Origin of the sequence: Bradyrhizobium sp. 1200_D9_N1_1 (genome assembly GCF_052075915.1) — a bacterium.
Lineage (GTDB): Bacteria > Pseudomonadota > Alphaproteobacteria > Rhizobiales > Xanthobacteraceae > Bradyrhizobium > Bradyrhizobium diazoefficiens.
This window is the reverse complement of sequence record NZ_CP197226.1, coordinates 8,581,298-8,638,138: the sequence shown is the minus strand read 5'-3', so window position 1 is coordinate 8,638,138 and position 56,841 is coordinate 8,581,298. Positions and strand designations below refer to the sequence as shown.

Genomic DNA, 56,841 nt, shown 5'->3' with positions numbered 1-56,841 from the left:
GTGCTACTTCCGAATCTCGCGTTTGCCGAAATCGTTGGGGACGGTAGAAACGTTATCGATGGAGATACTTTTGAGATCGCGCTGCCATCTCACTCCGTCAAGATCAGGATTTGCGGCATAGACGCTCCAGAGTCAGGTGAGCCCGGCTCAAGGGAGGCGTGGGCGCAGCTCTCCAAACTTGTCTACCAGAAGACTGTGCGCTGTATTCAAGTGAACCATCCGCCCGGAACGGTCTGTGATGGAAGGTCCAAGTCGAAAAATCGCGATAGGATTGTCGCGCAATGTTTTGCCGATGGGCTGGACATTGGCGCCGAGATGGTCCGTTCTGGTCACGCCTGCGATTGGCGCAAGTTCGATGGTGGTTACTATCAACGGATCACTGGTGGGAAAGTGTGTCAGCGAAACTAGAGCGTGTACTTATAAGACCGATGTTGGCTCTGATGGCTGAGCGGAAATGGTCTGCTCGGTTAGAGCATTTCCGCCAGTGACCCACAAGGGACATCGCCGCGCTTAGAAACGTTCTTTATTGAACAACGTCGGTGTCAGGCCGTCTGTCCGGTAAGCCCGATCAAAGTTTTCTTGGGCTCTGGCACCGCAGGGGATTCTCGAATCATATAACCTAAGTAAATCGTGGTCTGCCCGCAATCGGACCCCGAATAGCATAATATCATTTAGCGCGAATAGACAAATGCCGCCAAAGGCTATCAGTGAGTTGGAATTTGTAAGAGCTGCTCGTCTGATTTTTGGAGCGCGATTCGATTACAGTGATTTAAGGCCCATCAGCGGGATGGGCGATTACGCCCGGATCGTCTGCCGGAGCCATGGGCAATTTGAGCAGCTTGTTAGTCAGCATCTTAGGGGCGCGATCGGATGTTCAGCCTGTAAAGCGTCCGCGCGACGTCTCACTACGAACGAGTTCGTTGCTCGCGCAAAAAAGATTCATAAGGCCAAGTTCGATTACCGTGGAACAAATTACATAGACACTCGAACCGCGATAGATGTCGTTTGTAAGAAGCACGGGCCTTTCAAGGTCACTCCTGCCCTTCACTTGAGGGGTGCCGGAGGCTGTATTGGCTGCAAGACTGGAAGGCTTACAACCGAGCAATTCATCTCGCGTTCTAAGCGTTTGTTCCCTGGCAAGTATGACTACGCCGAAACCTCGTTTACCGCGACGAGCGATTCAATTCGGATGATTTGTCGAACGCATGGGAGTTTCGAGCAGCTAGCAGGCAATCACCTTGCTGGCAGAGAAGGTTGCGCCAAATGTGCGTATCAGAACCGATTCGGATTTGAACGGCAGCCGCACGCAAAACTATCAAGAAGGTCAGAGCGATCAGGCTTCGAGTTGACGAAAAGGCGCCTATCACAAGAAGAGTTCATGAAACGTGCGATTGCGGCGCACAGTCAGCGCTACGATTTATCTCATGCAGTCTATCGAACTCAATCTGACGCTGTTTCAGTAGGATGCAGGCAGCACGGCCTCTTCACTATTGCAGCCCAAAATTTATGGAAAGGTGGAGGCTGTCCAATCTGTTCGCGTGCGGAGCAGGGCATGGGTCGCCGCTTAACGACGGACGAGTTCGTGCTTCGCGCGAAGTCTGTCCATGGCAAAAAATTCAAATATGGAAATACGATATATACGACAGCAAAAACCAAGGTGTCCGTAACTTGCGCGATGCACGGGGATTTCAGTACTCTTCCATCCAATCATCTTGCAGGGCGTGGTTGCCCCAGTTGTAGTCAAGAACGTGCAGTAGCCCTGCTAGGAAAAGGAGCCAGGCACTCGCAAGACGAGGTGATCGCTAGATTTAAGAATGTCCACGGCTCTAAATACGATTACTCTCGTGTTCGCTATGTTCGTGGCATAGATCCGGTGCGGATTGGTTGTCCCGAGCATGGATTGTTTGATCAGGCGCCTGTCCATCACTTCGACGGTAAGGGTTGCCCAAAATGCGCAATCGAAATCTCTAGAACTGCTAATCGCCTTAACGAAGCCGAAGTTATTGATCGGTTTCGAAATCTGCACGGCAAAAGGTTCGACTATTCGAAGTTTCGATATAAGGACTTCAAGACGAAGTCGTTGATCGGTTGCCGAGACTCTGGGCATGGATTCTTCGAAATGAACGCGCAAGCTCATTTGGAGGGGAAGGGTTGCCCTGCTTGTTCTCAGTCAAAGGGGGAGCGGTTCATTGACGAATGGCTCCGAGAATCCGGTTACAAATTTGAACGCGAGTTTCCGATTGCCTCCACGGTGGGCGCGGATGGGAGACGTCTTCGCTTCGACTTTCTTATCTCTGAACATAAAGTGCTAATAGAGTTTGATGGTGAGCAGCACTTTCGGCCAATAACGTTTTTCGGATCATCAAAAGAAACTGCGCTGAAAGTTCACGAGGAAATCAAGCGGCGTGACAAAATAAAAAATGTCTGGGCAACGAAGAATGGCTATAGGCTCATTCGCATCCGCTACGATGACGACATTCGGGAAAAATTGCTCAGCATAGAATCATCTTTGAGCGAGAACCGCGTGCGGCGCCCGAGGAGCTAGTGTCAGTCGGGCTGAAAAGGCGTCAACTAAGGCGAGGCCTGTTGTAGTTGTCGCTGCAGACCCTGGATCTCGCATGAGACGGCGCCGTTCACTTTGCGGCTAGCGTTGCGGCATCGATTTATATGTCGGTTATTGGGCCCTTAGCCGACCTTCGATGATGTCCGCTTTCGCGCCGCTGTTGTAGGCCAAGCTGACATCAGATTAAGCCCCGAGTGCCTCGGCTCCAGCTAGCTGCCCGGGAGAGCCCTCAGGCGGCGGTGTCAGGATCGGCCCCTTCTTGCCCGGTGCATCAAGACAAAGGTTGTGAACTGCTCAGTCGCAGCATTTTCGTATCCCGTCACGTAGGCGCGTGATTGCCCTACCATCGCCCGCTCGAAGAGCTTTTGATTCTCCCTCCTGCAAACGCCGAGGAGTGCTCGCGCAATGATTGGCGCCGATGAGATTCCATCATCGAGGTCTACCATGTGCTGCCCAGCGCAATATTCGAGAGCGGCTCTATACTCAACTGTAGGGGATTGAGCGTAGGAGGAGCTAATCTGCAGAAGCAAGGCGAGCAGGACTAGGCAGCGCATTTTTTGAGTGTCCTCTTGATGGATGTGCAATATATTGCGTCGCATTAGATTGCAACAAGTTGTCGCTATGTGCGCATGTCAGAGGACGTGCGGCGCTTGGTAGGTAGCAATGTAAAGAGGCTGCGGATGGCGGCTGGAATTACGCAGGCGGAGCTTGCCGATCTAGTGGGTGTTGACCGGGCCTACATCAGCGGCTTGGAGCAGGGAAATCGGAACGCGACCATTGTTAGCCTTTGGCACGTTGCTCAAGCATTGGAGACGCCGATTCGTTTTCTGTTCGACGAAGCCAAGAAGTCACGTTGACTGAGGGTACAGAGAGCCATTTGGCTGCATCCCGTCCGGTGTCTGCCCGATCACTTTGAGCGACGACTTAAGGGAGCGTCGCGATGCCGCCGATAGTTGACCTGAAGGAAGCCTCTACGAGCTGATAGCCTGTGTCCTCCCTCCTCGTTAAGGGCGCTCCTCTAATGACCTTACAGTAGCCGGTAGGGTGATGATGACCTCCTTGGTCCTGTGGGTTTCGGCTTGCCGCAAAAGCTCCCGTGGCGGCTGGCTTGGAAGCTACCCTCTTCGGGAGGCAGGCAACAGCACTCCTAGCCATCCCTTTAAGGGTGCTCCTTCAGAGAGACCGTGTGGTGGTGGCCCGGTTGGCATCATCGTCCGAGGTTACCCTAGGGTGTGTCTTGATGGAGGCCGAGGAGGTTGCCTCCAAGGGGTAGTGATGGTGGAGGTGGTGTGCCTACTGTACTCTTCCCGTCTGTAGGTCATCCTCCAAGGAAGGTCGGGTGATAATGTCTGGCTGGCATCGCTGCTTTGGAGGCGAGGTTCAGGCCGCACCTTCAAGGGCAACCCCTTTAAGTTTCTCTTTCTTCCCCCCTAGGCCTTTAGCAGAGGCGCAAGCTCGAAAATGCTTATTTTCCCGGGCCAAACTCCACTTTTATAAACGCGCGGGACTGAGCCGAGCCAGCGCAAAAGGCATACTTCATAGCGGCCTTGGCGGCTTCGGCATTCGGCTTCGCCACAAGCACGGCATCATGAAGGGGCAGCGCCGGGATGCCGCTCTGAAAGAGATGCGTGACCACGGCAATCAGCAGTTCGCTTTCGAGGAACATAAGTTCAAAACCGATGCCAGTCCCGAACATATGGGCAATCGGCTCGTGCTTTTGCTCTAGAAGGGCCAGCGCCTGCTTGAGGTTCAACTGGGGGAGCAATGGACTGCAATCACGTGGCCAACGCTTTAGGGGACCTCGCGTGAACAGCAAGGCGTTGAGGAGCAACTTCCAGCCATCGCGCCCGGTGGCGTCTCCCATCACATCGTAAAGGTCTCCGGTTGGCGGCGGCGCTCCGGCGCGGACATAGGCGAGACGCGGAAAGAGTTGTTGGTAATCGACATCGGCCACCGGCTTGCCGTCTATGCGAATCTGCCGGAAGCGATCCTTGCGGGGCATAGTCATCCAGAAGCCGCCGGAAAGCCTGCCGCCCTGTTGCCAGCTTTTATTATTGAACGTCCTGCGGAGCGTCCGGCGATAGGAGGCGATGACCTCGCCCTCCTTGCCGAGACGGGCAGCAGCGCGAGTGCCGGTCAATTCAATATCGGCATCGAGGAGCCAATTGTTGATACGTTGGATTTGCCTGCGAAGGGTTCTCGTTTTCTGGCTCTCTGAGTAGTTTATCAAGGTCGCGTTGCCATCATCGTCCCTGCCCGACTTGAGGACAAGGATCTCTTGCTCCTGCTCGCGACGGAAGGAATCCGGCGTCACCCTCGGAAAGCGTTTCCCGAGATCGGCGACCGTTTTGAAGAGGGACGGAGCTTTCGCCGTTTTTGAGAACCGATATCCTGTCGTGACCCGTTTGAGGAGCTTCAGTCGCTCTAGCAGATCAAGCAGGCCAAGGAAGTGCTGGCCGTAGACTGGATTCCGGTAGCGGTTTGCACCCCACATCATGTTGTTGTCGAGCGGAACGGCGAGCGCCGTATCTTCCCGAAGGAGACCCTGCATGAGCAGATTACAAACAACGGCCTCAACAGCGATAGTGAATTTGCGTAGGTCTTCATCCTTGCGGGCACGAGAGCGAAGGCCGAGCCTGTCTTCCTGTGCGATCAGATATCGCGTGAAGCGGCCGATGGCTTCCTTTAGCTCCACGGGTCTCGCCCGCAACTGCGGGTCGAACCGCATGTGCTGATTACTCAGTGTCATCGTCCCAAGAATCTGTGCTCAAAGTGACCGGCTTGATGCCCCAACATGTGCGTACCGTTATCTGGCCACCAGATATGACGTGCGAGAGCCTGTCACTGCAAATTATCCGAGGCCTGCTGTTCGAAGCACGGGATGGCGCCCGTACCGTTTCACCTTCAGGGCGAGGACGGCGGAAAGGTGCTTTTCCACCACCCATTCGCACGTCTGCTCGACGGCTCGTCCGATCAGTCGCAACACCGGCCCGGACGACCTGGGAAAGGCGTGGAGCTCGGTTTGGCGCTGTCTGCCTTGATGGTCTACGAATGGCCAGCGCTTATGGGTGCCGCTCGCTAGCCGATGTAGACTCTTTGCAATCTGGACCGTGCGAAACTCTTTCGTCCGATGGGAGCCGGGGTCTTCCTCAATTAATGCTGTGATAGCCAGCACGATGGCGACGAAGCGCTCAGGCTTAATGCCGGCGACACGAAGCCGCGCCAAGGCGATCCGCGCTCGTCTACGGGGAGACATACCGCGCAGCCGGGTCGCGATCTCCGTGGGGCCGGCTTCTTCGAGAAGCAGCGCGATGGCGCTAAGGGCTGCCTTGATGAACCGATCGGATTCGGCTCGGGGCCGGAGATACGAACTAGCAGCCGCCAAGTAGGGCTTCAACTCTGCGGCGCTGTATGTCCCGTGCCAGTGCGATCCGTGCCGGGCTTTGTGCTCGACGTGCTTGCGGCAATGGAAGGCGGCAAGGCCGGTTCCACTCGCTCCCATCGTGGAATTGCGACAACCAGGTATCGCGCAACGGCCCGCAAACGCAATCTTGAATATCCTTGCCTTGAGCCATCTTTCACCGGTAAGCCCGCGCATCAGTTTCTATCCCTGCAGGCTTCTTTTGCTCTTTCGTTCAGCTGACGCCGAAGCTCAGTGCAATGTTCCTTCTTCCAGCTCCGCGCACAGGCTTCGAGATGGCGATTGTCCAGAAGCTCCACGTAACGGTCCCAAATGTCGGTATTTGCAACTGGCTCGTTGTGACTGTTGCGCCAGCCGCGAGCTTTCCAATTGCGTGCATGCTTGGCGCCGTCGGTGATGTACGTGCCCGGAGCATAGACGAGGCAAAACGATCCATCGCCTACTGTTTCCAAAGCTCCGACCAGGGCCGCAACCAAGGCACGTTTCTCATCGCTACTTTCGGTCCGGCTCTGCTTAGCTTCGCTGTCGTCGACTATCGTTCCGTCCATTGTCCGAATTTGCCAGACACATGCGGACGGCCCTGATTGGCCTTCGTTTTGGAGATCAGAAGAATCCAGAAAGATGACGTAGTCAGCAGTGGGTAAGAAAGCTTCGTTTCTCGGTAAGGGAAGTGCAGGCATACTCTGCGAGGCGGCTTTCACGTTGGCTCCTGATTAGCTTTTCGACACCGCAAAAAGCAGCGGCAAGTGTCATTTGAACTCCTCAGGGCGCGGTGCAAGTCGTAACGTGCGATCAGGACAAGCGATGCTCCTCCCTTTTGCAGCCTCCACATTCATCGGATAACCCGGAAGTACAGGCCAACAATGCACTATTTGTCTGATCGCTTTCTGGTGTTGGAGGAAACGTGTGCCCCAACATTGCGCCATGGATTGTCACCGCGGTCCCCCGACCAGCCTTCGAGGTCACGAGTGCGAGACATCAAATCAGACATGAGATGAACGTTGGACCAGTCCCAAAGGCGGCTTAGGGTCGCCTTCTCGTTGGCGATAGCCTTCTGATCTCGATTGATGCGGCGGGATAGAAAGCGGCGTGCTCGTTGAGCGTTGATTGCTTCCATTTCAGCCGGAATTCGACTGGAGCGGCACCAGTTGATCAAGTCTTCAACGGTTCTGCGGTATCTAGCACGGGTGGCCGCAGAGTACGATTGAGACCGCAGCCAATCCTCTGCACTTGCAGCTATAGATGTCGTTCGGCCCGAGGCCAGATTGAAAAACCGCATGGCGCGGGCGTTGCCTAATTTATCCTCAAGCTCGTATGCCCGATCGACCAAGGCATCGAACTCGGAGTACCGCTGTTCGAGGTCAAGCGCGTGTAGCTCTTCCGCAGTGATTGGTTGACCGGACGCGGGCAATCCACGTGCGGTTAGTGGATTGTCTTCGAGGGCGATGTTTTTCCGCCAACGTTGCGCCTCCGATAACAGCCCCGCCGGGGTCCGATCTCGACGCGCGAGTCTCCTGAACCGTCTTTGCATCTGGTCAACAAAAGCTTGAGCAGCTGGAGCTGCTTCTCTGGGATCATCGGTTCGGAGGTTTTCGTAGACGAATTTCTTAAATCGAGTGCCGGACTCGTTGATCGGGAAGTGAAAACGGAGCTGCTCGGGGATGCGCAGTTTTGCTCTGTAATGGTTGCCGTGCCACTCGGTGTACGGCGGTGGCTTTCCTGTTCTGCGAGTGGGGGGCATTTGAGTTCGGTTGTTCTGAAGGTGGAGGTCGCCCGGTTTGGGAGCGAGTCAAGGTGACGCAGTTGTCAATTCTAGGCTAGGGCCTCAAATTACATAACCGCCTAACGACCATCGCGCGGATTTGGAATTGGGGCGCAGAAGTGAAAATTGTCGCGTATCGAAGGGTATCCCGCCAGAAGCAGTTCAAGAGTGGCCTTGGTCTAGAAGCTCAAGAGGCTGACATCGAAAAGTTCGCCAAAGACCGACGGGCTCGAATAATCGCTGCGTACACAGAGGTAGAAAGCGGCAAGACCGACCAGCGGCCTCAACTTACGGCGGCTCTCCATCATGCTCGTGTCACGGGAGCAACACTCGTAATAGCAAAGCTAGATCGCCTTTCTCGCTCCGCATCCTTCACGCTTGCTCTGAGGGATAGCGGAGTTAGGTTCGTTTGCTGCGACATGCCGGAAGCCAATGACCTTACTATCGGCGTCCTGGCAGTCGTCGCTCAGGCCGAGGCCCAAGCAATATCCAGGCGAACTAGGGACGCCCTCCAGATGGCTCGTAAGCGCATGGAGGAGAGGGGGCAGCGGGGCCACCCGGAGGTGCGGCGACTAGGTAACCCCAATGGTGCCGCTGCACTGAAGAGGGCAGGGAAGGGAAATCATGCAGCCTCCGCCAAGGTACGAAAGAATGCCGACCAACGTGCAAAAGATCTTGCACCGGTTTTGAAGAACATCCAACAAGCCGGAGTTGTCACTCTGTCGGCCATTGCCGACGAATTGAACAGTCGTGAGATGATGACGGCCCGCGGCGGAAGGTGGCACGCCTCATCGGTGGCCAATTTGTTGCGCCGTCTGCAGGATTGAGGGAGCATCTCTGAATTTGAGAGAGGGGGGCGGGGGTAAAGCGCGACGTCGGAGTAACGAGGTCAGGTCTCGCGTGCGCCCCCCTTCGCTGAATATCTGCCGGAGCCGCTCGTGAAAATTTAGTTCTTAACCCTTCGCATTGGAAACGAGCCGATCAGGCGGACAGCGAAGACAGCGAGGCTAATACTGCAGCATCCGCTCGCGCGGTTGTTGACCAGAGTTGGGGCTCGACGTGCCTTAATTCGACGAGATGATGACGTAGAATGAGTGCCTCCCGACGGGACACTTCTTCGAACGAAAACTCGGTGATGCAATCACCCACGTATTTGCACCATTCAGCACGATCGGCGTGAGCTGCCGCGGCGACCATGCTGATACGTATGGCGTTGTCTTGAGTGATCTCGATTCCCGGCTTCCGCCTCACCACGCGCATAAGCACCCGCACTTCCTCGGCCAATCCCACGGAACGAGTTACGGCCGCCACCGTAGCCAGCCCCGTTAGCATATGAAAAGCCTCGTCCGCGGACTTTATATGCCGCAGCTGGTGCTTTACTCGCCTTAGTCCGTCCGCGGCCAATTCAGCGAATACAGCATCAACTCGATAGATGAGGGCCGAATTCACCAAGGTTACAAATGAAAGCGGTGTGAGCGCTTCCTCCTTGAGGCTCTTTCGCAGGTTGGATTCGACTTCCTCGGGCATCACTGCCACTGCCTCGATTCCACCTTCCAGTGGTCCGGGCAAGAAAGAATAAGGGAACTTTACTTGCGACCGAATGGAGTCGTTGCCGTCGCCGTTCAAAAATTCGCGGAAGCCTTCCGATTTCACAAGCGAAGCCCCCGTACGATCTACGCCGGCAATACGTCCAATAAACTCGGCCTTTAGTTGCGTGGCGAGAATAAAGTCCGGGCCCCACCTGGGCTCTTGACGCATATCAACGAAGGTTTGGAGATAGTACAACGAGCCTCGATTCTCCATAACCCAGCCGAAAAAGTCCGAAGTCGGGATAGGCGTATTGACAATGGCTCTTTCGAGCACACAAGCGTGCGCAATTGAGGCGAGCCGCCTCCAGTGCGGCGAACGGTGTCGACAAATGCCTGTGCGGGCAAGTTCACCTTCAACGAGAACTATCAAGCTGGTAAGAAGTTGTAGCCTGCCGTCAGGTTTTTTCGGATCATCAGCTTGGATCAGTTGGGCAAGGCGCTCGAGATACGGCTCGAGTGCTGGAATTTGACCTAATCGACTAATCCCCCATTCAATGCCACCAAGCTGTGAAAACCGATCCCCGCTCGCTTCAAGCCAAGCGTAAAAGTCGATAATTTCGCTTGCAGGAAGGTCATCAATACGTAGGCTTTGCGGACCAAAGGGGTGCGAAGACGCTAAGAAGACATTTTTCAGTCCGAGCAAGGGGCTTTGCCTGACGAGTTCTGCGCTCCTAGGGCCGCAGACCTGATCGAAAAATTCCTTCAATCCCATTCCTGCAGTCGGTTCGCCTACTAGGCGATCAAAATAGCGAAGATCGTCTGGAACAAGACATTCAATTCGGATCGTTTGCTGGCGGAACAGCTTCTCAATCACGCCAGCTACGTAGCGAGGCGTAAAGCGATATTCAGCGAGCAGCTCGTCAACTTCTTCGTCCTCGATGGCCCTCTCCTTGAGTAAGTCGCGCCATCGCTTCATCCGCGCATCATTCACACCGAATTTGGCGACCTCCGCGTCAAACCATTTCAAACGCTCAGCGCTCTCGGGATGCAGACAAGAAAGGTCGGGGATCAGAAAAGTCTTAGCTCCATTAACGAGCTTGATCCTCGCTTGCTCATTGTCGATAGACATCCGCCAAGTACCGCTTCCCCTTCCTTCAATAAGGACCTCGGCAACTTTCGATGCATAAAGATCTCGTATCCGCTTGAAGAGTTCGGTTCGCTTAAAGGTAATATCGCTCTGATCAAGCGTGACATCTGCATCAACGCTCAAGCCGAGGCGGTCTCGAAATGCCTTATTCTCCAACGCGGATGCTCTGAGGCCGGGAGGGAAAAGGCCGAGCAAAACGACAGCTAGTTCACCGGGGTTTGACGGCTCAGGCGTCATCGGCCGCCTCTTTGGGATCTTTTGTGGCAGCATCCAGAATAAGCGACCGAACCTGTTCTATAATGTCGGCGTAAAGCTCCCGCTCTTCCTGTCGAACTTGCTCCAAGAGCGCGCTTTCATACCATCGCCAGTACTTTTTCTTTGTCTCAAACTTGACGCCCGTGTTCAGCATTCCCAGAGATAGTATTTGAACTCGATATCGAGCGTTCATGGCATTGGGCTGGCCCTGACCACAATAGCGTGACGCCCATCGGCGGATGTCGAATTGTTCGAGCAGCCAGTTCGATCTAGCGATTGCCGTCGCTTCGTCGATACCGTCTGGCCATTGAGCCTTAATCGTCTCCATGAAGCAAAGCGAGACTGTGTCAAGCCACACTGCTTCCTTTGGCAACTGCAAGCTGTCCGAGAGCTGTGCAACCAAGATGCTCTCGCGTACCGCCTTCAACTCTGCAGTTTCGATCAGTTTGCCATCAACAACAGGTGCCTTTTGCACGAACTCCATTAGTTCGTCTTGTCTCAAGGGGATGAAGCACAGGCCCGCCCGGCGTAGCGCAGTAACTTTCTCTCGCATATCAGAATTGCTTAATGAGAAAGTCAGAAGATCATAAGTCGTCCAGACTTGGCGGACGCCAAAATCACCTGTGATATTCCCATGCTGATTGAAATGACGATCATCAACGACGACAACGTCAGCCAATGCTGCAACACGCATTAGTTCAAAGGTGGGATGTCGTTGGAGCCGTTTGCTCAGGTGATCTTCCTCTGAAGTGGATGGCGCTAGCGTGACTTTCCCAGTCTCAATGCCGTTAAACAGCGTCCCCCTGACACCGTCGATAATTGCGGTAACGCGCTTAGCCAATCCCTCATACTTGGTGAAGCCGTCGCTTTGCAGCATCTCGCTTGGCGGCACGATTCCAATCAACCCGGCATCGTGAAGCTTTCCAAGAACGCGGATATGCTGCAGGTACGTTACTGAGAGCTCGTCTAGATACAGTAGTGCGCCAGCCTCGATTGAAACCGATGAGGGCCACGGTTTCTCTTGAATCTTAAGGTATGAAACTGCACGCTGCTCTTCCGCTTGTGTAAGTTGCCCAAGCCGAGCGAGCGCAGCGACTACGTCGGCGCAACTACAAACGAAAGCCGCGTGCGCACCGAGGTCGGCTTCCTCCTCCATCAGCGAACCAACTCGATGAATTGGCGAGGACCGTACGACCAGTTTTTGCCTGCCGCCGCTGCCGACGCTGTTCTCGGCTTCAGCGAACATTGCTGCCAGATCGTCACCAACTTCAGAAGCAAACTCTAGGTCGATAGGAACGGTTCGATCGAAAACGGTCAGCTTCTTGGCGTCAACTAAATCTTTTACCGTCCTTGCATCCACGATCCTGCTAGGCTGATGGAACTGTACGCGCTGCTTCTCTTCGAACAGCCATCCAAGCGTGCCGTGTGGAATTATGATTGTATCAAAAAACTCAAAGGCACCTTTAAGGGAGCCGAGCAATTCAAGTGTCAATAGAGCGGTCGGGTCGAATGCTGCCGTTTTCGCGGTTGAATGAAAGAAACGGCGAGCGCCGCTATATGCATAGACAGGCGAACGTCTGCGGGCGTCTTGTGTATCCGAATTGGCAATTGCGGGCATCAACATCATTTCGAACAAAGTTCGATTCAAAAGATGCCCGGCGCCAAACATCGGAAGGTCACCTGCGCGGAGTTGTTCCCAAGTTCGCGTTTCCCGCTGCTGCCACTCGGGATGTCGTTCTACTATGTCCTTCAACGACATCCGCTGAACGGGTCCGTCGTCGCCCGATAGAGCTGCGGCATTCTCGAGCCAGCGCGTTGTTTGCTCGTCCTCTCTCCCTGCGCCAATTGCTGCGCCGTAACACCCAATCAGGATTCGCGGGTCGCCATTTGATCGATCTGCGGCTTCGTCAATCAACTGACGTGCTCGGCCAGAGCCCAAATGATGCGCCAGTTGGCCTGCACGCAACAATTCGTCCGCGGTGCGCTCACTCCGCCGCTCCCACTCTTGCTCAACGAACGCGCCTAGCGACGTCCAATCTCCAGAAGCGATCGCGAGATTCACTAAGAGGACGCGATCATCATGCTCATCGCGTTTTGCGCGAAGTGTAATCACAGCGTCACGACAAGTCCGAACGTCGCCTGTCTGGTAGAGGGACCACGCTCTGATTGCTTCAAGGTAATCAGATTGGGCCAACAAGTCGGGGTGTTGATTCAGTAGCTGGAGTACGCCATCGTAGTTCTTTGTTTCGAACAGCGCATGGGCCAGCGACTTACAAGCCGACAACTCATGCGTTCGGTTGAAGAACTCGCGGCCGTAGATGACCATTCGCGACCAATCACTCTGCTCTTCGAGCCGATGGACCAGATTAGCGAGATCAGCCAGGGAGTTAGACGCTTTGAACTCGGCTTCTCTGGCCTCGACTGGATTTGCGCCCTTAGCTTCAGCGAGAATACGTTTCAGTCGGCCTCTCAGCGTCTCCACATCATTGCTGCTTGGAAGCTCATATATCCGTTCTTCAGCAAGGTCTGTCTGCCCGGATTGTATGAGCATCTGTATCTCGACAGACGCTATGTAGATAGGATTCAGATGCTTTATTAGCTTCGCTTTGTGCTCAGCTATATAAGCCGCAACTTCCCGGGCAGAGCTTTTCGTTAACGCTAAGCTGAATCTCGCTAGGGCGACTTCAGGTGAGCTTCCATCGGAAAGCGTATCTTGCCGATCAAGTTCACTTTCAACGGCCTGAAGATCGAGTTTAAGGCCAAATTGTAGCGCCATCGGCAAGCGGCGAAGAGAATGTTGCGGATTGCGCATACTCATCTGCAGTTCTGCGAGCGCAGCCGTTCGAGAAGATGGGTCGCGCAACTTCAGCCATAGTGCACGGTCGCTTGCATCATTGCTCGCCCAAGTACATCCAAGAGCCGAGGCAAGTGCGGCCCCGCGTTCATAGAGGACACACGCCTTGCGACGCTCTTCCAAAGCGGATGCATCATCGGCTAGAGGGATTGGGTCTGCATCGAATGGTAGGTGCGATCGAATGAAGGATCTAAGTTCGACGGGTGCGGCTTGGACTAGATGAGCGTCGGCCGCCTCAAAGGCGAGTGCCGGCGTCTGTTCAAGGTCGGCATCCTGCAACTCATTCGCTGTCGATAGGGCTTCCGGCCACATCTCGCTGTCGAGCTGCTTCTTAAGCAGAAAGAATTTTCCGTCCGAAGAGATGTTGCTCGTTGATAGCCCCGCTCTGTAAAACCAGTCTAGCGCATCGGGTTTGTCCTTCGCGTTGATAACAACAACGAATGACGCAGCGCGAGCATCGTTCGAATTGATAAGAGACAGCTTGCGAAGCGCTTCTGACGCGCGGTCGTTATAGGAATCGAGCAGAGCTTCGGCAATCAAAACGGCTTCGGTGCGCTTGATGTGGCGGGCCGCATCCAGAGCTCGGTTCGCCTCCTGTTTGTCAGGTTTGGCGAGCAGCACGCGAGCACACCAAGCAAGCGCGTCAGCCTTTATTTCAGCCGAAGTTGCTGCAAGCGGGCCGTCCATTAGGCTTTGAGCCAGATCGGTAGCTTCCTCTAGGTGAGACGAACGTTCGAAGAATCGAATTCGACGCACTCGCGCAGCCCGCTTATTAGTTTCAGCATCTACGAGGAAGCCAGGGACGGCGGCTGTGAGAGGACCCATCCCGTGGTTTGACAATCGCTCCTCGATGCGAGCGAGGGCGGTCGAACTGTTGGCGGCGTCTTCTGCGATCCCCTGAAGAACGTTAAAGTCCGCGATCACAGTTTTGTGGCTACGGACCGGTTTCCTCAGCTGGTCCCGGACATGGACATACACATCCGACGCCCTCGATGGAGGAGCGGCAATATCGAAATGGTCTGCATCAACTGGTATTGGCGCGGACGGAAGCCCCACGTCAGCACTATCCGGTTTGACAATCATACCGAACCAGCGAACGGGCCGCGTCTCGACGAGACTTTGAGTATCGATGCCAGTTCGCGAGGCGTAACCCCGATAGAACTGATTTAGATCGCGCAAATCTGGATCGTTTCGTTCAAGTCCGCGTGCGGCGTTAGATGGTCGCGCCAATAGCCGAAGGCGTCCCGCCCACGTCGCGAGGTCCGCGCCCCGATGCGGTGTCCCCAAGAAAGTTACCCTGCTGATGCGCCTCAGTAGGTCCGCGACCGCCGGTTCGGACGGCGCACGCTCATTGGCCGTACGCAGCATCTGTTCAAAGACCAAACCGCCGAAGCTATGCGCCACGACCGCAACATCGCCGCTTCTAAGCCGCTCCTCGGCAAGGAGACGTGCGAGAACGTTGTTTGCTCGGTCAACTCGAGCCATTGAATGGCCGCGCCACAGCGTCGGAGAAGCATCGTATCCGACCACCCAAATGGCTAGATTCTGGACGTCTTGGGCTAGCCAGAGGGGCCAAGGCTCTGGTGGCTCTCCGGACATCCAAATCGGATGCCCGCGGCGGCGAAGGCCGTGAATAAACACAACGTGCCTGTCCACGTTTTTTCCGTTGGAAACCAAGAATAAGTCAGCCAGCGTCGCCTCCTGCAAGGGCAGGTTGTAAATTGGCCTGGGCGATTCAGTCAAACGCGACTTTAGCCCGTCGGGGCGGCGGCCTGCCCAGCGAGCTTGCTGCGCGACCTTCCGCAAACATCTGCTACACAACGGATGGCGGGAGGCTAAAAGCGTAATTATTTCAATGCTATTTGGGCTTTCTTTGCGGATCCCCTAGGAAGCGCGATGCTTCCCACGAATGGCTGCCCTTGTATCCGCGCTGCGTCACCAGATGAGGCCCAAGGCGAGCGGATCACTCCACTCTTTTTGAGGGGCCTTGGCGTTTTTGTGTGGCGAACGCCGGGTTGGTTGGCATGCGATCGGCAGCGATTGGCGGGCCGAATCAATGAGACTTCAGGAGTCGACCAAGGCGTGGGGAATATGAGTAGCCTCGTCACAATGTCACGTCTCAAATTCGAGACCGATTAAAGAAGATCGCCCGGGCTCGCAGCCCAGCGCACAGCTGCACGGCATCTTCAACTTGGGGGCCCACGTGCAGATCGATGGTGATTGCAATCGAGGCATCGACTCGCTCTCAAGCTGTGTCCTTGATATATGTGTTCGCTCGAATCGGTTTTCCTTACAGCCAGATTGGCGCGGCCACATGAAGGCAATCCTGTTTTGCAATATCGGTTGGATGAGCCGTTACGAAGGGCTCGCTGGCAAGCCAGATAAGATAGTGGGGGGTGGAAAATTTGTGGCCGAGAACGAGACCGGACTTGAAGTCTGCAATTTTCTCAGCTGTCGCGACGGATACATTTACGGACATGTTGAGACCATCCAAGGGGAGAAGGATCGACAAATTCAAATCGAAGCCTTCGGCGGGGCTGGTGAATATGCGGATGATGTAGATGTCGTATGGACCGCTACCGATCCTGAGGAGGGCGGGAGAAGAGTCATAGGTTGGTATCGAGCGGCAAGAGTCTTTCGCAAACGCCAAAAATTTTCGACTATTCCTTCACGGCAGCATGCGAAAGACGAGATAGATAACTACCGAATTTCAACGTTAACTGAAAATGCGTTTCGTCTGAATCTCGAAGATAGAACGCTGGTCATGGGCCGTGGCCGCGGATGGATGGGTCAAACGCCGTGGTGGACACCAACTTCTGGAAGCTCGCCGGAGGTTCTAGAGTTCGTAAGAAGAACGCGATTGCTGTTGGGCAGACATTCTAGGCTTAGCCGGGGCGGCGCCAGCCAAAGCAGTCCAGGGAGAAATAGTCCCGGCGCGAGCAGGGACCCATATCAAAGATACGTCGAGGCCTATGAGGTTGAGATCTCGCCAAGGCACGACAAGCTACAAGGAAGCTTCGAGCGCTATCTCGCGAGAGCAGGTGCGACACAAGTCACACCAAACGTGGCGAGCGTCGACCTGCGCTATAACGATGCCACGAGGGGGTTGACGTTCGTGGAAATCAAGCCTTGCGACAAAGCCAGTGCTCGTTACGCGATCCGAACTGCAATTGGGCAGCTGCTTGACTACAGGCAGCGGGCAAACCCAGATGTGTCTCTATTGATCGTCCTTGAAGCAGCGCCTTCCCATGAGGATCGGTCTCTCGCAACCCAGAACGGCTTTGGCGTAGCGTATCCCCTCCGAGGTACATTTGAGGTTTTGTGGCCGACTCCGTCGTAGGTGGGGCTACACTCCACGAAAGTGTAAGCAAGGAAAGGTTGCGGACGGTCCTACCTATGCAAACAATCCTAATTGCAGGATTCCCGATCGAGGAAATATGATCCTGCTTTGCGACTGCTGATTAAAACGATCTTGTAGCTTGTCGCCAGAGCAGGTCCACCCAATAGATACATCATCTTTGAGACATAAAATTCATGAGCGCGGATAAATTGAATCATTCGACCGAAGGCATGATCCAAGTCATTGGCCACCATATACCGTACGAGGTGCGGATGATGCGGCAGACGTACGCGATGCTCGCTGATGGTGCCACATGCCTCTGGTACAGCCAAACTGTGTTGAACGCACTGATTGAGTCATTTGCTATCCATGCCCGGTCATTGATTGAATTCTTTTCGGGCGATCATTCGCCAAGCGAAAATACGGCCGCTGCCAAGCATTTTGCGAAGTCAACGTTCACGCCGTGCTCTGAAGAAGGGCCGAGCAGGACGCTTTTAGGTAAGCTGAATGCGCAGATCGCTCACCCGTCGTATTCTCGATCAGACAAGCCTGAAGACAAGCTCACGGCGGTCGATCGGACTGAACTTATGCAATTCATTGAGAAGGAGCTCAAGCGCTTCTCTCAGGAGATCAAAACGACTTATGAGAAGCATTGGCCGAGCGACATGATTGCTAAGCAAGCAAGCGGATCGGATCAACCTGTGGTTCGTGTTTCAGGGCCTGCCGGAGCAACCTCTCAAATCGGCATAATTGGTCCTACAATACCAGCTGCGCCATCCGGTCCGACAGGGCCGACATTCACGTACCGCACCAATGGTTCTTAGCGCGGAATGTTAACCTGATCCGGCAGCGATGGTACTCAACAGAAGCGAACGGGGGGACCATAGTTCAATCTAATCAATGTAAGAGCGCCGAGCAGTGTGGAGAAATTGCGAGTCCTCTTGAGGGTGCATATGCGCTGTCCTTGGGAAGAGAACGACTTCCTGAAGCTATGGGCGGAGTGGTGAAGATATTCGAGCAGGCAGTGCGGTGACGCTGGAGGCCATAGCGAACGAGCTGAATGGCCCCGAGATGAATGACGCTGCGCGGGGGCCGCTGGTATCCATCCTCGGTGCCGACTTGCTTCGGAGGCTTTGAGGCGCAGAGCGTTCGTTCCGCCGCCCTGCTGCCTGTATGCCCTGCGTGATTGAAGACGGTTCGACCCCTTCAGCCCCCCAGGCCCGGTGGCGGGCATACGGGGGATGTCTCGCTGCCGCCCCCACGGTAGGCTTTTCGCTTGTGTAAGCCCTGAAATTGGCTTGGATGTAAGATGACCCTAGTTGTCGCTAAGGTAACACCTCACCAGATAATCATGTTGGCCGACACGCGGATTCAAAGTCCACGCCAAGAGCGAGCACTACCGGATATAAGAAGGGGCAGCCTAAAGATCACGTTTGTCACCAGCAACGTTGCGATCGCCTTCACCGGTGATCCGGACATCGCGACTGCTGCTATCGCGGACATTCGAGGAGGCCGCACGGGCTTTCAGTCAGTTATCTCAGTCCTCCAAGTCTCAAGTCGCGAGAGTGATAACGAATATCTGGTGGGATTTGCTGGTCCCCGGCGGCTCTTCCACGTTCGCGACGGCAGGGCAAATGAACGGCGGGTGGCTTTCATAGGAGATTCAGTAGGCTTCGAGCGGTTTCAATCGGGCTCCCGTGCTACGTCTGGAGATGACGCGGCGCAAGCAACAATAATTGGCCCAGACGTCCGAGATCAGGCGCTTGTCCACGACCAACTAGCTCGCCTTCAATGCGTGCTTGAGGACCGAAGCGTTCTGAGCGTTGGCGATTTCTTCACGGTCGCGCTTAGTGACGGAGGCACCTTCAGATTTCCATTCGTCGCGACAATGTTCTTTGATGCTGAGTCTAGGCTCTTGGCTCCAGATGGGAGCGCAATACTCAGTTCAACCGGCGAGAAGAGACATCGATTTACGACTTGGTATCCCCGCCAAAAGGGACTCGCGTCATCCGCCTTCGTGTTTCCCGACGCACAGCGAGCGTTTGTATTCTATCAAGCGGAACCCCTTAGCTTTGCGAACCAATGCGAAGTGTTTGACGGCCTCGTTGGAGATCAGCTTGCTGACGAAATTGAGCGCCGCATTGGCATCCGCTTCGAGGTCTTCGAAATTCGACACCACTAGCGTATACTTCGACAAAACGGCCAGGAGCGACCCGACTCCAAAGCTAGTCAGGGAATAGGAACGGAAATTCGGCCGCAGAACTGGCTCTGAGCTTCTGCATCAGTGCAGCGGAGTTGATTGGCCCCTCTGCTTCCTCGTGCTGGGCTAGGTCAAGATAATAGTTTTGTCCGCGGTCCTTGGCGAAGATGATCCAATCACCCGTAAGGCGGTTGGCGTTTGCGCGTTCGGTCATGCCTTGTATGAATACTCTGTACGCTAAAGCTCCCGGCCACTTGTCGGGATCATGACCATGCTGCTCGGCGATCCCGTTCAAGGCCGAGCTCAGGTCGTTGTTGCCAGGCCCCCGTGCGATGTTCCATCTCTCGCCGATGTTGCGGAGCGTGTGGCGAGAGCTGAAATAGTGTGCATGCCAAAATGGGGCTAAGGGCGGATGTTTGAATGGCGCGGGTTGCTTAGACGTTGACAGGGGTCTGCGGCCTTCCAGCGCATCGATCTGACGAAGCACAGGCACTGTGTCGTCCGTCATGACGAGACGGAAAAGTAGCCCGAAACTGACGCGCGACGCGTATGGCGCGCCAAGAAGTACTTCCGATTTCAGGTGAGTGAGCTGCTTGAGGGTGACGCTCAGCTTCTCTGCATCAGGCGGGATTGTTTGATTGGCCATCGGTCCGCGACTCTTAAGGCGTGGATCATACCAAGGAAACAGTGTAACACGACTGGTAAACATCCCCATTGCCTGCTAGAAATTGTTATTACATTTCAACGAAGTCCGTGTCGGACAGCGCAATCCGCCCCTGGGCACCATCCGGCTCTTCCAACAGCCCGATATCCAAAGCAATTCTGTAATTCCAACGGCCTCGCGCTGCCGATTGGCTATTCGGCCGCAATCCAGTTTCGCAGGCCATCGACCGTGCGGAATCCGTCCGCCGCGTAGCAGCGAATGGAGGGAAGGAAGGCCTGCATCATCTCGGCGAGCGCGTGTCCCGGACCGAGATCCAGCACCCTGCTGACGCCCAGCTCCGCAAGGGCTTCCAGCGTCGCCGACCAGTCGATCGGGCGCGCCACCTGCCGGGCGAGCTTTGCGGTTGCGTTGCTCGCGGAGAAGATGCGCTCGCCATCGCCTCCGGCGAGCAGGACGCGCTGGCTTGCAATGGCGGAGCGTGTGCTGGCGTCGAGCGCCAGTTGAAGGGGGCGGCAGGCCTGTTCGAGCTGCCGCGTGTGCGAGGCGATTCTCACGGCGAGCAGACCTGTGCGCGTGGCGCCTTGTCGTATCGCTTCCTCGCAGAGGTCGATCACGTCCTGCTCGGCGCCTCCGACGACAACGAGACGATCGGGGTTCCTGATCGCGATCTCGCAGCGATGCTTCCCGAGCAGGCGTTCGAGCGCGGCCGGGTCGAGCCCGCGGACATAGCCGAGGCGGCCATCGGGGCCGGCGACGCTATCCATCAGGCGCGCGCGAACAGCCGTCAATCGCAAGGCTTCATCGGCGGTCCATATCCCTGCAATGCTCCAGGCGGTCATCTCGCCGACGCTGTAGCCGGTGACGGCCGCAGGTTCGGTCAGGAGATCGGCAATGCAGGCATGGATCGCGAGTGCCGACGTGACAGTCAGGATCTGGCTGACATGGTTTGCGGACAGCTCGTCTGCGCTGTGCGTCCGGACGAACTCCCGCGGATCCTCGCCAAGATGCGCGGTTGCCGCGACGAAAACAGGCTCCGCGGCAGGCTGACCGGCGGCCAGATCGAAGATCTTGTCCGAGAGGGTGCCTTGTCCACCGCAGAGCAGAGCAAGCATCAGGGGTCCAGCCGGTCGACGAAGAGGGCCATGGCCAGCAGATCCGCGGAGCCGCCGGGACTGAGATTGCGTGCCACGAATGCCTGATGAATCTCGATGGCTCGCTCGCGCCAACCGTGACGTCCAACGCCTCCGGCGGCAAGAAATGCGGATGCGCTGTCTTGGGCGTAGCGCAAACCCTCCGCTCCGCCGCGATGCAGGAGGTTGGTGTCGGTGACATCGGCGATGAGCGTCATGCAGGTCTGAACGCGGACCGCTTCCTCATCGCAACGAGCGAGCTCTCGTGCAGCATGCAGCGCGGGCAGGGCGATCTCGTAGACCGATGGGAATCCGCAAGCCGCCTCCGCCCTGGCGCCGCCGGCACCGTAACGCCGCGAGGCCATGGCGCCGTGGCTGCGCAAGGATATCGGACCCGAAAGGATGTCTTCGCCCCAGCGCTGCGACACCAGATCGCCGAGCGATTTGCGAATGCCGAGCGCACCGCGATATCCGGCCGCGGCGCAGAGCAGACCCAGTCCGAAGATCGCGCCGCGATGCGTGTTGACGCCTCCGGTTTCCGCGAGCATGGCGCGCTCGGCGGCGACCCCGATCGCGCGCAAGCGGCTCATGCCGGCGCCTTCGGCTCCGGCAAGCGCCAGATCACGGAGGAATGGCCTCAAGGTATCGGCGCTGCGGCACAGCAACTCGGCGTCCATGTCGCTGTGCGCGCCATTGTCGACATGGCTGACGAGCCCCGGTTTCGGATGGGTTTCAACTTCGAGCTTCAGGCAAAGCGACGCCAGATCACCGAGCTGCGCCGCATCGGGCGCGTTGGCAGGTGTCGATTGCCATCTCAGCGCGACGGTCACGACAGATTCCCCGTCAGAAACGCGGCGCGCGTCGTGCTGATGACGCCGGCGGGCCCTTTCACGAGGACTTCATCGTCGTCAGCACCGATGAGCTCGCGCCATTGGACCCCTCCCGCGCGACCAACGATCTCACCGTCCAGCCGCATCGGCGCCTGGTTCGCAATCCGGCCGATGTCCGACGGCAGAGTGTCGGTTTGCCTTGCCGACGACAGCGGCCAGAGCAGATCGAGGTCCGAACTGTCGGAAAGATAGGGCAGGCCGGTGAGGTGCTGCCAGGCCAGGCTGCCGAAGGTGCGGGTCTCCGGCAGAAGCTGGAGCAGCAGGCCGATCGTCTCCCGCCAGCGCGCAGGTGCCGCGGCGGCCGCATCGGCCAAGGATGGCGGCGGAGCCGATGCGATGATGTCGCCGGGTGCGAGCGCGAACGCGATGCGCCGTTTGCCGTGGCTGGGCGGCAGCGGCAGGCCGAGCGGAATCATGCCGGCGGCATCGCTGCAAGCCGGCCGGCGAACGATGAGGGGGCGGTCGGCGCGCGCCCAGCCGTCGATGATCGGCTCGCTGGCGAGTTCGGGATGGCGGCTCATCACGGCAGCCCATCCGGCGGCCGAGGCCTTCACCATGGTGTGACGCGCGAGCGATTCAGCCATGTTGCGCTCCCTGCTGCGATATCGCGGCGAGTGCGACGACCCGATCGGCGATCTCGGCCGCCTTCCGGCGTCCGCCCCGCTCCGCGCCGAGCCGGCTGCGTTCGTCCCGTCCGGCAGGCTGCGCCAGCACGGCCGCAAGCTGCGGCGCCAGGGGCGCAGTTTCGTCCCAGACGACGTGAATGCCGCCGGTGCGGACCATGTTGTCGAGCCCGGGCGCGAAAACGGGTGTCGCTTCCGCCTTGGCCTTCAGCACCTCGATCGGAAGCTTGGTGACCCGCGCCATCGAGGGCAGATCCATCACGGCGGGATGCGCGCCGGGAAGCGCCACCAGCGTGCCGGTGGCAAGAGCGGTGGCGATGAACGCGCCGGCTGCGCTGCCGCCGTAGAGCAGGCCGACCGTGCGGTGTCCCTCGGCCTCTGCCAGCAGCAGGGCCTTGGCGAGATGCGATAGATATTCGCTGAGGCCGAGCAGTTCGTCGCGCTTGCTCATGCGCTGGCTGGCGGAATCCACCAGGACCAGGATAGGCGCCCGATCGTTGGATTTGATGATCTCGATCACGCGCCCTGCGAGCGCGATCGCCTCGTCCACGCCGAGCGGCTGTCCTTGCGTGATGCCGAGCACGTGGATCGGCCCGCCGTCAGGCAAGGTCGCCTGTCCCGCGATCATCGCGCCGGTCGTTTCGATCTTTCGGCCGTTCGGGAACAGGCCGGCCAGGATGTCATCGGGCGTCATCGGCGTTCTCCCTTGTGTCTGCCGCGCGAAGAAACGCGTCGGTCGGAAGCGCGGGGATCTCGGTCGGCGCGTCGATACCAAGCGCCTGCCAGATTTGGACGGCGTCCTCGGCTTCACCGAAACGCAGCAGGCGCCGCTCCAGGCGCTCCTGCTCGGCTGCGAGAGCGCTGGTGTCGCAGCCACGCTTGATCTTGAGCGCGTCGATCGCGGCCTCGCGAAACGCCAGCGCCTCGTCGTCGACGAACATGTCGGCGCCGCCGATGAGATAGCGGTGCTTGCCGCCCATGGTGCGCCAGACCAGCGCGCGATCGCGCGAGTCGAACTCCTCGATGCCTCTGTTGGTCTCTATCACCTCGGGACCGCTGACGCTGATCCGCCCCTGCTCGGACACGATCAGGCGCGAGCAGGTGCCGGCGATCAGGCTGCCGCCGCCATAGCAGCCGGCACGTCCGCCGATCAGGCCGACGACGTTGATGCCGGCGCGGCGTGCCTCGACCACCGCGCGCATGATCTCTGCGATCGCGAGCTCGCCGGCATTGGCTTCCTGAAGCCGCACGCCGCCGGTGTCGAACAGGATCAGCACGTCGTGCTTGAGCGTACGCGCCGCGCGCAGGAGGCCGGTGAGCTTGGCGCCGTGGACTTCGCCGAAGGCGCCGCCCATGAAGCGTCCCTCCTGCGCGGCAACGAGCACCGGCGACCCCTCCAGGCGGCCACGGCCGATGACGATGCCGTCGTCGAACTGCTCCGGCAGGTCGAAGATCGAAAGATGCGGGCTGATCTCGCGCAGCTCGGGGCCGATGTATTCGGAAAAGCTGCCGGCATCGACCAGCGCGTCGATGCGCTGCCGGGCGCTCGCCTCGTACCAGCTCAGCGAAGCCGTGTTGGCTGCCGCCTGTGTCATCGTTCCGGCTCCTCGATCTTGCGGACGCCTTGCGCAAGGCGCAGCGCAACCGTGTCGGGCCGGGCGCCGCCGTCATTGATGGAGATGCGCAAGCCGCCGGCAGAGCGGCGGGCGACGAAGTCGCGGACCACGGCGTCCCACACCGCGCCGAAGCCGTGAGCTGCGGTTGCGATGTCGATCGTGCACATGTCGGCCGGCGAGGCGCGTTCCAGCAGGACCTCGAGATTGCCGGAGGCGACGACGCCGACGATCGCCTGCGCGCGGGTGCCGCCGGCCGATCTGGCTGCGGTCAGCCTGAAACTGAGTTTTTCCATGCGAAACTCCTCACCAGTTGCGGAAGCGGCTGGGCGGACGGTAGAGGCCGCCGGAGGCCAGCATGAGGTCCTTGATCGAGCGGGCCGCCAGCAGGCGGCGGTCGGCGTCGAGCGGATCGATGCCGAGATCCTCGGGGCGCTGGATCACGCCCCGTTGCCTGAGCTGCTCGACCAGCTTCGCATCGCGCGCGCGTCCGATATCGGTGTATCCGGCGACGCCGCGGATCGCCTGCTCGCGCTCGTCCTTGCTGCGGCACATCAGGAGGTTGGCGATGCCTTCCTCGGTAACGATGTGGGTCACGTCGTCCGAGTAGACCATCACCGGCGCCAGATCGAGCTTGAGCTCGTGCGCCAGCTCGAGCGCATCGAGCCGCTCGACGAAGAGCGGGGCATTGCGCTCGCCGAAGGTCTCGCCGATCTGCACCACCAGCTTGCGGCCGCGGCGCAGCGCGGCGTTGGAGTGGGGGTCCGCCTCGGCACCGGCCTTGAGCCAGGGTTCGCTCGGATGGCGGCGGCCATGTGGATCGGATCCCATGTTGGGTGCGCCGCCGAACCCGGCGATGCGGTTCGTCGTCACCGTCGAGCTGTGGCCCTCGAGATCGATCTGCAGCGTCGATCCGATGAACATGTCGCAGGCATAGAGGCCGGCGGTCTGGCAGAAGGCGCGATTGGACCGCAGCGAGCCGTCGGGGCCGGTGAAGAAGATGTCGGAGCGCGCCGCGACATAGTCCTCCATGCCGACTTCCGACCCGAAGCAGTGGATCTGGTCGACCCAGCCGGATTCGATCGCCGGAATGAGGGTTGGATGCGGGTTGAGCGCGAAGTGGGTGCAGACCTTGCCCTTGAGGCCGAGCTTCTCGCCATAGGTCGGCAGCAACAGCTCGATCGCGGCGGTGTTGAAGCCGATGCCGTGATTGAGGCGGCGCACGCCGTAGGGCGCATAGATGCCCTTGATGGCGAGCATCGCCGTCAGGATCTGGGTCTCGGTGATGGCGGCGGGGTCGCGGGTGAAGAGCGGCTCGACATAGAACGGCCTGCCGGCTTCGACCACGAAATGCACGAGGTCGCCGGGGATGTCGACGCGGGGCACCTTGTCGACGATCTCGGTGACCTGCGCCACCACGAGACCATTTTTGTAACTCGTCGCCTCGACGACGGTCGGCGTGTCTTCGGTGTTCGGTCCCGTATAGAGGTTGCCGTCCTTGTCGGCGCTCACTGCGGCGATCAGCGCGACGTTCGGCGTGAGATCGATGAAGTAGCGGGCGAACAGCTCGAGATAGGTATGGACCGCGCCGAGCTCGATCTTGCGGCCGAACAGCATGCGCGCAATGCGCGCCGCTTGCGGGCCCGAATAGGAAAAGTCGAGCCGCCGCGCGATGCCCTTCTCGAAGATGTCGAGATGGGCCGGCAGGACCACGCCGGACTGCACCATGTGCAGGTCGCTGATCTCAGCGGGGTCGAGGTTCGCAAGCGCCGCGGCGAGGATGTCGGCCTGCTTCTGGTTGTCGCCCTCCAGGCACACCCGGTCGCCTGATCGGATCACGGCCGCGAGAAACGCGGGCAGGCTCGGGAGCGGGACGATCTTTCCCTTCGCGTGCCGCCGGCCGGCCGTCAGGCGCTCTCCCAGAGCGGCCTTTTGCATACCCCAATTGCTCATCTCGGCTCCTTGGCATGCGAGGTTGCCTTCATTTGTATCTAATGTATGCGTATTGCGCCTTAATGTCAATTAGTGTATACGCAAACTCATAAGCGATGGATATTCGCATACACAGGAGGAGATTTAAGATGCGAATGCATGCAAGGCGTCCAAGTCGCGTGGCCGGGGCTCCGTTCGTTCAGGGGAGGCGCCCGTGACCGTTTCCGGCGTAGCGCTGCTCTCCATCTGCACGTTGCTGGGGGTCTTGCTGGGGGACCTGCTCGGCATCGCCCTCGGCGTTAAGGCCAATGTCGGCGGCGTCGGCATTGCCATGATGTTTCTGATCGCCGCCCGGCTCTGGCTGGTGCGGCACGGCCTGCTCAGCCACGGTCTCAAGACCGGCGTCGAGTTCTGGGGCAGCTTCTACATTCCGATCGTGGTCGCCATGGCGGCGCAGCAGAACGTCGTCGCTGCGGCCAAAGGCGGTCCCATCGTCGTCATCGCGGGGATCGGCGCAGTCGCCGTGTGTTTCGTGATGGTGGCCCTGATCGGCCGGCTCAGCGGCCCTGTCGAGACCATGGACGAGATCGAGGCGCGAGAGGCGCTCGAGGCGTCTGTGCCCCACTTCAAGTCCGGGAGGATCGGATGACCATGATATCGCACATTCTAGCTGCAAACTCGCTGCTCACCGCTTTCGCGGCCGTCGGCATCCTGATGTGGGTCTCCGGAGCGATCTCGAAATACCTCACCTTCGGACGCATCCACGGCTCGGCGATCGCGATCATGCTGGGTCTCGTGCTGGCCTTTTTCGGAGGCCTCGCCACCGGCGGTGAAAAGGGCGTCGCCGACCTGCCGGCGCTGACCGGGATCGGTCTGATGGGCGGAGCCATGCTGCGCGACTTCGCCATCGTCGCCACCGCCTTCGAGGTCGATGTCGTTCATGCGCGCAAGGCCGGGGCGATCGGTGCGGTCGCGCTTGGGCTCGGAACTGTCGTCCCGTTCATTCTGGGCGTGTTCGTCGCCGCGGCATTCGGTTACACCGATGCCATCTCGATGACGACGATCGGCGCCGGCGCGGTGACCTACATCGTGGGGCCGGTCACGGGGGCGGCGATCGGCGCATCCTCGCCGGTTATTGCGCTCTCGATCGCGACCGGTGTATTCAAGGCAGTGATCGTCATGATCGGTACGCCCTTCGTGGCGAAGATGATCGGTCTGAACAATCCGCGCAGCGCAATGGTGTTTGGCGGCTTGATGGGAACGGTCAGCGGCGTGTCCGGAGGGCTGGCGGCGACGGACCGGCGTCTGGTGCCCTACGGTGCGCTGACGGCGACGTTCCACACCGGGCTCGGGTGTCTGGTCGCGCCCTCTGTTCTTTACTTCGCGGTGCGCGCGATCACGGGAGGCTGAATGGCAGGATTGTTGAAAGTCGCAGCCGACGCCGAGGACGATGGCGGGCTGCTCTCCGATCGCATTCGCAACGCGCTCACCGACGAGATCGCCTCGGGTGCGCTCGTCGCCGGTTCCGCCCTGGAAGAGCAGCTGTTGGCCGATCGCTTCGGAGCCTCCCGCACGCCGGTGCGGGAGGCGCTTCGCCAGCTCGTGGTCAGCGGCCTGGTCGAAGTGCGGGGGCGGCGCGGCCTCGTCGTGGCGCGGATGACGCCCGAGCGCATCATGGACATGTTCGAGACCAGTGCCGAGGTGGAGGCGATGTGCGTCAGGCTCGCGACCTATCGCATGACCCCGCTCGAGCGCAGCCATTTGATCGAGCTGCATGACGCCTCGCTGAAGATGGTCGAGGCCAATGACGTCGATACCTATGACGCGTTCAACCGGGAATTCCACGAATGCATCTACCGGGCAACGCACAACTCGTTTCTGGCAGAGCAGGCGCAGGATGTCCGCTCGCGTCTCAGCGCTTTTCGCCGCACGCAATTGCGGCATGGCGATCGCATTCGCAAGTCCCGCGACGAGCATGACGTCATCATGCAGGCGATCGCCGAAGGCGATGGCGAGACCGCATCGCGCAGGATGCGGGCGCATATGTTGAACGCGGCCGCGGCGCTTCGGCGCTACATCGATGATCGCCTCGGCGGACAGGCCGATGGGCCTGGACCTGACAACGCCTGACGATTGCGGTTGTGCGCCGTTGTTGCAGCAAGCCAGGCAGATCGGTGCGGGCGTGAGTTGCCAGCAGGGCGCGCGGCTTTTCCGTTTTGACGAGGCCGGTGTGTGCGACCAACCAGATCGTATTCCCTGCCGGGGCAACGTCCGGCATCATCAGACTGTCACCGCCCTGTCATCGGTGTTCCATTGATCGCTGCTCCTTTCGCCGCGCAGCGCAGAGGGTGGACATGCATCTGATCAAGACAATTTCTTCCGACCGCCGGTCGATCCTGAAGGGCCTCGCGGCCGCAGTTGTCGCGCCGCTGGCGGCGCCGGCTCTTGCCGCCGAGAGCCTGCCGGCACAGCCGACTGGATCGGCGGCCGCAATCGCCACCGACAAGGCCTATTGGACGGCCGTGAAGGGGCTCTATGCCGTGACGCCCGATGTCGTCAATCTGGAGAACGGCTTCTGGGGCATCATGGCCGAGCCCGTGCGGCGCGAGTTCATCCGCCTGTCCGACATGGTCAACTATCAGAACACCTATTACGCGCGGCAGCGCGCGGGCGCGGATTTCGAGGCCGTGCGGGCCAAGGTGGCGGAGGCGGTTGGAGCTGCGCCCGAGGAAATCGCGCTCACCCGCGGCGCCACCGAAGCGCTGCAGCTGCTCATCGGCGGATACAACAAGCTGAAGCCCGGCGACAGCGTGCTCTACGCCGACCTCGACTACGATTCGATGCAATATGCCATGAACGCACTTGGGGCGCGCCGCGGCGTCGACGTGGTCAAGTTCGACGTGCCGGAGCCGGCCACCCGGCAGGCCGTGCTCGACGCCTATGCCCGCGCCCTCGAGGCGAATCCGAAGGCCAGGCTGCTCCTCCTCACCCATGTCAGCCATCGCACCGGCCTCGTCATGCCGGTTACCGAGATCGCCCGCATGGCCAAGGCGAAGGGCGTCGATGTCATCCTCGACGCCGCTCATTCCTGGGGACAGATGGACTTCAGGGTGGGCGAGCTCGAGGTCGATTTTGTCGGCTTCAACCTGCACAAATGGATCGGCGCGCCGGTCGGCGTCGGCTTCCTCTACATCAGGAAGGACCGCCTCGCCGACATCGACCGCGACCTCGGCGACGAGGATTTTCCGGCGACCGACATCCGCTCGCGCGTACACACCGGCACGGTCAATTTCGCGACGGTGCTGACGGTGCCCGCGGCCGTCGAACTGCATCAGCAGATCGGCGCTGCGGCGAAACAGGCCCGCCTGCGCTACCTGCGCGACTACTGGGTCAGCCGCGTTCGCGGCTTCAAGGACATCGAGATCCTGACGCCGGATGAGGCTGGCCTCTATGGTGCGATCACGTCCTTCCGCCTCGCCGGCAAGACGAGCAAGGTCGACAACGACGCCACCGTGGCGAAGCTCAGGGACGCCTACAAGGTCCTGACGGTTCGCCGGGCGGGCGTCGCCAAGGGCCAATGCATCCGCGTGACGCCGGCGCTCTACACCGAGGAGGCCGACCTCGACCGGCTCGTCGAGGCGCTTGCCGCCATCACGGGTACGAAAGCCGGCTGAACCCGCGAGGCGGAGTGCAATCGGCCAGCGCATCGACAATCATCACGTGATCGCCGGCACATATCATTCGAGCCGGTCAATCTAGCTTGTTGTCAGGTGGTTCGCAGTGAGCCACCAGGCAAAGGACAAGACTCATGCGCAATTACATCCTTGTGGCTCTCGCAGCGATCGCATTGGCAAATGTGGTGACGCCCTCGAACGCGACGACCATCGTCCGCGACCATCGCGACCCGCCCGTCGTGCGCGACCACCGCAATCAGACCATCGTTCGCGACCACCGCAATCAACCGGAGGTCCGCGACCACCGCCACTAGACGTCCTCGCGACGGAGCCGAACCCAATCGGTTCGGCTCCGCTTCGCGGTTCAAGCCATTGAGACCGCGCTTCGTATTTTCCTCCGCGAACTCCCTTGAAGCCCACCGATCGTCTGCGTGTGGCGCGGATGTCCATTCGCGATTGTGAGGCTTGAGCACGAGCCACGTTGCCGTCTCCGTGCTATTGCTGCTCCCCGCAACTTCCCGCGAGGACACTCATGCTTCCCCTTCCCGCCGACATCTTCACCGAGCCCGAGAACGTCTCGCCCGACGGTCTCGCCAATCTCGGCCCGCTGCGCCGTCTCGCAGGCAGTTGGCAGGCCGACAAGGGGATCGACGTCAACCCGAAGGCCGAAGGACCGGAGCGGCGGACCTTCATCGAGCGCATTCGGATGGACCCGATCGATCCGCAGGCCAACGGCCCGCAGCTGTTCTACGGCCTGCGTTATCACATCCACATCAACACGCCCGAGGAGGACATCACCTTCCACGACCAGGTGGGCTACTGGCTGTGGGAGCCCGCGACCGGGCTGATCATGCAGACGCTGGCGATCCCGCGCGGGCAGGTGCTGCTCGCCTCGGGCAAGGCCGGACCTGATGACAGGAAAATTTCGGTCACGGCGAAGCGCGGCGACACCGCTTACGGGATCTGCTCGACCGACTTCCTGGAACAGGCCTTCCGCACCGACGCTTACCGCTGCGACATCACCTTCAACGACGACGGAAGCTGGACCTACCTGATCCAGACCGAGTTGTTCGTCCGCGGCGCGCCGTTCAATCATCACGACACCAACACGCTCCAGCTCGTCGCGCCGCCAAAGCTCAATCCGCTCGCGGTGATCGTCAACGATCGCGCCAAGAGCGGCGGCAGCGGAACGGCGGGTTGAGCGCGGTCCGGAGATTTGCATGAAGCCCTACGTCATCTGTCTGATGCATTCCAGCCTGGACGGCCGCACGCACCCCAGCCGTTGGCGTCCGAAGGGCGCGGGCACGGACTGGTTCGAGAAGATCCATGACGAGCTCGGCGGCGATGCCTGGGTGATCGGCCGCGTCACCGGCTCGGAGTTCGCCAAGGGCAAGCCCTATCCCGCCGGAACGGCCGGGACGTTTCCGCGGGAGCCGTGGTTTGCGCGGCGTGATGCAAAAACCTACGGCGTCGTGCTCGACGCGCAGGGCAAGATCGGCTGGGGCCGCTCCGATATCGGCGGCGATCCGATCGTCGTGGTGCTGACCGAGGGCGTGCCGGATTCGCATCTTGCAGGCCTGCGCGGCGAGGGCGTGTCCTATATCTTCGCCGGCAAGTCCGAGATCGACCTGGCGCTGGCGCTCGACATCCTCAATCACGAGTTGGGGGTGAAGCGGCTGCTGGTGGAGGGCGGCGGCGTCGCCAATGGCGCGTTCCTGCGCGCCGGTCTCATCGACGAATTCAATCTCATCCTCAGCCCCGCGGTGGATGGCGCAAGCGGCGCGCCCTTCGTGTTCTCTTCGACGGAAGCCGACAGCGACAAGCGCGCGCCCCTCGCCGCGATGACGCTGGAGGGGGTGCGGGAGCTCGGCAGCGGTGTCCTGCTGCTGCGCTACCTGATCAAGAACGATCCGCAGGCCGTGGGTAAGTAAAAGCACCGGCATGTCGGACAAACCACAGCATATCGTCATCGTCGGTGCCGGCGCGGCTGGCCTGATGGCGGGGCGCGAGCTCGCGCGCGCGGGCAAGAAGGCGACGGTCCTGGAAGCACGCGACCGCTGCGGCGGGCGCATCCACCCGCTGCCGGCGGCGGAGTTCGGCTACCCCGCCGATGGCGGCGCCGAATTCGTCCATGGCGATGCCCCGGTGACACGCGCCCTGCTGCGCGAGGCGGGGCTGTCCCTTCAGGAGATCGAAGGCACGCTATGGAGATTTGACGGTGCACATTTTTCGCGTGAGGATCGCCATGATCCGCACGAGGCGGAGCTGCATGCCGTGCTCGGGAATTTGAAGGACGACCTCACCGTCGCCGATTTCCTGCGCCGTCATTTTGCCGGACCAGAGTATGACGGGCTGCGCTATTCGATCGAGCGGATGGTCGAGGGCTACGATGCCGCAGATCCCGAGCGCGCCTCCACGCTGGCGCTGCGCGAGGAATGGATGGACGGCGGGCTCCACACGCAGGCGCGCATCAATGGCGGCTATGGCGCGCTGATCGATTTTCTCGCCGCCGAGTGCCGCAGGCATGGCGCGGCGGTCCGCCTCGGCTGCGTGGTGTCGGCGATCGAGGACGAGGGCGGCGCGGTGGTCGTTCGCGGTGCCGGCGGCGAGGTGCATCGCTGCGACCGCGTGATCCTCACGGTGCCGCTGCCGCTGCTGCGCGAGATCGCGCTTCCGGCGAGCGTGCGCGCGAAGGCGGCGGCTGCCGACGACATCGGCTTCGGCAACGTCGTCAAGATTCTGCTGCGGTTTGCGCGGCCATGGTGGCGCGAGCGAAACCCGGATCTTGCGGATATGACCTTCCTGCTGTCGGACCGGACCATCCCGGTGTGGTGGACGCGCCATCCGGAGCAGCATCCCGTGCTCACCGGCTGGTTCGGCGGCCCGCGGACGGCGGAGCTGCAAGACCTCGATCCGCAGGCGTTGATCGAGGCCGGGCTTGGTTCGCTCGCCACCATCTTCGGCCTGTCGCGCGAAGACGTCGCGCGCGACCTCGTCGCGGCTGCGGCGACCAATTGGGGGCAGGATCCGTTCGCCCGCGGCGCCTATTCCTGGGCCACGCCGCGCACGCGCGCGGCGCAAGCCATGCTCGCGCGCGCCGACGGAGCGGTGCTGTTCTCCGGCGAAGCGCTGTATCGCGGCCGCGACATGGGCACGGTCGAGGCGGCGCTGGCGAGCGGGCTGGAGACGGCGGGGATGATCTTGCGGGGATGAAAAAAGGCCCGCGTGGTCGCGGGCCTTTCGTTCGCAGGCGACCGCCGGTTTACCAGCGGTTGCCGCCGAAGCTGAAGGTCACGCCCGGACCGCCGCCACCGTAATATCCGTACGGTCCGCCGCCGTAGTAACCGTGGTGCCGCGGGTAATAGCCGTAGCTCCGGTAGTGCGGACGATAGTAGCCATGGTGGTGATGGCGCCATTGATGATGGCGATAGCCATGATGGTGGTGCCTGTGCTGCGCGCTGATGTCGGTCGGCTGGCCTCCCCGCGCGCTTTGCTTCGCGCTTGTGGTGTTGGCCGCGTTCGCCGCCGATCCGCCGGCAAGCGCCGCGGCACCGACGGCCATCGCGACAATGAGATACTTCATGTCATCACTCCAGTTGAATGTCGTGTGACAACACATGGGCGCTGGTTGCGTTCCGGCTAGTGCGGGCGTCGAAACGACGCAGCACGTGCTGTCCGATTCGGCGCGGATGATCGCGCGGCGTGAGATTTATTGTCGCATCGCCGGCATTGATCGCACTGCTGCCATCACTTCGCCGCGAATGATGCGATCACCTCGCCCGCGGTGACGATGCGCGCGAACTCGCCGTTGAGATTCGACAGCGTCATCGCATGGATCTCCTCGGCGGAATGTGCGTCGCCATCGGGTCCGATCCGGTCGAAGGTCCAGGTGGCATCGCGCACGAGCCGCGTGTCGAAGCCGAGATTGCCGGCCATCCGCGTCGTCGTCTCCACGCAATGGTTGGTGGTGGCGCCGCAAATGACGAGCGTAGTGATGCCGCTTGCGCGCAGGCGCGTCTCGAGGTCCGTGCCGATGAAGGCGCTGTTGACGCGCTTGACGATCACAGGCTCGCCATCCTGTTCGCGCGCCTCGTCCTTGACGGCGTAGCCGGAGCGCGATGGCAGAAACGACGAATTTGGCTTCGTGCCCTCGTGGCGGATATGAAAGATCGGCGCACCGTTTGCCCGGAACGCCGCGAGCAGATCGACGATGCGGGCCACCGCGTCCGGATTGTTGCGGCGCTTGCCCGCCGCCTCCCATTCGTCGAACGCGCGCTGGACGTCGATGACGATGAGGGCGGGGAGGGGGTGCGGCATGATCGGACCTTTCGGACGGCTTGTCGGGCCGAATATGCGAGGCGATCGGGGAAGCGCAATGCCAATCTTCCCTCGTTTCGCGACGTCATTGCAGGTCCGTGGCCGGGATTGCGCTGCGCTCCATCCGGGCTACGTCGACGTTCCTACGGATGCGGATCGGGAAAGCCGTGGCGTTCGGAGAGCGCGGCGAGGATTGCGTCCTTGTCGGCGACGAAGGCGCGGCCGCGGTGGCTGCCGGTCTGGTGCCGCGATGTCGCGCCGTCTGCCAGCACGAGCAGCGGCAGCGACTGGTTCTCCTCCCCGACCAGCGCGATCACGGCCTGCCGCGGCTGCGGCCACGCGATGCGCTCGACGTCGAGCTTTTCGGCGAGCGCCGGAAACGAAGCGAGCACGCCCTCCATCAGCGCGCAATGCCAGCAATAGAAGCGCCGGCCCGGATAGGCCGGGTCCTCGAACCCCGGGCGCAGCAGAAACAGCAGGTCGCGCGTCATGGATCGCTCCGAAGCATGGCCGCCTTGCTGAGGATCAAGGCGGCGAGGGCTGGCCGGCCTAGTGTCGAGCCCCCAGATTCATGGGAATCGAGGCTGAAGGAAAGGACGCCATGCCGGGGCCGATCAGTCAACCGCAGACGCTCGCCGACGTGAAGACACTGCCTGAGCTGCTGCGCTGGCGCGTCGAGGCGACGCCGGCGGCAGAAGCCTATCGCCATTTCGACGCGCATGCCGGGCGCTGGGTCAGCCAGTCCTGGCACGAGATCGACGCGGAATTCGAGCTGTGGCGGCAGGCGCTGGCCGCGGAGAATTTTTCGCCGGGCGAGCGCGTCGCCATCCTGATGCCGAACGGCATTGCGCATATCGCGATGGACCAGGCGTCGCTGTCGCGCGGTCTCGTGCCGGTGCCAATGCATGCCGTCGACAACCCCGACAGCATCGCCTACATCCTCGCCGATTCCGGCGCGCTACTGCTGTTCGTCGATACGCTGGCGCGCTGGCAGGCGATCGTGGCCACCGGCCAGCCGCTTGATGCGCTCAAGCGCATCGTCTGTGCCGACATGACCGGACCGGTGCCGGCCGATGCACGCATCGTCGCGCTCGACCAGTGGCTTGCGTCCGCGCCTGGCGCGACCGCGCCATTGTCCGACGTCGCGGTGGCGCCGGACGATCTTGCCGCCATCGTCTACACCTCGGGCACGACCGGGCGGCCGAAGGGCGTGATGCTGTCGCATGACAACGTTGTCGCCAATGTGAAGGCGATCGCGCATCGCATCGCGGCGTCGCCCGACGACGTCTTTCTGTCCTTCCTGCCGCTCTCGCACACGTTCGAGCGCACCGGCGGCTATTACTATCCGATCGCGGCCGGGGCCTGCGTCGCCTATGCGCGCTCGGTGCCGCAACTCGGGGACGACCTCAAGCATGTGCGGCCGACGGTGCTGGTCTCGGTGCCGCGGATCTACGAGCGCGTCTACGCGCTGATCATGCAGCACCGCGCATCGGCCGGAAGCATCGAGCGGGCGCTGCTCGATCTCACGATTGCCGTCGGCGGCCGGCGGTTCGACGCGCGGCAGGGACGCGGCGCACTGTCGCTGCTCGACCGGCTGGCCTGGCCGCTGCTGAAGCAGCTCGTCGCCGACAAGGTGCTGGCGCAGCTCGGCGGCCGGTTGCGCGTCGCGGTTTCCGGCGGCGCGCCGATCGCCGAGCCCGTCATTCGTCTGTTTCTCGCACTCGGGCTCGACATTCTCCAGGGCTACGGCATGACCGAGACCTCGCCGGTGGTCTCGGTCAACACCCCCGAGGACAACGATCCGCGCTCGGTCGGCCATGTGCTCGACGGCGTCGAGGCCAGGCTGGGTGAGAACGACGAGCTGCTGGTGCGTGGCCCAAGCGTGATGCTAGGCTACTGGCACAAGCCCGAGGAGACGCGCCGCGTGAAGGAGGCCGATGGCTGGCTGCACACCGGCGACCAGGCCCGCATCGAGAACGGGCGCATCACCATCACCGGCCGCATCAAGGATATCCTCGTGACGTCCACCGGCGAGAAGATCGCGCCGGTCGATCTCGAGACCGCGATCCTGGCCGATCCCCTGTTCGAGCAGGCGCTGGTGGTCGGCGAGCAGCGTCCGTTCCTCGCCGCGCTGGTTGTGCTCAACGCCAAGGCCTGGGTGCAGGAGAAGGAAAGGTTGGCTGCGAGCGGCAAGCAAGGCGGTGCGGCGGAGCGGGCCGCGCTGCTTGCGCGAATCGCAGCGGCCGTGAAGGCCTATCCGTCCTACGCGACGCCGCGCGCGGTATGGTGGACGCTGGACCCCTGGACCATTGCTAGCGGCCTGCTCACGCCGACGCTGAAGAACAAGCGCCCCGCGCTCGAACACCGCTTCGCCGAGGAGATCGCGCAGATCTACGCGAAGAAGCCGGCGGCGACGGTGAAGGCGCAGTGACGTCGCCTCTCCCCGCTTGCGGGGAGAGGCCGACGCGCGGAACGCGCGGCGGGTGAGGGGGAGTCTCCGCGAGTCCAACTCCTACCGTTTTTCGCGGAAGCAGCCCCTCACCCCAACCCTCTCCCCCGTAAGAACGGGGAGAGGGAGAAGAAAGCGCTCACTTCCTCTTGAACGCCCTGTCCATCGCGCTTGATCCAGCGCAACTTCGCTCGCTGGCCCTCATGCAATGTCGCCCCGAAAGTTCGAATTGCAATCGAGGCAAGTCATGAAGGCGTATTTCATCGGTGGTGGCATCGGATCGCTCGCGGGCGCGGCGTTCCTGGTTCGCGACGCGCAGCTGCCGGGGCGCGACATCGTGATTTACGAGGCGCAGCCGCTGGTCGGCGGCAGTCTCGACGGCGCACTGCTCGCGAACGGCGCCTATTCGCTGCGCGGCGGACGCATGCTCACTACCGACCATTACGAATGCACCTGGGACCTGCTGTCGAGCATCCCCTCGCTCGAGCGTCCGGGCCTGAGCGTGCGCGACGAGACCGTCGCGTTCAACGAGGAGAACCCGGCGCATTCGCGGGCGCGGCTGGTTGACCGCAACCGCTTCAAGATCGACGTCTCCCACATGGGCTTTTCCGGGCGCGACCGGCTCGAGCTGCTGCGGCTCACCGAGGCCTCGGAGGAGACGCTCGGCAACAGCCGCATCACCGACTGGCTGTCGCCAAAATTCTTCGAGTCCAATTTCTGGTACATGTGGCAGACCACTTTCGCCTTCCAGCCCTGGCACAGCGCGGTCGAGCTGAGGCGCTATCTGCACCGCTTCATGAGCGAATTCCCGCGCATCGAAACCCTCGCCGGGGTCAAGCGTACCGTCTACAACCAGTATGACGCGATCGTACAGCCGCTTGCCGACTGGCTGAAGCGGCAAGGCGTGCAGTTCGTGCGCGGCACGGCCGTCACCGACATGACGCTCGAAGACGAGGGCGGACGCGTGCGCGTCCGCCAGCTGGTGCTCGATCGCGACGGCCGCACCGCCAACGTCCGCATCGAGGACGGCGATCTCGTGTTCTTCCAGAACGGCTCGATGACGGACGCCTCGAGCCTGGGCTCCATGACCGAGCCGCCGCCGCACCTGACCAAGGCCGACAGCCAGGGCTGGGCGCTGTGGGAGACGATCGCGCAAGGACGTCCCGAATTCGGCAATCCGTCCGCGTTCAACAGCTCGATCCCGGAATCGTACTGGCTGTCCTTCACCGTCACCTGCCGCGATCCGCGCTTCTTCGACAAGATGGAGGCGTTCTCGGGCAACAGGGCCGGCACCGGCGGGCTGGTGACGTTCCGGGATTCCAACTGGTTGATGTCGGCGGTGCTGTATCATCAGCCGCATTTCGCCGGCCAGCCGAAGGACGTTCAGGTGTTCTGGGGCTATGCGCTGCATCCGGACCGCATCGGCAATTTCGTCGGGAAGCCGATGTCCGAGTGCGGCGGCGCCGACATCCTGAACGAGCTGTGCGGGCACCTGAATTTCGATCGCGACGTGTTCGAGACTGCGACCTGCATTCCCTGCCGCATGCCCTACATCACCAGCATGTTCATGCCGCGCAACGTGACCGACCGGCCGCTGCCGGTGCCCAGGAATTCGGTCAACCTTGCCTTCGTCAGCCAGTTCGTCGAGATCCCCGACGACGTCGTGTTCACCGTCGAATATTCGGTGCGCGCGGCGCAGATGGCGGTCTATCAGCTCATGAAGATCGAGCGCCCGGTGCCGCCGGTGACCCGCCACGACAAGTCGCTCGCGGTGATCTTCGCGACCCTGGAGAAGGCGTTCGCTTGAGGCTTTCGCCGGGATGACGTCGCCGGCGCACGCGACGGCGCCTATCGCGGCGCTGCCAGCGGCAGGCTGACGTGAAAAACGACGCCCCCTGACGGGACGTTTTCGGCCCAGATGCGGCCGCCATGCGCCTGGACGATGGTATGCGCGATCGAGAGGCCTATGCCCATGCCTTGCGCCTTGGTCGTGAAGAACGGCTTGAAGATCTCGGCGACTTTCTCCGCGAGGATGCCGTCGCCCTTGTCGGCGATGGAGACAAGGGCGAGGTTGCCCTCGGTGAGACTGGTTCGTCCGACGACGCGGCGCCGCTCGTCCGGAAGATGGGCCACAGCCTCCATGCCGTTCACGACGAGATTGAGGATGGCCTGCTGGAGCTGAATCTTGTCGCCTTTCACCCGAATGTCTGCGGACGACGGCTGCATGACGAGTTCAACATCGTGGGTCAGGGCCTGCACGGAGAGGAATCGAAACACCTCGCCGACGGTGGCATTGAGGTCGAGCTCGCTCCGTTCGGTCGGGTCTCGCTTCAGAAACGAGCGCAGCCGGCCGATGACTTCGGCGGCCCGCTGATCGTCACGGCGGATGTGGTTCAGGATGTCCCTGATCTCGCCGAGGTCGGGCGCCGGACTCTGTAATATCTGCTGGGCCGTCTCGGCATTGATCAGAATGGCGGCGAGCGGCTGGTTCAGCTCGTGTGCGAGCGAGACGGACATCTCTCCCGCGGTCGCGCGGCGGTTCATGTGGGCGAGCTCCGACATGCGCTGGCGCGCCTCGACCTCGGCCATGAAGCGCAGACGGCGCTCGCGCAGCAGAATGGTGATCATCAGCGCCTGCACCAGCACCACGCCTGCAATGATCGCGGAGTGCCAGTAATACTGCTCCCAGAAGGTCGGTTGGCGGAAACGCACCTCGCTGCCGGGGGGCAGATTGGCTTCGTCCACATTCCAGCGTTTCAGCTGCCGCCAGTCGAAGATCGGCCTCACGTTGTCTCCGCTGAACGGTGCGATGCTCGAGGGCGCTTCGCCGTCGAGGATCCGCATCGCCACTTCGCCGGCTTCCCGCCCGATGATTTCGGGCAGCAGCAGGAAGCCGCCCACGCCCGACCGTCCGAGGAACGTATCGGACGTTATGATGATCGGGCGGTTCGCACTCTCGGCAACGCGTGCGAGCGCCGAGGCCGGGGCGTAATAGGTGCCTTCGCCGTCGGAATACATCGCCGAGGTCAGGATCGCGGAGCGGTCGGGCAGGGAAGCGACGCGACTGCGGACCTCACGCAGCACCGCGCCGGACAGATCGATGACTTCGAGATCGGGCATTGCGGCCGCGAAGTCCTGCTTCCAATGTCCGTACACCAGCGGATTCTTCCAGGCCTCGCCCACCAGGACGACACGGGTCAGGTCGGGAACGATTGCGCGCGCTGCGGTCAGGAGGTGTGTCGGCCTCACTCTGGCGAAGACGGCCGTCGTATCGGGCAGGAACAGCGCGCGCGTCTCAGGCAGGTCGGGAACGAAGCCGTATACCACGGGCGCGGCGGGCCAGATGTCCTGCTTCCGCTTCTGAAGGAATTTCGCCGATGCGACGCCGATCGAAACGATGACGTCGATCGGCCGCTGCGCATATTTGGTCTTGAGGTGACCGACCAGGCTCAATTCATAGTCCGGTCCCGGGAAGCGGGCGAGATCGAGGCTTTCGCCGTAGATCACCGTGTTGCTCTTCCCGTTCTGCTTCGCGGCGGTGCGGATTCCGGCAAAGATCTCCGAATAAAAGGGCGAGCGAAAATCGGCTTCTTCCAGAACCAGGACCGAACGCTGCTGGGGGCCGTCGGCTGCGACGCATTCACGCGAGAGGCCAGCGAACAAGCAGGCGATCAGGATGCGCGCGAGCCCGCGGATCACACGCATTGCCGGACTCTCGGCCTCGCCTCTGGATGCAATCGGGTCTCCTCAATGAGGATGCACGCGAGAGCATAACCGCCTGACCTGGAGTTTCAACGGGAGGATGCGTGCTCACCCCGGTGACAAGCAGGGCGACACAAGGGGCCGCTACTTGAACGGATCCTGGATCGACGGCGACGATTGCCTGATGCGGCGCACGCTTACCGGCGTGCCGTCTGAGACGAACAGGAGTTCGTACTTCCGGCCCTCGCTGTCGGTTGCGGAGCAGGTAACATCGGTCACCTTCCGGGCGGCGAAATTGCCGGTCTGGCGGCAGATTCCGGTGGAGGTCTGCTCCGCCGGCACCGGCAGGCCGTCGACCTTGGGCCGGTCCTTGGAGTTGAGCAGCATGCGGTCGATCGGCAGCTCGTAGGAGTTGTCGTCGGCCCGCTTGCCGTTCTCGCCGGAGAACGACACGACGTGGTTCGCATCAGTGGGGTCGTCGACAGCGACGGCGAAATTGACCCGGCCCGTGTCGCCATGGGCGTAGGCCACCGTCTTGCAGGCAAGGGTACGCCCCGCGACCTTGAGCGTCTTGCAGTGGCCGGACATCAGCGCCAGCAGATCGATGAAGGCGGTCTGCTGCGCCGGCTGATTGTTGACGGGAATCGGCCTGGAAGACTCAGCAAAACAAGGGCTTGCGAGGACAACGAAGGCTGCCGCGAGGGCCGGTCGGCAGAGGCGCATCGTGAGGCTCATAGGCCAGGGGACCGCGGAAAGGTTCCGCTCAACAACCATCGAACCGCAAATTGGTTGCGATCCCGTTTGTGCCGCCAAGCCCGTCTGGAATACCACCGCGCCACCCATCGGCGATTCGCCCAAAATCGCCCAACCATCCCGGCAGGCACTTGCCGTCAGGCCAGTGTTTTTTTCGTGGCAGAACCGGAGGGTCACGCCGCCTGCTTCATGGTCCTGGCAAAGGCCGGGTAAGTCTCGGCGAGCTCGTCGAAAATCCGGCCGCGCAGCAATGCCAGGGTTGCGGAATCGGGCCGCGCGGTTTCCCGCACGACCTCCGGTTCTTCATAGGTGAAGCCGGTATTTTCCCTGATGTCGGCCGGCGTGAAGGGCGGATGCACCGAGCGCAGGGCGAAGCCGCCTGCCTCGCGGTCGAAGTCGAACAGCGCCATGTTGGTCAGGAGCGCGTATGGCCCGCCGCGGCGAGGGACCTCCGGTGTGGTCGCCCGGGCGCTGACGAAGTCGACCTTCGGCACGAACACGCGCGGGGTGTGCTCCTCGCGAAACAGGATCACGCGCGGAATGAGATGGTAGAGATAGGCCGAGCCGAACGAGCCGGGCCAGCGCACATCGGTCTTCGGGTAATCGCCGGTGCCGACGAGGTTGATGTTGCCCGCGCCGTCGATCTGGCCACCGCCGAGAAAGAAGGCGTCGACCCTTCCTTGCGCGGCGCAGTCGAACAGCTCGATGCCGCCATTGGTGAAGAAATTATGCCGCTGCGATCCCAGGATCGAGATGCGCACCGGCGGTTTGCCACAGAGTTCGTTGCGTGCGCGCAGCAGCATCGCACCGGCCGCGGGGATCGGCGACGATGCGCCGACCGCGACGTGACGGATGCCGTCGAGCAGGTCGGCGATGGTGGTGATCAGGATTTCGCGCCGTTCGCGTTCCGATGACATCAGGCCACCTGCTTGCGATGGGACAGGAAGGTCGAGAGATAGGCTCGGAAGCCGTCCTCGCTGCGCGCCATCGCCGCATAGCGCGCGATCTCGGCCTCGTCGGCGGGATATTCATTCCACAGCGCCAGCGGCCAGGCGCCGCGCTCGGCAACCGCGATGGCGTCGACATAGAGCGAGGGCAGCACGCCGGCGGCGGAATCCTCCGTCTCGAACAGATCGTGGTCGACGATGCGCTCGACGGTGACCAGCGTGCGCTTGGCGGCATAGGCCATGGTGGCGAGCTCGCGGAAACGGCCGATCCTGATATTGCCGGCACGGTCGGCCTCCGGCGCATGAAACAGCGCAACGTCGGGCTTGATCGCCGGCACCACCACCACCTTGCGCGCCTCGCCGACCGGGCTGTCGATCACCTTCCAGTCCGGCCGCACCTCGAGCAGATCGCTGCCGATGATGCCGGCGATCGGCATGAAGGGCACGCCGTGTTGCGCCGCCATCAGGCCGGCGTGAATCGCGGGGCAGGTGGCATCGCGCAGCGTCACGCTACCCGCCCGCACCGCAGCGCCGAAACGCGGCGCGCCGCCGGCTTCGCCGAGCGAGATGGCGCTGGTCTCGAGCGTCCTGACCGCACCGGCACCGATCAGGAGATCGGCCTGCATGCCGCTGATGGGGACGCAGACCAGATGAAGATTATCGATGCCGGCTGCGATGATGGCGGCGGTCGCGGCCATCGCGACGCCGGAGCGGTCCACGGGGACGGCCAGCGATTGCCCCGATGCAACGCGACCGGCCAGCGCCTCCAGTGCAACGATCTCGGTCATGGGCGTCCTCCGCTTTGTTTTTCTTATCCTGCCTCAAGCCATCGCCGCCTGCCAGCGCGTATCGCGCAGGGAGGGGCGGCGATGCAGGCGGGCGTCGAGCATGCTGCGTGCGCGCGCCAGCTCGCCGCCGCGCATGAGAGCGACAATAAAGGTGTCCTCGATCAATTCGCGCTGGGCGTGGCTGCCGCCGATGCGGACGACGTCGGCGAGCGCGGGCGCGAGCGTCCGCACGCAGGCCGCATAGTCCTCGTCCGCAAAGGCCGCCAGTGCGCGGCAGATCGCCGGCACCACGGGGCCGGCCGGCAGCTTGCCCTCGGCGACCCGCTGCTCGATCACGGCAAGGCGCGCGGCGAGGGCGTCGCGGTTTTGCGTTGCGGCCGCGAACAGCGCCATATGGACGTCGGCGAACGGCAAGCTCGATTTCGGAAACAGCTTTTGCGCGGCGGCGTCGGCGTCGAGCCAGAGTTCCTGCGGCACGGCGTGGCCATAAGCGGACAGGCGCCAGAGCAGCGAGGCGCCGTCGGTGACGACGTTGAGCGGCGGCGCCTGCGTCGCGGAGGGCTGCAGCACGTCGGCATAGATCGCAAGTGCGCGTGCGGCGTCGCCATGCTCGAGCGCGCCGAGCGCCTGGTGCCAGCGGATGTGGCCGTGCAGGATTCCGGCGCGGTCGTAAGTGGGAATCCACTCGTCGACGAGACGGTCGGCCGCCTCGATCGAGCCGTCCTCGAACATCGCATGCAGCACGGCGTGCGCGGCATGGGCATTCTGCCGGCGCAGGGCGAAGCCGCGCTCGGTGATGCCGCGGCCGCGGGCTACGTCGCCGTTCTCGGTCATCGCCCAGCCGGACATGGTGAGGAACCACCAGTCTTCGCCATAATGCCGCGCGACGCGCTCGCACAGCTCATGCCGCGCGCGGTCGTGATCGGCCATGCCGGAGAAGGCGAACAGGCCGAACGCGCCGAGCGGCAGCGACAACACCACGGCATCGCGCGGCCATGCCTCGACGTGTTTCAGCGTCGCCTCAATCGCCTCGGGCAGTCGGCCCTCGATCGCCAGCGCCAGGGTCTCGACATGCGAACGCTCGCGCTCCGTGCCGCGCTTTGCAACGAGCTCTCGCGCGGCCGCCGCCTTCTGCCGCGCGAGGTCGCCCTGCTGGTAGAAGGCATGCACGCGGGCGCGGGCGATAAGGGGAAGCGCAAAGTCCGGATCGGCGGCGATGGCGCGCTCCAGCGTCTCCGCCGTACCGGTCCAGCCCGCCAGCATGAGGTCGACGCCTTCGCGATAGGCGGATGCCGCGGCATCGGATGCGGTGGAAAGCGGCAGGCCGTAGCGGTCTTCATGCGCCATCGTCGCCTCCCGCTGTTATGCCGTCCGCGCGCGGCGGCCTTCGATCGGATAGGCCGGATCGTTGTAGCCCGGTGTCGAGGGATGGCCCGGCGTCACCAGGCGGTCGATCAGGGCTTCGTCCTCGCTGGTGAAGCGATAGTCGAGTGCGCTGATGTAGCCGTCCCACTGCTCCTCGGTGCGCGGGCCCGCCACAATCGAGGAGACGAAAGCGGAGTTCAGCACCCAGGCGACTGCGAACTGGCCGGCGGTGATGCCTTTCTTCTCGGCGTGGCTCTTGATCTCCTGCGCGAGCTGGAGCGACTCCGGCCGCCATTCCGTCTGCATCATGCGGGTGTCGTTGCGTCCCGCACGCGTCTCCTTGTCCGGGGCTGCATCCGGCTTGTACTTGCCGGTGAGCACGCCGCGCGCCAAGGGGCTGTAGGGCACGATGCCGAGGCCGTAGTAGGCGCAGGCCGGAAAGTGCTCGACCTCGGGCATCCGGTTCATCGCGTTGTAATAGGGCTGGCTCACCGCGGGCCGGTCGATGCCGAGCCGGTCGCAGATGTTGCAGATTTCGGCGACGCGCCAGGCGCGATAGTTCGAGACGCCGAAATAGCGCACCTTGCCCGCGCGGATCAGATCGCCCATCGCGCGCACGGTCTCCTCCAGCGGCGTCGCATGGTCCTCCTTGTGCAGATAGTAGATGTCGATGTGGTCGGTGCCGAGCCGCTTGAGGCTTTCGTCCGCGGCCTGCAGCACCCAGCGCCGCGACAGCCCGACCCGGTTGGGGTCATCGCCCATGGGGTTGGCGAGCTTGGTCGCCAGCACCCAGACATGGCGGTTGTTGCCGATCGCGCGACCGACGACCTCTTCGGAGCCGCCCTTCGAATAGGCGTCGGCGGTGTCGATGAAATTGATTCCGGCATCATGCGCCTTCGCGATGATCCGCGTTGACGCGGCTTCATCGGTCGGTCCGCCGAACATCATGGTGCCCAGACAAATCGGCGAGACTTTCAGGCCAGTGCGGCCGAGCTGGCGGTATTGCATGGGCGGATCCTTGCTGCCTCTTGTGGGAGCAGCATAGCCATCCCGCTCCGTCATTGCGAGCGCTGCAAAGCAATCCAGAGATGCGTCCGCGGAACGCGTCTGGAGTGCTTCGCTGCGCTGGCAATGACGAGGTTGGGGGAGCGCCGTTGCTTCCCCATCGTCGTCCTGGACAAGCGGGCGCTTGGCGACGCGTAGCGTTGTCCAATTGCGAGCGCCGATCCAGGACCCATTACCCCAGGAATTGGTTTTGCGAAGATTCGCGGTTACCGGTTCGCGCTACAATTTCTCTCAGGGGTAATGGGTCCTGGCTTTCGCCAGGACGACGGCGGAACGCGCCGCTACGCCGGCCCCTTCAAGATCTTGAACACGCCGTTGGCCATCACCACACAGCGGTTGTCCACGCTGACTTCGGTGCTCATGAAAATCAGACTGCGCGTCGCGCGCACCACGCGCGGGCGCGAGATCAGGATGTCGCCGATCTGGCCGGCCTCGACGAAATGGGTGTCGAGCTGCACTGTCGCCATGAACTCCTTGCCGGAGACGTAGCGGGCGGTCATGCCGCAGGTGCGGTCGGCGAACGTCATCATCACGCCGCCCTGGACCATGCCGCGGCGGTTGTGATGCTTGTCCTCGGTGGCGAGTGCGAATTCGTAGCGACCGTCGACCTTGCGCTGCCACAAGGGGCCGATCAAGTGCAAGAAGCCCGTGGTCTCGAGGATGGTCCAGCCCTCCGATTTGAGCCTTGCGGCGGCCTTGTTGGTCATCTCGTCGTCCATTCCTCTGCGGGCCTTGCGATCTCATTTCATCGGGGGCGGACGTGGTGTAGTCAAGCATGATGAGACCGTTCGACGATGCCACACGGCGGAATATCGCGGCCGCCTGCGCGGCCTTCACGCGGCTGCCGGAAGACGGCGCAGCGCCTTCGCTGAAGCGCGCCGCGGTGGCGGTCGCGCTGACCGCGGCGGGCGAGGGGGACGACACCGCGTTCCTGCTCACGCTGCGCGCATCGCACCTGCGCGCTCATCGCGGCCAATGGGCCTTGCCGGGCGGACGCTGCGATGCCGGCGAGACGCCGGTCGAGGCGGCGCTGCGCGAGCTCGACGAGGAGCTCGGCCTTCGCCTCACCAGCGCGGAGGTGCTCGGCACGCTCGACGATTATCCGACCCGCTCCGGCTATCTGATCACGCCGGTGGTGGTCTGGGCCACGGCCGCCGCCGCCATCCGTCCGAACCCGGACGAGGTCGCCTCCGTTCATCGCATCGCGCTCACGACGATCGAGCGCGACGACGCCTTTGATTTCACCGGGATCCCCGAAAGCAGCCGCCGAGTGATCCGCTTTCACCACCAGATGAGCCTGATCCACGCGCCGACGGCGGCGTTGATCTACCAGTTCCGCGAGGTGCTGGCGGGGCGGCAGACCCGCGTGACTGAGCTGGAACAGCCGGTGTTCGCCTGGAAGTGACGATGGTAAACGGCGCGTTAACGTGACGGTTACCGGATGCCTGTTAAGAGAGCGGCATGCATCATTCGATTCGAAAGAGCCTTGCGCTGGTTCCATTCGCGCTCGTCCTGCTCGCGCCCGCCGCGCGTGGCGGCGCGTCCGACGCGCTGCCGCCCGCCGTCCGCGATGCCAAGGCCCAGCTCCTGTCGCAGTTTTTTGCGCAAGGCGGGGCGTCGCCCGCCGTGCTCGAATATCACCGCAAGCTCGGGGAATATCAGGCCGCGCGCGCGGCCTTCGACGAGGAAGCCGGCGCCTATTGGAGCCAGATCTCCGAGAAGCGAAAGACCCGCAATGCCAAGCGGCGCAGCGGGCAGCAGATCACGCTCGACGATTACGTGCTGGAGCATCCGCCGCTGTATAGCGGGCCGAAGCGGCCTGTGAATCCGGAGCCGGAGGAAACGCCGGAGCGCCCGACCAAAAAGCCGATCCCCGTCGTCGCCGATCTGCTGCGTGCGGCGCAGGAGCTCTACCAGTTCACGCCGCAGCGCCCGTCCAGCGAGGTCGAGTTCAAGCGCGCCTATGCGCGCTACGCGCTCGCCTCCGGGCTGACGCGCGAGCAGGCGGTGCGGGTCTATTCGTTCGAGACCGGCGGCACCGGCAGTTACGACGTGCAGGCGGGCATCGAGCATGGTGGCAAGCGCGCGATCTCGACCGCGATGGGCTACAACCAGCTCCTGACCACCAACAGCGTCGAGCTGCTGGCCGAGCAGGGCCATGAATTCATTCGCGCGCTCTCCGACAAGGTGGCGCGGACCTCGGGCCCGGCGCGGCAGTCGCTCGAGCACAAGCTCACCGTGCTGAAGAAAATGGTGGCGCATGCGAAGTCGGTGCCGGACACCTGGTCGGAGCACGAGAAGATCGGCAACACCGCGCAGGGCTGGGCGATGCATGCGATGGTGCTCGACGTCGATATCGGACCGATGCTCCAGACCCACAAGCTGCTGACATCGGTGCTGTTCGCGCGCGCAAAGGGCTACGCGCGTCCGCTCACGGCGGCCGAGCTCGAGATGATGAACCTCACCGGCGACGGCACCGGCCTCGACATGGTGACGATGCCGCAGGCGATGCGCGAGCAGGTGCCGACCTCGAATTTCTTCCAGCGCGGCGGCTACGAGCGCAACCCGGTCGCGATCCGCCACAACACGGTGGCGAAGCTGCTCGCGGTGACGGACACGCGGATGGACAGCAACAGCAACAATGCCGGCGCGCGGGAGCTGGCGGGGGCGTTTTAGGACGCTGCCGTAGGGTGGGCAAAGCGAAGCGTGCCCACCGCTTTCGACCAGAGTGTGCTGACAGGTGGTGGGCACGGCGCTAACGCGCCTTTGCCCACCCTACGGCGCCGTGCCTACTGATCCGGCCCGAACTTGAACTTGCCGTCGCCTTCCAGATACGGGCCGCTGCGCATGTAGAGCTGGCCGTTGTGGCCGATGAAGAACAGCGTGCCCTTCGGCACCTTCTTGGCGCCCTTCAGCAGCTCGCCGGCATTGCTGGTGCCCATCTTGTAGGAATAAGTCTTGCCGTCCCTGTCATAAGCGTAGCCCATGTCGGGCTTGAGCTCCCAGGGCGTCGCCTCGGTCTGCGCCAATGCGGGTGCTGTGAATGCGCCGAGCGCGGCTGCGATTGCAAATGTCTTCGTTGAAAATACCATGATCCTATCCTCCCCATCGTCGGGGTGCCCGGCTTGAACAAATCACGAACGGCATTTTCGGGTCAATTCGCGAAAGCGCCGCGGCGCATCACGTCTTGTCCAGCAGTTTGTGATTTTCCCTTCGTCCCCTCGCGACTATGTTCCGCTTTCCGTCTAGAACGCAATTCGACAAAAATATTGGTGGGGATGATTCGAATGAACCATGTCATTAAAGCCTGCTCGGCTGCCGCGCTGTTGCTTACGGCGCTGGCTCCGGCCGCCCGGGCCGATGATTACCAGCTCAGCCACAACCAGCGGATCTCGTGCAGCCGCGGCCTTGCCCCGGGCAAGTTGAACACGGCGACCTGCAAGTCCTACACCTATCTCTTCAACACCAGGACCTCGGAATATTTCCGTTGCCAGGTATCGCTGGCCCTGACCCGGGACAACAAGGAAGTCATCAACGTCCAGACCGACGGCGGCTGCACCAAGAAGCCGCGCATCTTCGAGACCGACGGACATTACGACTTCGACGCCACCGAGACCGAGCCGCCGAACACCAATTCGTTCTTCGGCCCCGGCGGCTACTCGGTCTGGGCTGCTGACGTCACCGCGCAGAAGGTGCGCGGCTGCATCATCATCTCCTCCGGCCTCGGCTCCGACATCTCCAAGTGCCTGGACATGACGTTCCAGTGAGCAGATAGCGCGCTCGAACACGATGCGTTCGGGCGCGCCGCGATCCGGCTGCGCCACGTCGCCGCACCCGCCGGGTTCCCCAAAAGTCGAGCCGGAACGGCTGTTTACCGCAGTCCTGTTTTGCCTATTGGATGGGTTGACCCGCCCCCCTCATCCGGCCAATTTCCCCGCCGGTTTGGGGAGTACAGAAATCATGAAACGGACGATTTTCGGCGTGGCCGCGGCTCTTGCTCTGGCGGCGTCGGCGCCTTGCGCGCATGCGCAATCCTTCATCAACGTGCTGACCGGAGGCACCTCCGGCGTCTACTACCCGCTCGGGGTCGCGATCGGGAAGATCTACGGCGACAAGATCCTGAACGTGAAGACGCAGGTGCAGGCCACCAAGGCGTCGGTCGAGAACCTGATCCTGCTCCAGCAGGGCCGCGGCGAGCTCGCGTTCACGCTGGGCGACTCGCTCAAGGCGGCCTGGGACGGCGACGAGGAAGCCGGCTTCAAGACCAAGCTCGACAAGCTCAGGACCATCGGCGCGATCTATCCGAACTACATCCAGATCGTCGCGACTACCGAGAGCGGCATCAAGACGCTGGCCGACCTCAAGGCCAAGAGCCTGTCGGTCGGCGCGCCGAAGTCGGGCACCGAGCTGAATTCCCGCGCGATCCTCAGCGCGGCCGGCATGAGCTACAAGGACCTCGGCAAGGTGGAGTATCTCCCGTTCGCCGAATCCGTCGACCTCATGAAGAACCGCCAGTTGGGTGCGACGCTGCAATCGGCCGGGCTCGGTGTGGCCTCGCTGAAGGATCTCTCCACCTCGAGCCCGATCACGGTGGTGTCGGTGCCGAAGGAGACCGTCGACAAGATCGGCCCGCCCTTCATCGCGGCGACCATTCCCGCCAACACCTATACGGGCCAGGACAAGGACGTGCCGACCGCGGCCGTGGTCAACTATCTCGTGACCAGCTCGGCGGTGTCGGACGATCTCGCCTACCAGATGACCAAGCTGGTCTACGAGTCGCTGCCGGAATTGCAGAATGCCCACGCGGCCGGCAAGGAGATCAAGCTCGAGACGGCCGCCGCCGGCAGCCCGGTTCCGTTGCACCCCGGCGCGATCCGCTATTACAAGGAAAAGGGGCTGATCAAGTAATTCTCCGCTGTCATTCCGCGGCGGCTCGCAAGAGCCGAACCCGGAATCTCGAGATTCCGGGTTCGATGCGTCGCATCGCCCCGGAATGACGGAGTGAGCGTGGATGCCCGGGTCATCTGCGCGAAGACGCTTCGCGCTTCTGCCCGGGTATGACGTATTCAGGGCGCAGCGCGAATGCTGTAAGAACGCACCTAATCAGGGCGCGGGGAAACATCGATGTTGCAGGCAGAGGGCTCTGAGGCGCCCATCAAGGTCGAATTCGACAATTTCGAGCATGGCTTCCCCGAAGGGTTCGGCCCGGGCTGGTGGGGCCGGCTCGCCTATTGGATCGGCATCGCCTTCGCGACCTTCCAGCTCTATGTCGCCGCCTTCAACTATCTGCCGAGCCAGGTGGTGCGCGGCGTCCATGTCGGCTTCCTCGTTCTCCTCACCTTCGGCCTGATCGCGAACTTCACTGCAAGGAGCGATGTCGGCCGCGCGCTCGGCTGGGTGATCGGCGGCGCCGGCTTCTTCTGCGGCCTCTACCAGTGGATTTTCTACGCCGATTTGATCGCGCGCGACGGCGATCCGACCAGGCTCGATCTCGCCGTCGGCACACTGCTTGCGGTGCTGATCTTCGAGGGCACGCGGCGCCTGATGGGCGCGGCGCTGCCGCTGATGTGCGGCGCGTGCCTGCTCTACTGGTTCTTCGGCCAGTATCTGCCATCGCCGCTCAACCACCGCGGCTATGATTTCGACCAGATCGTCACGCATCTGTCGTTCGGCACCGAAGGCTTTTACGGCGTGCCGATCTACGTGTCGGCGACCTACATCTTCCTGTTCATCCTGTTCGGCTCGTTCCTCGAGCGCGCCGGCATGATCCAGCTCTTCACCGACGTCTCGCTCGGCCTGTTTGGCCGCACCCGCGGCGGACCTGCCAAGGTCGCGGTGTTCGCCTCGGGCATGATGGGCACGATCTCGGGCTCGGGCGTCGCCAACGTCGTCACCGTCGGCCAGTTCACGATTCCCTTGATGATCAAGTTCGGCTATCGCCGCGCCTTTGCAGCCGGTGTCGAGGCCACGGCGTCGATGGGCGGGCAGATCATGCCGCCGGTGATGGGCGCGGTCGCCTTCATCATGGCGGAGACGCTCGGCGTCCAGTACTCGGAGATCGTGAAGGCGGCGGCGATCCCCGCGATCCTCTATTTCGCATCCGCGTTCTGGATGGTGCATCTGGAAGCCGGCAAGCACGGTCTCGTCGGCATGAAGCGCTCGGAGATCCCGAGCGCCTGGAAGGCGCTGGTGACGCGCTGGTACCTCGTGCTGCCGCTCGCCGCGCTGGTCTATATGCTGTTCGAAGGCTTTACGCCGCTTTATGCCGGCAGCATGGGCCTCGCGCTCACGGTGACGCTGATCCTGGGCGCCAGCATCACGGCCGGCGCGTCCTCGATGGTGATCCGCACCATCTTCTGGGTCGGGCTCGCGCTCGTCGTCGCCGCATTGTCGCGCGACGGGCTTCAGATCGTGCCGGTCGCGAGCGTCGTCGCCGGGCTGATCGTGATCACCGCCTTCATCCGCGGCGGGTTCAAGGCCCTGCGCGAGTGCCGCGACGCGCTGGCCGAGAGCGCCAAGTCCGCCATCACCGTCGGCATGGCGTGCGCCATCGTCGGCGTCATCATCGGCATGATGTCGCAGACCGGCGTCGGCACCATCTTCGGCGGCTGGGTGATCGGTCTCGGCGAGAAGAGCCTGTTCCTGGCGCTGATCATGACCATGCTGCTGTCGATCCTGCTCGGTACCGGCATTCCGACCATCCCGACCTACATCATCACCGCCGCGCTCGCGGCGCCCGCGCTGGCGAAACTCGGCGTGCCCCTGATCGCGAGCCACATGTTCGCGTTCTACTACGGCATCATGGCCGACCTCTCGCCGCCGGTCGCGCTCGCCGCGCTCGCGGCCGCGCCGATCGCGAAGGAAAATCCGGACAAGATCGGCTGGGAGGCGATGCGCATCGCGCTCGCCGGCTATGTCATCCCCTTCGTCTTCGTCTATTCGCCGGCGCTGATGCTCCAGGCCGGCGATCCCATGGCGGCCAAGCTCGGCTTCTACGGCGCGGTCGCGCTAGCGACCTTCAAGGCGCTGGTCGCGATCGGCCTGTTCGGCATGGTCGCGATCGGCTTTCTGTTCACGCGGCTGACGTTCGTCGAACGCCTGGTCGCGCTCGGTGCCGCGTTCTGCCTGCTCGGCGACTTCCCGTTCAGCGACACCGCGGGCTTCGTGCTCTCCGCCGCGCTCGCGCTGTGGCAGTGGCGGCAGCGCCCACCGGCAGTGGTCGAGGCGGTGTGAGCCTCTGCTTCGCCACAGCATCAGGCGTGAAGGCGCTGGCGCTGTCCGCCTTCACGCTGGTGTGGACGCATTCGATCGAAAAGGTCGACTGGCAGGAGGACTGGCGCGTGACGCCGGCGGGTCTCGAACTGGTGCAGGCACGGGTCAAGGGCAGCGGTGCCGGCATGGAGCCGCCGCCCGAAGCGCGGCTCGTCGATGGCTGGTTTCAATGGCAGCCGCAGCGTGCGCCGATGCAGGAGGTCGTGCTCGGCAATTCCGGCGCCGCCGGGGAATGGCGGCTCTGCCATGACGGCGCGTGCCGGACATTGTCGGAGATTGTCGGGCATCCCATTGGTGCTAACGTCACGACGATGAAGGTCTGCAACGATCCGTAGCCCGGATTGCACTTCGCTCCGTCCGGGCTACAAGAACAACAACAAGGGAGACACGCGATGGATCGGCTCAAGGGCAAGGTTGCGATGGTGGTGGGCGCGGGCTCGATCGGGCCGGGCTGGGGCAACGGCAAGGCGACCGCGGTGACCTTCGCGCGCGAGGGTGCGCAGGTGTTCTGCGTCGACCGCAACGGCACTGCTGCCGAGGAGACCGCGAAGATCATCAATGACGAAGGCGGCAAGGCGACCGCGTTTACCGCCGACGTCTCGCGGTCAGCCGAGATCGAGGCGATGGTCGCGGCGTGCCTGAAGGCCTATGGCCGCATCGACGTGCTCGACAACAATGTCGGCATCGCCGAGATGGGCAGCGTGGTCGAGGTAACCGAGGAGAGCTGGGACCGCGTCTTCAGCGTCAACCTCAAGAGCGCCTATTTCGCCATGAAGCACGTCATCCCCGTGATGGTGGAGCAGGGCGGCGGCTCAATCATCAACATCTCTTCGATCGCCTCGATCCGCCACATGGGCATCTCCTACGTCACCTATGGCACCTCGAAGGCGGCGATGAACCAGATGACGCGCACCACCGCGATCGAGTTCGCGCGGCATCATGTGCGCGTGAATGCGATCCTGCCCGGCCTGATGAAGACCCCGATGGTCGAGCATTCCGCCGGCCTTGCCGCCAGCTACGCCAAGGGCGACGTCGAGGCGATGTGGCGCGCGCGCGATGCCCAGGTGCCGATGGGTCACATGGGCGATGCCTTTGACGTCGCAAATGCCGCGCTGTTCCTGGCGTCGGACGAGTCGAAATATGTGACGGGGATCGAGCTCGTGGTCGACGGCGGGATCACGTGCAAGGCGGGGGCGTAAGCGCTGCCTCACACTCCGCCGTCGTTCTGGACAAGCGAGCGCTGATCCAGGACCCATTACCACAGGGACAGGTTTGGCGAAGGCTGGTAGCTCCAGCCTTCTTCAACAATCGGCATTCGGGGTAATGGGTCCTGGCTTGCGCCAGGACGACATCGGAGAACTACTGCGCCAGCGCCAGAATCCCGCCGGCGAACGCATGCCATGCCGCGCTTTCGCTGATCGGCCAGTTCAGCACCTTCACCGCCAGCATCGCGAGCGTGCCGGTGATGTAGACCAGATGCACGCGGCGCTCGGTGCGCCAGTCGCGCACCATGGCGACGACGAGCAATAGCGAGGCGACCACGGCCGGCGCGATGGTCACCGGCACCGGCGGCGGGCCGGGCGGTCCGGGAGGAGCGAGGAAGGTCAGAAACCAGCGCGCGATCGCGGCGTCGAGGATCGAGACCGCGGCGAGCAGCATCAGGCGCTTGTGGATCTCGGGCCTGCGGGTGTTCGCGATGCCGAGCACAAACACCACCGCGAAGAACGCGATGCCGCTCATCGGCACGATCGAGAAGGCGATGCCGGCTTCTTTCTGCCCGAGCGCGGCGGAGTGCTGCATCACGTGCACGGAGGCGAGGAAGCCGAAGATCGTCATCGCGGTCGCGAGCGAAACGCCGACGATGCCGATCGCGCGGTGATTGACCACGCGGCCTGAAGCCGCCAGCCAGGTCTGGATCACAAAATAGAGAGACCAGGTGAAGAACAGGAGGCCGTGAAAGTGAATCACGGGGCTTGCGGAGAACGTCCGGTGGGCGAGCGGCACCCAATAGGTCGGCGCGAAGCCGAGAAAAGCGGTCGCCGCGCAGGCCAGGGCCATGTGGAGGTAAAAATATCGTGCAGGCGACGCATCACGCGCGCGAACACGACGGTCGTCGATCAGGATCGTCATCTGGAGTGTGTCTGAAGAGACGGCGTTTGGTTCAATGCCCCGCTGTCGTCCCGAATCGGCGCTCCGCTCCAGTCAACGTTGCGCGTTGTCTGGAGCTTCGCTCGTCTGGGACGACAGCGGAGTGTGCTGCTCTTGAGGCTTATCCCCCCGCGCTCAATTCTGCGCGATCGAGCTCCTCCTCGAGGCGGTGAAAGGCGTCGTCGCCGATCACCTCGGTGGCGCGCAGGTCGAAGATCGATTTGCGCGCAGCCTCGATGGCGCGGCGGCGCAGCGGATCGGCCGGTAATTCGCCACTGGCAATGCCGCCGTTCGGATCGTCGTCCGCCTGCATCAGGATGGCGCGATATTCGAGCCGCAGGATTTCCGCCTCCTCCGACGGGTCGCTCTCGATCGCATCGAGCGCCGCGCGATAGGCGACCGCGCGTCCGCGCGCGACCTCGATGCCGACGGGATCGTCGTCCTTGAGCCCGAAGGCCAGGATCAGCGGCCGCAGCGTCAGGCCCTGGATGACGAGCGATCCCAGCACGACGGCAAAGGCGATGAAGACGATGAAGTCGCGATAGGGAAAGTTCTCCGGCAGGGCGAAGGCGGTCGCGAGCGTGACGAGGCCGCGCATGCCGCACCAGGAGATGATGAGGCCGCCCTTCGGCGAGGCCACCTGTTTCGGATCCTTGGGATGATAAAGTCCGTGGGCAATCAGCGCGCGCAATGTCGTGCGGTAGAACGTCACCCAGAGCAGCCGCACCAGGACCACCGTGAGCAGGATCCAGGCTGCCGCCACGCAATATTCCCAGCGCACGTCCGCGTCCAATCGCGTCCAGATCGGCCGCATCTGCATGCCGATCAGCATGAAGGCGAGCACGTTGAGCACGAACACCATCGTCTCCCACACCGCATAGGACGGCACCCGCAGCCGCGCCGGCATGTGCGCCCCCGCCGTGCGCGCCATGGTGATGGCGTAGACGACGATGGTGAGGATGCCGGAGAGGCCGAGATGCTCGGCGGCGATCCAGACCATGAAGGTGGTGGCGAATTGCAGGATGATCGCGCTCGGCGCTTCCTTCACGCGTTGGAGGAACAGCGGTATGATGCGCCCCGCCAGGAGACCTGCGAGGACGCTGCCGACAAGCGCCAGCGCGATCGTCGGCGCGACCTCGCTCCATTTCAGATGCTGCATGACGACCGCGCCGACGGCGATCCGATAGATCAGCAGCGAGGTCGCGTCGTTGAGCAGGCTCTCACCCTCCAGCACCTTCACCATGCGGTGGGGCAGCTTGACCTGGCTCAGGATCGCGACCGCCGCCGCGGCATCCGGTGGCGCCACGATGGCGCCGAGCGCGATCGCGGCGGCCCAGGGCATGTCAGGCATCAGCCGGTGCGCGACGTAGGCAACGCCTACCGTGGTCAGGCCGACCGCGGCCACGACGAGGGTCGAGACTGGAACCCAGTTGTTGCGCAGGTCCCGCAGCGAGGTGTCGAAGGCCGCATCGAGCAGGACCGGTGCGACAAAAAGCGCCAGTGCCAGGTCCGGCTCCAGCGTCCAGGTCGGACTATTCGGAACGAAAGCGATCAGGGCGCCGCCGATGGCGAGAAAGGTCGGGTAGGGGACCTTGATCCGCCGCGCCAGCGCCGATAAGGCAACGGCGCCGAGCAGCAGCGCGATGATCCATTCGAATGTCGACACGATAATCCCCGAAACCGATTTGAGCGGCGCCACAAGCTAGCACTAATCCGGCCGTATGATGGATAGTACGGCCTCAAGGCAAGACCTCCTGACTGCAGCAAGCATGCGTTTTCAAAATCTCATTCAATGGTCCGGTGCCGTACTGCTCTGCGCGCTCCCGCTCGGCGTGACCCTGGCCGCGACCGGTGGCGAGCCGGCCGCCGTCACGCAGGTCGACATCGCGCCGTGCCTTGCGGCTGCCGCTGGCGACGACATGGACAAGGCCAAATCCGCCTGCGCTGACGTGATCGACAATGAGAAGACGGCGAAGGGGGACCTGATCAAGGCGCTCGTCGCGCGCGGCGCGCTTTACGCGCGGCACGATCAGGTCGACCGCGCGATCGCCGACGACAGCCGTGCTCTCTCGCTCGATCCCACCCTCGCGGATGTCTTCAATGCGCGGGGCGAGCTCTGGTTGAAGAAAGGCGACAAGCCCAAGGCGGTGCAGGATTTCGGCGCCGCGTTGAAGCTCGATCCGAACCACGAGAAGGCCAAGGCCAATCACAAGGCGATGGCGCGCGAGCTCGAGCGGATCGGCGCGCAGATGGCGGTCGCGGGCAAGCCCAGCTTCAATTGTGCCCGCGCGGCCCGCGCCGTGGAGAAGGCGATCTGCGGAAATCGCGAGCTCGCCGATCTCGACCGCGAGATCTACGGATCGCATTTGCGCGTCATCCGCGAAGCCCAGAGCCCGGCGGAGGCGCGCAAGATCCAGCGCGAACAGGACGATTTCATC

The 56,841-nt window shown here is 62.2% G+C and carries 53 protein-coding genes (2 of these 53 only partly in view); 25 read left to right on the top strand and 28 right to left on the bottom strand.

Translation table 11 applies throughout. The features are described 5' to 3' along the window. The 3 genes from AB5K84_RS40815 to AB5K84_RS40805 all read left to right on the top strand — a co-directional run. Positions 1–408, top strand: the 3' portion of a protein-coding gene (locus AB5K84_RS40815) for a thermonuclease family protein (RefSeq protein WP_011084084.1). The gene continues 39 nt to the left of window position 1, outside the view; only the last 408 of its 447 coding nucleotides appear in the window; the start codon falls outside the window, past its left edge; it ends in the stop codon at positions 406–408. Positions 409–1,378: 970 nt separating this feature from the next. Continuing rightward, on the top strand, positions 1,379–2,545 hold the full coding sequence (locus AB5K84_RS40810) for a hypothetical protein (RefSeq protein ID WP_192816584.1): 1,167 nt from the start codon (positions 1,379–1,381) through the stop codon (positions 2,543–2,545). Between the two features lie 647 nt (positions 2,546–3,192). Further along, positions 3,193–3,420, top strand: coding sequence for a helix-turn-helix domain-containing protein (locus AB5K84_RS40805; RefSeq protein ID WP_038965317.1), 228 nt, complete (start codon positions 3,193–3,195; stop codon positions 3,418–3,420). A 608-nt stretch (positions 3,421–4,028) separates the two neighbouring features. Here the strand turns inward: AB5K84_RS40805 and AB5K84_RS40800 are convergent. From AB5K84_RS40800 to AB5K84_RS40785, 4 genes are all read right to left on the bottom strand, one after another. After that, on the bottom strand, positions 4,029–5,291 hold the full coding sequence (locus AB5K84_RS40800) for a hypothetical protein (protein WP_051000239.1): 1,263 nt from the start codon (positions 5,289–5,291) through the stop codon (positions 4,029–4,031). A 123-nt stretch (positions 5,292–5,414) separates the two neighbouring features. Further along, on the bottom strand, positions 5,415–6,161 hold the full coding sequence (locus AB5K84_RS40795) for a hypothetical protein (protein WP_038965319.1): 747 nt from the start codon (positions 6,159–6,161) through the stop codon (positions 5,415–5,417). After that, positions 6,161–6,685, bottom strand: a complete 525-nt coding sequence (locus AB5K84_RS40790) for an RNase H family protein (RefSeq protein WP_083860006.1) — start codon at positions 6,683–6,685, stop codon at positions 6,161–6,163. The genes AB5K84_RS40795 and AB5K84_RS40790 overlap by 1 nt, the downstream gene beginning before the upstream one ends. Positions 6,686–6,852: 167 nt before the next feature. Next, positions 6,853–7,725 carry a hypothetical protein gene (locus AB5K84_RS40785; RefSeq protein WP_157839360.1) on the bottom strand — a complete coding sequence of 291 codons (873 nt, stop codon included), beginning with the start codon at positions 7,723–7,725 and terminating at the stop codon, positions 6,853–6,855. Positions 7,726–7,865: 140 nt separating this feature from the next. Here AB5K84_RS40785 and AB5K84_RS40780 point away from each other — a divergent pair, with 140 nt between their 5' ends. After that, positions 7,866–8,573, top strand: a complete 708-nt coding sequence (locus tag AB5K84_RS40780; RefSeq protein WP_038965320.1) for a recombinase family protein — start codon at positions 7,866–7,868, stop codon at positions 8,571–8,573. A 154-nt stretch (positions 8,574–8,727) separates the two neighbouring features. Here the strand turns inward: AB5K84_RS40780 and AB5K84_RS40775 are convergent, their stop codons facing one another. Both AB5K84_RS40775 and AB5K84_RS40770 read right to left on the bottom strand, forming a co-directional pair. Next, on the bottom strand, positions 8,728–10,659 hold the full coding sequence (locus tag AB5K84_RS40775; protein WP_038965321.1) for a hypothetical protein: 1,932 nt from the start codon (positions 10,657–10,659) through the stop codon (positions 8,728–8,730). Next, positions 10,649–14,710 carry an HTH domain-containing protein gene (locus AB5K84_RS40770; RefSeq protein WP_192816585.1) on the bottom strand — a complete coding sequence of 1,354 codons (4,062 nt, stop codon included), beginning with the start codon at positions 14,708–14,710 and terminating at the stop codon, positions 10,649–10,651. Before AB5K84_RS40770 ends, AB5K84_RS40775 begins: the two co-directional genes overlap by 11 nt. Before the next feature lie 1,135 nt (positions 14,711–15,845). Between AB5K84_RS40770 and AB5K84_RS40765 the strand changes: the two genes are divergently transcribed. Then, on the top strand, positions 15,846–16,871 hold the full coding sequence (locus tag AB5K84_RS40765; RefSeq protein ID WP_192816586.1) for a hypothetical protein: 1,026 nt from the start codon (positions 15,846–15,848) through the stop codon (positions 16,869–16,871). A gap of 194 nt (positions 16,872–17,065) precedes the next feature. Next, positions 17,066–17,695 carry a hypothetical protein gene (locus tag AB5K84_RS40760; RefSeq protein WP_011084086.1) on the top strand — a complete coding sequence of 210 codons (630 nt, stop codon included), beginning with the start codon at positions 17,066–17,068 and terminating at the stop codon, positions 17,693–17,695. Positions 17,696–18,876: 1,181 nt separating this feature from the next. Here AB5K84_RS40760 and AB5K84_RS40755 read toward each other — a convergent pair. From AB5K84_RS40755 to mdcA, 9 genes are all read right to left on the bottom strand, one after another. After that, positions 18,877–19,047 (bottom strand): hypothetical protein, encoded by a 171-nt coding sequence (locus tag AB5K84_RS40755; RefSeq protein ID WP_162494054.1) that lies wholly within the window; start codon positions 19,045–19,047, stop codon positions 18,877–18,879. Positions 19,048–19,096: 49 nt separating this feature from the next. Beyond that, positions 19,097–19,717: a hypothetical protein gene (locus tag AB5K84_RS40750; RefSeq protein ID WP_038965325.1), complete on the bottom strand. Its 621-nt coding sequence runs from the start codon at positions 19,715–19,717 to the stop codon at positions 19,097–19,099. Between the two features lie 209 nt (positions 19,718–19,926). Further along, complete coding sequence (locus AB5K84_RS40745; RefSeq protein WP_011084089.1) at positions 19,927–20,847, bottom strand: acyltransferase domain-containing protein; 921 nt, start codon at positions 20,845–20,847, stop codon at positions 19,927–19,929. Continuing rightward, positions 20,847–21,695 carry a triphosphoribosyl-dephospho-CoA synthase MdcB gene (gene mdcB / locus AB5K84_RS40740; protein ID WP_011084090.1) on the bottom strand — a complete coding sequence of 283 codons (849 nt, stop codon included), beginning with the start codon at positions 21,693–21,695 and terminating at the stop codon, positions 20,847–20,849. Before mdcB ends, AB5K84_RS40745 begins: the two co-directional genes overlap by 1 nt. After that, positions 21,692–22,339, bottom strand: coding sequence for a malonate decarboxylase holo-[acyl-carrier-protein] synthase (gene mdcG, locus AB5K84_RS40735; RefSeq protein WP_011084091.1), 648 nt, complete (start codon positions 22,337–22,339; stop codon positions 21,692–21,694). The genes mdcB and mdcG overlap by 4 nt, the downstream gene beginning before the upstream one ends. After that, positions 22,332–23,072, bottom strand: coding sequence for a biotin-independent malonate decarboxylase subunit gamma (gene mdcE, locus AB5K84_RS40730; protein WP_011084092.1), 741 nt, complete (start codon positions 23,070–23,072; stop codon positions 22,332–22,334). The genes mdcG and mdcE overlap by 8 nt, the downstream gene beginning before the upstream one ends. Then, the gene (locus AB5K84_RS40725) at positions 23,059–23,973 is read right to left on the bottom strand and encodes a biotin-independent malonate decarboxylase subunit beta (protein ID WP_011084093.1); all 915 of its coding nucleotides are present in this window, start codon (positions 23,971–23,973) and stop codon (positions 23,059–23,061) included. The genes mdcE and AB5K84_RS40725 overlap by 14 nt, the downstream gene beginning before the upstream one ends. Then, positions 23,970–24,287 (bottom strand): malonate decarboxylase acyl carrier protein, encoded by a 318-nt coding sequence (mdcC, locus tag AB5K84_RS40720; protein WP_028173631.1) that lies wholly within the window; start codon positions 24,285–24,287, stop codon positions 23,970–23,972. The genes AB5K84_RS40725 and mdcC overlap by 4 nt, the downstream gene beginning before the upstream one ends. A 10-nt stretch (positions 24,288–24,297) precedes the next feature. Further along, positions 24,298–25,944 carry a malonate decarboxylase subunit alpha gene (gene mdcA, locus AB5K84_RS40715; RefSeq protein WP_011084094.1) on the bottom strand — a complete coding sequence of 549 codons (1,647 nt, stop codon included), beginning with the start codon at positions 25,942–25,944 and terminating at the stop codon, positions 24,298–24,300. Positions 25,945–26,137: 193 nt separating this feature from the next. Between mdcA and madL the strand changes: the two genes are divergently transcribed. The 9 genes from madL (at position 26,138) to AB5K84_RS40670 (ending at position 32,810) form a co-directional block, all read left to right on the top strand. Further along, positions 26,138–26,572 carry a malonate transporter subunit MadL gene (gene madL / locus AB5K84_RS40710; RefSeq protein WP_011084095.1) on the top strand — a complete coding sequence of 145 codons (435 nt, stop codon included), beginning with the start codon at positions 26,138–26,140 and terminating at the stop codon, positions 26,570–26,572. Further along, entirely contained in the window at positions 26,569–27,333 is a 765-nt protein-coding gene (gene madM / locus AB5K84_RS40705; RefSeq protein WP_011084096.1) for a malonate transporter subunit MadM, read from the top strand. The genes madL and madM overlap by 4 nt, the downstream gene beginning before the upstream one ends. Beyond that, the gene (locus AB5K84_RS40700; protein ID WP_011084097.1) at positions 27,334–28,053 is read left to right on the top strand and encodes a GntR family transcriptional regulator; all 720 of its coding nucleotides are present in this window, start codon (positions 27,334–27,336) and stop codon (positions 28,051–28,053) included. It abuts the gene before it with no gap. Further along, the gene (locus tag AB5K84_RS40695; protein WP_162494055.1) at positions 28,028–28,240 is read left to right on the top strand and encodes a hypothetical protein; all 213 of its coding nucleotides are present in this window, start codon (positions 28,028–28,030) and stop codon (positions 28,238–28,240) included. Before AB5K84_RS40700 ends, AB5K84_RS40695 begins: the two co-directional genes overlap by 26 nt. Positions 28,241–28,277: 37 nt before the next feature. Beyond that, positions 28,278–29,597, top strand: coding sequence for an aminotransferase class V-fold PLP-dependent enzyme (locus AB5K84_RS40690; protein ID WP_038965326.1), 1,320 nt, complete (start codon positions 28,278–28,280; stop codon positions 29,595–29,597). A 134-nt stretch (positions 29,598–29,731) separates the two neighbouring features. Beyond that, entirely contained in the window at positions 29,732–29,911 is a 180-nt protein-coding gene (locus AB5K84_RS40685) for a hypothetical protein (RefSeq protein ID WP_028173626.1), read from the top strand. 218 nt (positions 29,912–30,129) lie between these two features. After that, on the top strand, positions 30,130–30,798 hold the full coding sequence (locus AB5K84_RS40680) for an FABP family protein (protein ID WP_011084100.1): 669 nt from the start codon (positions 30,130–30,132) through the stop codon (positions 30,796–30,798). Between the two features lie 19 nt (positions 30,799–30,817). Further along, positions 30,818–31,528, top strand: a complete 711-nt coding sequence (locus AB5K84_RS40675; RefSeq protein ID WP_011084101.1) for a RibD family protein — start codon at positions 30,818–30,820, stop codon at positions 31,526–31,528. Between the two features lie 10 nt (positions 31,529–31,538). After that, entirely contained in the window at positions 31,539–32,810 is a 1,272-nt protein-coding gene (locus tag AB5K84_RS40670) for a flavin monoamine oxidase family protein (protein WP_441232749.1), read from the top strand. Between the two features lie 49 nt (positions 32,811–32,859). Here the strand turns inward: AB5K84_RS40670 and AB5K84_RS40665 are convergent, their stop codons facing one another. The 3 genes from AB5K84_RS40665 to AB5K84_RS40655 form a co-directional block, all read right to left on the bottom strand. Continuing rightward, complete coding sequence (locus AB5K84_RS40665; protein WP_028173622.1) at positions 32,860–33,180, bottom strand: hypothetical protein; 321 nt, start codon at positions 33,178–33,180, stop codon at positions 32,860–32,862. Positions 33,181–33,344: 164 nt separating this feature from the next. Next, a complete protein-coding gene (locus tag AB5K84_RS40660; protein WP_011084104.1) occupies positions 33,345–33,914 on the bottom strand; it encodes a cysteine hydrolase family protein in 570 nt (189 codons plus the stop codon). 143 nt (positions 33,915–34,057) lie between these two features. Further along, the gene (locus AB5K84_RS40655) at positions 34,058–34,405 is read right to left on the bottom strand and encodes a DUF3088 domain-containing protein (RefSeq protein WP_011084105.1); all 348 of its coding nucleotides are present in this window, start codon (positions 34,403–34,405) and stop codon (positions 34,058–34,060) included. Positions 34,406–34,515: 110 nt separating this feature from the next. Between AB5K84_RS40655 and AB5K84_RS40650 the strand changes: the two genes are divergently transcribed. Both AB5K84_RS40650 and AB5K84_RS40645 read left to right on the top strand, forming a co-directional pair. Then, the gene (locus AB5K84_RS40650) at positions 34,516–36,345 is read left to right on the top strand and encodes an AMP-dependent synthetase/ligase (protein ID WP_051000241.1); all 1,830 of its coding nucleotides are present in this window, start codon (positions 34,516–34,518) and stop codon (positions 36,343–36,345) included. 226 nt (positions 36,346–36,571) lie between these two features. Next, positions 36,572–38,170, top strand: a complete 1,599-nt coding sequence (locus AB5K84_RS40645) for an oleate hydratase (protein ID WP_011084107.1) — start codon at positions 36,572–36,574, stop codon at positions 38,168–38,170. Between the two features lie 41 nt (positions 38,171–38,211). Here the strand turns inward: AB5K84_RS40645 and AB5K84_RS40640 are convergent, their stop codons facing one another. From AB5K84_RS40640 to AB5K84_RS40610, 7 genes are all read right to left on the bottom strand, one after another. Beyond that, positions 38,212–40,068, bottom strand: coding sequence for a sensor histidine kinase (locus AB5K84_RS40640; protein WP_011084108.1), 1,857 nt, complete (start codon positions 40,066–40,068; stop codon positions 38,212–38,214). Between the two features lie 141 nt (positions 40,069–40,209). Continuing rightward, positions 40,210–40,788: a hypothetical protein gene (locus AB5K84_RS40635; RefSeq protein WP_028173616.1), complete on the bottom strand. Its 579-nt coding sequence runs from the start codon at positions 40,786–40,788 to the stop codon at positions 40,210–40,212. Positions 40,789–40,991: 203 nt separating this feature from the next. Next, on the bottom strand, positions 40,992–41,735 hold the full coding sequence (locus AB5K84_RS40630) for a CoA transferase (RefSeq protein ID WP_011084110.1): 744 nt from the start codon (positions 41,733–41,735) through the stop codon (positions 40,992–40,994). Further along, complete coding sequence (locus tag AB5K84_RS40625; RefSeq protein ID WP_011084111.1) at positions 41,735–42,553, bottom strand: CoA transferase subunit A; 819 nt, start codon at positions 42,551–42,553, stop codon at positions 41,735–41,737. Before AB5K84_RS40625 ends, AB5K84_RS40630 begins: the two co-directional genes overlap by 1 nt. Positions 42,554–42,586: 33 nt before the next feature. Next, on the bottom strand, positions 42,587–43,900 hold the full coding sequence (locus AB5K84_RS40620) for a tetratricopeptide repeat protein (RefSeq protein WP_011084112.1): 1,314 nt from the start codon (positions 43,898–43,900) through the stop codon (positions 42,587–42,589). A 15-nt stretch (positions 43,901–43,915) separates the two neighbouring features. Then, positions 43,916–44,926: an aldo/keto reductase gene (locus AB5K84_RS40615; protein WP_038965338.1), complete on the bottom strand. Its 1,011-nt coding sequence runs from the start codon at positions 44,924–44,926 to the stop codon at positions 43,916–43,918. A gap of 338 nt (positions 44,927–45,264) precedes the next feature. Beyond that, positions 45,265–45,690, bottom strand: coding sequence for a PaaI family thioesterase (locus AB5K84_RS40610; RefSeq protein WP_038965339.1), 426 nt, complete (start codon positions 45,688–45,690; stop codon positions 45,265–45,267). A gap of 68 nt (positions 45,691–45,758) precedes the next feature. Here AB5K84_RS40610 and AB5K84_RS40605 point away from each other — a divergent pair, with 68 nt between their 5' ends. Beyond that, positions 45,759–46,388, top strand: coding sequence for an NUDIX hydrolase (locus AB5K84_RS40605; protein WP_011084115.1), 630 nt, complete (start codon positions 45,759–45,761; stop codon positions 46,386–46,388). A 56-nt stretch (positions 46,389–46,444) separates the two neighbouring features. After that, the gene (locus tag AB5K84_RS40600; protein WP_011084116.1) at positions 46,445–47,659 is read left to right on the top strand and encodes a hypothetical protein; all 1,215 of its coding nucleotides are present in this window, start codon (positions 46,445–46,447) and stop codon (positions 47,657–47,659) included. A 113-nt stretch (positions 47,660–47,772) separates the two neighbouring features. Here AB5K84_RS40600 and AB5K84_RS40595 read toward each other — a convergent pair whose 3' ends face one another. Then, positions 47,773–48,075 (bottom strand): hypothetical protein, encoded by a 303-nt coding sequence (locus AB5K84_RS40595; protein ID WP_011084117.1) that lies wholly within the window; start codon positions 48,073–48,075, stop codon positions 47,773–47,775. A 195-nt stretch (positions 48,076–48,270) separates the two neighbouring features. On the opposite strand from AB5K84_RS40595, the gene AB5K84_RS40590 reads away from it, so the two are divergent. From AB5K84_RS40590 to AB5K84_RS40570, 5 genes are all read left to right on the top strand, one after another. Beyond that, positions 48,271–48,750: a hypothetical protein gene (locus AB5K84_RS40590; protein ID WP_028173607.1), complete on the top strand. Its 480-nt coding sequence runs from the start codon at positions 48,271–48,273 to the stop codon at positions 48,748–48,750. A gap of 193 nt (positions 48,751–48,943) precedes the next feature. Continuing rightward, positions 48,944–49,891, top strand: coding sequence for a TAXI family TRAP transporter solute-binding subunit (locus tag AB5K84_RS40585; RefSeq protein WP_038965333.1), 948 nt, complete (start codon positions 48,944–48,946; stop codon positions 49,889–49,891). 216 nt (positions 49,892–50,107) lie between these two features. Continuing rightward, positions 50,108–52,216: a TRAP transporter permease gene (locus AB5K84_RS40580; RefSeq protein ID WP_011084120.1), complete on the top strand. Its 2,109-nt coding sequence runs from the start codon at positions 50,108–50,110 to the stop codon at positions 52,214–52,216. Next, positions 52,177–52,590 carry a DUF1850 domain-containing protein gene (locus AB5K84_RS40575; RefSeq protein ID WP_011084121.1) on the top strand — a complete coding sequence of 138 codons (414 nt, stop codon included), beginning with the start codon at positions 52,177–52,179 and terminating at the stop codon, positions 52,588–52,590. The genes AB5K84_RS40580 and AB5K84_RS40575 overlap by 40 nt, the downstream gene beginning before the upstream one ends. Positions 52,591–52,647: 57 nt before the next feature. Next, entirely contained in the window at positions 52,648–53,454 is an 807-nt protein-coding gene (locus tag AB5K84_RS40570; protein WP_011084122.1) for an SDR family NAD(P)-dependent oxidoreductase, read from the top strand. A gap of 160 nt (positions 53,455–53,614) precedes the next feature. Here the strand turns inward: AB5K84_RS40570 and AB5K84_RS40565 are convergent, their stop codons facing one another. Together AB5K84_RS40565 and AB5K84_RS40560 are read right to left on the bottom strand one after the other, a co-directional pair. Then, the gene (locus tag AB5K84_RS40565) at positions 53,615–54,385 is read right to left on the bottom strand and encodes a hypothetical protein (protein WP_011084123.1); all 771 of its coding nucleotides are present in this window, start codon (positions 54,383–54,385) and stop codon (positions 53,615–53,617) included. 139 nt (positions 54,386–54,524) lie between these two features. Next, complete coding sequence (locus AB5K84_RS40560; protein ID WP_011084124.1) at positions 54,525–56,102, bottom strand: cation:proton antiporter; 1,578 nt, start codon at positions 56,100–56,102, stop codon at positions 54,525–54,527. Between the two features lie 70 nt (positions 56,103–56,172). Here AB5K84_RS40560 and AB5K84_RS40555 point away from each other — a divergent pair, with 70 nt between their 5' ends. Further along, positions 56,173–56,841, top strand: partial view of a tetratricopeptide repeat protein gene (locus tag AB5K84_RS40555; protein ID WP_038965334.1) — the 5' portion only. The gene runs 96 nt beyond the window's last position; 669 of the gene's 765 nt are visible here — the first part of the coding sequence; the start codon lies at positions 56,173–56,175; the stop codon falls past the right edge of the window.

Excerpts from the sequence above, each read along its gene's own strand:
- AB5K84_RS40700 (WP_011084097.1), top strand. The coding sequence starts at position 27,334 with ATGGCAGGATTGTTGAAAGTCGCAGCCGACGCCGAGGACGATGGCGGG.
- AB5K84_RS40750 (WP_038965325.1), bottom strand. The coding sequence starts at position 19,717 with ATGGCCAATCAAACAATCCCGCCTGATGCAGAGAAGCTGAGCGTCACC.
- AB5K84_RS40590 (WP_028173607.1), top strand. The coding sequence starts at position 48,271 with ATGAACCATGTCATTAAAGCCTGCTCGGCTGCCGCGCTGTTGCTTACG.
- AB5K84_RS40795 (WP_038965319.1), bottom strand. The coding sequence starts at position 6,161 with ATGCGCGGGCTTACCGGTGAAAGATGGCTCAAGGCAAGGATATTCAAG.
- AB5K84_RS40620 (WP_011084112.1), bottom strand. The coding sequence starts at position 43,900 with ATGGCGCATGAAGACCGCTACGGCCTGCCGCTTTCCACCGCATCCGAT.
- AB5K84_RS40570 (WP_011084122.1), top strand. The coding sequence starts at position 52,648 with ATGGATCGGCTCAAGGGCAAGGTTGCGATGGTGGTGGGCGCGGGCTCG.
- AB5K84_RS40745 (WP_011084089.1), bottom strand. The coding sequence starts at position 20,847 with ATGCTTGCTCTGCTCTGCGGTGGACAAGGCACCCTCTCGGACAAGATC.
- mdcA (WP_011084094.1), bottom strand. The coding sequence starts at position 25,944 with ATGAGCAATTGGGGTATGCAAAAGGCCGCTCTGGGAGAGCGCCTGACG.
- AB5K84_RS40650 (WP_051000241.1), top strand. The coding sequence starts at position 34,516 with ATGCCGGGGCCGATCAGTCAACCGCAGACGCTCGCCGACGTGAAGACA.
- AB5K84_RS40775 (WP_038965321.1), bottom strand. The coding sequence starts at position 10,659 with ATGACGCCTGAGCCGTCAAACCCCGGTGAACTAGCTGTCGTTTTGCTC.
- AB5K84_RS40645 (WP_011084107.1), top strand. The coding sequence starts at position 36,572 with ATGTCGCCCCGAAAGTTCGAATTGCAATCGAGGCAAGTCATGAAGGCG.
- AB5K84_RS40805 (WP_038965317.1), top strand. The coding sequence starts at position 3,193 with ATGTCAGAGGACGTGCGGCGCTTGGTAGGTAGCAATGTAAAGAGGCTG.
- mdcE (WP_011084092.1), bottom strand. The coding sequence starts at position 23,072 with ATGACGCCCGATGACATCCTGGCCGGCCTGTTCCCGAACGGCCGAAAG.
- AB5K84_RS40680 (WP_011084100.1), top strand. The coding sequence starts at position 30,130 with ATGCTTCCCCTTCCCGCCGACATCTTCACCGAGCCCGAGAACGTCTCG.
- AB5K84_RS40760 (WP_011084086.1), top strand. The coding sequence starts at position 17,066 with ATGAGCGCGGATAAATTGAATCATTCGACCGAAGGCATGATCCAAGTC.
- AB5K84_RS40640 (WP_011084108.1), bottom strand. The coding sequence starts at position 40,068 with ATGCGTGTGATCCGCGGGCTCGCGCGCATCCTGATCGCCTGCTTGTTC.
- AB5K84_RS40665 (WP_028173622.1), bottom strand. The coding sequence starts at position 33,180 with ATGAAGTATCTCATTGTCGCGATGGCCGTCGGTGCCGCGGCGCTTGCC.
- madM (WP_011084096.1), top strand. The coding sequence starts at position 26,569 with ATGACCATGATATCGCACATTCTAGCTGCAAACTCGCTGCTCACCGCT.
- AB5K84_RS40605 (WP_011084115.1), top strand. The coding sequence starts at position 45,759 with ATGATGAGACCGTTCGACGATGCCACACGGCGGAATATCGCGGCCGCC.
- AB5K84_RS40785 (WP_157839360.1), bottom strand. The coding sequence starts at position 7,725 with ATGCCCCCCACTCGCAGAACAGGAAAGCCACCGCCGTACACCGAGTGG.
- AB5K84_RS40660 (WP_011084104.1), bottom strand. The coding sequence starts at position 33,914 with ATGCCGCACCCCCTCCCCGCCCTCATCGTCATCGACGTCCAGCGCGCG.
- AB5K84_RS40565 (WP_011084123.1), bottom strand. The coding sequence starts at position 54,385 with ATGACGATCCTGATCGACGACCGTCGTGTTCGCGCGCGTGATGCGTCG.
- AB5K84_RS40695 (WP_162494055.1), top strand. The coding sequence starts at position 28,028 with ATGGGCCTGGACCTGACAACGCCTGACGATTGCGGTTGTGCGCCGTTG.
- AB5K84_RS40630 (WP_011084110.1), bottom strand. The coding sequence starts at position 41,735 with ATGTCATCGGAACGCGAACGGCGCGAAATCCTGATCACCACCATCGCC.
- AB5K84_RS40625 (WP_011084111.1), bottom strand. The coding sequence starts at position 42,553 with ATGACCGAGATCGTTGCACTGGAGGCGCTGGCCGGTCGCGTTGCATCG.
- AB5K84_RS40675 (WP_011084101.1), top strand. The coding sequence starts at position 30,818 with ATGAAGCCCTACGTCATCTGTCTGATGCATTCCAGCCTGGACGGCCGC.
- AB5K84_RS40610 (WP_038965339.1), bottom strand. The coding sequence starts at position 45,690 with ATGACCAACAAGGCCGCCGCAAGGCTCAAATCGGAGGGCTGGACCATC.
- AB5K84_RS40580 (WP_011084120.1), top strand. The coding sequence starts at position 50,108 with ATGTTGCAGGCAGAGGGCTCTGAGGCGCCCATCAAGGTCGAATTCGAC.
- AB5K84_RS40600 (WP_011084116.1), top strand. The coding sequence starts at position 46,445 with ATGCATCATTCGATTCGAAAGAGCCTTGCGCTGGTTCCATTCGCGCTC.
- AB5K84_RS40635 (WP_028173616.1), bottom strand. The coding sequence starts at position 40,788 with ATGCGCCTCTGCCGACCGGCCCTCGCGGCAGCCTTCGTTGTCCTCGCA.
- AB5K84_RS40810 (WP_192816584.1), top strand. The coding sequence starts at position 1,379 with ATGAAACGTGCGATTGCGGCGCACAGTCAGCGCTACGATTTATCTCAT.
- AB5K84_RS40595 (WP_011084117.1), bottom strand. The coding sequence starts at position 48,075 with ATGGTATTTTCAACGAAGACATTTGCAATCGCAGCCGCGCTCGGCGCA.
- mdcC (WP_028173631.1), bottom strand. The coding sequence starts at position 24,287 with ATGGAAAAACTCAGTTTCAGGCTGACCGCAGCCAGATCGGCCGGCGGC.
- AB5K84_RS40690 (WP_038965326.1), top strand. The coding sequence starts at position 28,278 with ATGCATCTGATCAAGACAATTTCTTCCGACCGCCGGTCGATCCTGAAG.
- AB5K84_RS40585 (WP_038965333.1), top strand. The coding sequence starts at position 48,944 with ATGAAACGGACGATTTTCGGCGTGGCCGCGGCTCTTGCTCTGGCGGCG.
- mdcG (WP_011084091.1), bottom strand. The coding sequence starts at position 22,339 with ATGGCTGAATCGCTCGCGCGTCACACCATGGTGAAGGCCTCGGCCGCC.
- AB5K84_RS40685 (WP_028173626.1), top strand. The coding sequence starts at position 29,732 with ATGCGCAATTACATCCTTGTGGCTCTCGCAGCGATCGCATTGGCAAAT.
- AB5K84_RS40800 (WP_051000239.1), bottom strand. The coding sequence starts at position 5,291 with ATGCGGTTCGACCCGCAGTTGCGGGCGAGACCCGTGGAGCTAAAGGAA.
- AB5K84_RS40725 (WP_011084093.1), bottom strand. The coding sequence starts at position 23,973 with ATGACACAGGCGGCAGCCAACACGGCTTCGCTGAGCTGGTACGAGGCG.
- AB5K84_RS40765 (WP_192816586.1), top strand. The coding sequence starts at position 15,846 with ATGAAGGCAATCCTGTTTTGCAATATCGGTTGGATGAGCCGTTACGAA.
- AB5K84_RS40655 (WP_011084105.1), bottom strand. The coding sequence starts at position 34,405 with ATGACGCGCGACCTGCTGTTTCTGCTGCGCCCGGGGTTCGAGGACCCG.
- AB5K84_RS40615 (WP_038965338.1), bottom strand. The coding sequence starts at position 44,926 with ATGCAATACCGCCAGCTCGGCCGCACTGGCCTGAAAGTCTCGCCGATT.
- AB5K84_RS40670 (WP_441232749.1), top strand. The coding sequence starts at position 31,539 with ATGTCGGACAAACCACAGCATATCGTCATCGTCGGTGCCGGCGCGGCT.